This window comes from Phytobacter sp. (assembly GCF_059074235.1).
On record NZ_JCACPZ010000008.1, the window covers coordinates 230,686 to 288,356 of the forward strand.

Annotated in this window: 56 protein-coding genes (2 of these 56 only partly in view); 12 read left to right on the forward strand and 44 right to left on the reverse strand. The window is 53.6% G+C overall.

The window, feature by feature from the left end; genetic code table 11:
• The 10 genes from nuoJ to lrhA all read right to left on the reverse strand — a co-directional run.
• Window positions 1-91 carry the 5' end (the start) of an NADH-quinone oxidoreductase subunit J gene (nuoJ, locus tag AC5JPW_RS18945; RefSeq protein ID WP_494242666.1) on the reverse strand. The gene continues 464 nt to the left of window position 1, outside the view, so 91 of the gene's 555 nt are visible here — the first part of the coding sequence; its start codon is at window positions 89-91; its stop codon lies off the left edge, out of view.
• Window positions 92-102: 11 nt separating this feature from the next.
• Window positions 103-645, reverse strand: a complete 543-nt coding sequence (nuoI, locus tag AC5JPW_RS18950; RefSeq protein WP_494242667.1) for an NADH-quinone oxidoreductase subunit NuoI — start codon at window positions 643-645, stop codon at window positions 103-105.
• Window positions 646-658: 13 nt separating this feature from the next.
• Window positions 659-1,636: an NADH-quinone oxidoreductase subunit NuoH gene (gene nuoH / locus AC5JPW_RS18955; protein WP_458046459.1), complete on the reverse strand. Its 978-nt coding sequence runs from the start codon at window positions 1,634-1,636 to the stop codon at window positions 659-661.
• Window positions 1,633-4,359: an NADH-quinone oxidoreductase subunit NuoG gene (gene nuoG, locus AC5JPW_RS18960; RefSeq protein ID WP_494242668.1), complete on the reverse strand. Its 2,727-nt coding sequence runs from the start codon at window positions 4,357-4,359 to the stop codon at window positions 1,633-1,635. The genes nuoH and nuoG overlap by 4 nt, the downstream gene beginning before the upstream one ends.
• Before the next feature lie 28 nt (window positions 4,360-4,387).
• The gene (nuoF, locus tag AC5JPW_RS18965; RefSeq protein ID WP_494242669.1) at window positions 4,388-5,725 is read right to left on the reverse strand and encodes an NADH-quinone oxidoreductase subunit NuoF; all 1,338 of its coding nucleotides are present in this window, start codon (window positions 5,723-5,725) and stop codon (window positions 4,388-4,390) included.
• Window positions 5,722-6,222, reverse strand: a complete 501-nt coding sequence (gene nuoE, locus AC5JPW_RS18970) for an NADH-quinone oxidoreductase subunit NuoE (RefSeq protein WP_494242670.1) — start codon at window positions 6,220-6,222, stop codon at window positions 5,722-5,724. Before nuoE ends, nuoF begins: the two co-directional genes overlap by 4 nt.
• 2 nt (window positions 6,223-6,224) lie before the next feature.
• A complete protein-coding gene (gene nuoC, locus AC5JPW_RS18975) occupies window positions 6,225-8,027 on the reverse strand; it encodes an NADH-quinone oxidoreductase subunit C/D (protein ID WP_494242671.1) in 1,803 nt (600 codons plus the stop codon).
• A gap of 90 nt (window positions 8,028-8,117) precedes the next feature.
• Window positions 8,118-8,792, reverse strand: a complete 675-nt coding sequence (gene nuoB, locus AC5JPW_RS18980) for an NADH-quinone oxidoreductase subunit NuoB (protein ID WP_494242672.1) — start codon at window positions 8,790-8,792, stop codon at window positions 8,118-8,120.
• 15 nt (window positions 8,793-8,807) lie between these two features.
• Window positions 8,808-9,251 (reverse strand): NADH-quinone oxidoreductase subunit NuoA, encoded by a 444-nt coding sequence (gene nuoA / locus AC5JPW_RS18985; protein ID WP_494242673.1) that lies wholly within the window; start codon window positions 9,249-9,251, stop codon window positions 8,808-8,810.
• 623 nt (window positions 9,252-9,874) lie between these two features.
• Window positions 9,875-10,813 carry a transcriptional regulator LrhA gene (lrhA, locus tag AC5JPW_RS18990; RefSeq protein WP_494242674.1) on the reverse strand — a complete coding sequence of 313 codons (939 nt, stop codon included), beginning with the start codon at window positions 10,811-10,813 and terminating at the stop codon, window positions 9,875-9,877.
• A 945-nt stretch (window positions 10,814-11,758) separates the two neighbouring features.
• On the opposite strand from lrhA, the gene alaA reads away from it, so the two are divergent.
• Entirely contained in the window at window positions 11,759-12,973 is a 1,215-nt protein-coding gene (alaA, locus tag AC5JPW_RS18995) for an alanine transaminase AlaA (protein WP_494242675.1), read from the forward strand.
• Between the two features lie 80 nt (window positions 12,974-13,053).
• Window positions 13,054-13,653 carry a 5'-deoxynucleotidase gene (gene yfbR / locus AC5JPW_RS19000; protein WP_494242676.1) on the forward strand — a complete coding sequence of 200 codons (600 nt, stop codon included), beginning with the start codon at window positions 13,054-13,056 and terminating at the stop codon, window positions 13,651-13,653.
• A gap of 40 nt (window positions 13,654-13,693) precedes the next feature.
• Here the strand turns inward: yfbR and AC5JPW_RS19005 are convergent, their stop codons facing one another.
• The 4 genes from AC5JPW_RS19005 to yfbV form a co-directional block, all read right to left on the reverse strand.
• A complete protein-coding gene (locus tag AC5JPW_RS19005; protein WP_494242677.1) occupies window positions 13,694-15,526 on the reverse strand; it encodes an SLC13 family permease in 1,833 nt (610 codons plus the stop codon).
• 75 nt (window positions 15,527-15,601) lie between these two features.
• On the reverse strand, window positions 15,602-16,279 hold the full coding sequence (locus tag AC5JPW_RS19010; protein WP_494242678.1) for a sugar phosphatase: 678 nt from the start codon (window positions 16,277-16,279) through the stop codon (window positions 15,602-15,604).
• Window positions 16,272-16,766, reverse strand: a complete 495-nt coding sequence (locus AC5JPW_RS19015) for a YfbU family protein (protein WP_494242679.1) — start codon at window positions 16,764-16,766, stop codon at window positions 16,272-16,274. Before AC5JPW_RS19015 ends, AC5JPW_RS19010 begins: the two co-directional genes overlap by 8 nt.
• Before the next feature lie 85 nt (window positions 16,767-16,851).
• Entirely contained in the window at window positions 16,852-17,307 is a 456-nt protein-coding gene (yfbV, locus tag AC5JPW_RS19020; RefSeq protein WP_494242680.1) for a terminus macrodomain insulation protein YfbV, read from the reverse strand.
• Window positions 17,308-17,643: 336 nt separating this feature from the next.
• On the opposite strand from yfbV, the gene ackA reads away from it, so the two are divergent.
• Window positions 17,644-18,846, forward strand: coding sequence for an acetate kinase (gene ackA / locus AC5JPW_RS19025; protein WP_494242681.1), 1,203 nt, complete (start codon window positions 17,644-17,646; stop codon window positions 18,844-18,846).
• 74 nt (window positions 18,847-18,920) lie between these two features.
• On the forward strand, window positions 18,921-21,059 hold the full coding sequence (gene pta / locus AC5JPW_RS19030) for a phosphate acetyltransferase (RefSeq protein WP_494242682.1): 2,139 nt from the start codon (window positions 18,921-18,923) through the stop codon (window positions 21,057-21,059).
• A 120-nt stretch (window positions 21,060-21,179) separates the two neighbouring features.
• Here pta and yfcD read toward each other — a convergent pair whose 3' ends face one another.
• Genes yfcD through yfcF form a run of 3 tightly spaced genes read right to left on the reverse strand, consistent with a single transcriptional unit; the run spans window position 21,180 to window position 22,998 of the window.
• Window positions 21,180-21,734, reverse strand: coding sequence for an NUDIX hydrolase YfcD (yfcD, locus tag AC5JPW_RS19035; protein WP_494242683.1), 555 nt, complete (start codon window positions 21,732-21,734; stop codon window positions 21,180-21,182).
• 53 nt (window positions 21,735-21,787) lie between these two features.
• Window positions 21,788-22,339 carry a phosphodiesterase gene (gene yfcE, locus AC5JPW_RS19040; protein ID WP_494242684.1) on the reverse strand — a complete coding sequence of 184 codons (552 nt, stop codon included), beginning with the start codon at window positions 22,337-22,339 and terminating at the stop codon, window positions 21,788-21,790.
• A 14-nt stretch (window positions 22,340-22,353) separates the two neighbouring features.
• Window positions 22,354-22,998, reverse strand: a complete 645-nt coding sequence (gene yfcF / locus AC5JPW_RS19045; RefSeq protein ID WP_494242685.1) for a glutathione transferase — start codon at window positions 22,996-22,998, stop codon at window positions 22,354-22,356.
• 131 nt (window positions 22,999-23,129) lie between these two features.
• On the opposite strand from yfcF, the gene yfcG reads away from it, so the two are divergent.
• The 4 genes from yfcG to AC5JPW_RS19065 all read left to right on the forward strand — a co-directional run bounded on the left by yfcG (window position 23,130) and on the right by AC5JPW_RS19065 (window position 25,675).
• The gene (gene yfcG, locus AC5JPW_RS19050) at window positions 23,130-23,759 is read left to right on the forward strand and encodes a GSH-dependent disulfide bond oxidoreductase (RefSeq protein ID WP_494243873.1); all 630 of its coding nucleotides are present in this window, start codon (window positions 23,130-23,132) and stop codon (window positions 23,757-23,759) included.
• A 60-nt stretch (window positions 23,760-23,819) separates the two neighbouring features.
• Window positions 23,820-24,182, forward strand: a complete 363-nt coding sequence (gene folX, locus AC5JPW_RS19055) for a dihydroneopterin triphosphate 2'-epimerase (RefSeq protein WP_494242686.1) — start codon at window positions 23,820-23,822, stop codon at window positions 24,180-24,182.
• A gap of 18 nt (window positions 24,183-24,200) precedes the next feature.
• Window positions 24,201-25,094, forward strand: coding sequence for a TIGR01777 family oxidoreductase (locus AC5JPW_RS19060; protein ID WP_494242687.1), 894 nt, complete (start codon window positions 24,201-24,203; stop codon window positions 25,092-25,094).
• Between the two features lie 80 nt (window positions 25,095-25,174).
• A complete protein-coding gene (locus tag AC5JPW_RS19065; protein ID WP_494242688.1) occupies window positions 25,175-25,675 on the forward strand; it encodes a GNAT family N-acetyltransferase in 501 nt (166 codons plus the stop codon).
• A 28-nt stretch (window positions 25,676-25,703) separates the two neighbouring features.
• Here AC5JPW_RS19065 and AC5JPW_RS19070 read toward each other — a convergent pair whose 3' ends face one another.
• From AC5JPW_RS19070 to dalD, 3 genes are all read right to left on the reverse strand, one after another.
• Entirely contained in the window at window positions 25,704-26,978 is a 1,275-nt protein-coding gene (locus AC5JPW_RS19070) for an MFS transporter (RefSeq protein WP_494242689.1), read from the reverse strand.
• A 65-nt stretch (window positions 26,979-27,043) separates the two neighbouring features.
• A complete protein-coding gene (xylB, locus tag AC5JPW_RS19075; RefSeq protein WP_494242690.1) occupies window positions 27,044-28,504 on the reverse strand; it encodes a xylulokinase in 1,461 nt (486 codons plus the stop codon).
• A 9-nt stretch (window positions 28,505-28,513) separates the two neighbouring features.
• Complete coding sequence (gene dalD, locus AC5JPW_RS19080; RefSeq protein WP_494242691.1) at window positions 28,514-29,911, reverse strand: D-arabinitol 4-dehydrogenase; 1,398 nt, start codon at window positions 29,909-29,911, stop codon at window positions 28,514-28,516.
• 200 nt (window positions 29,912-30,111) lie between these two features.
• Here dalD and AC5JPW_RS19085 point away from each other — a divergent pair, with 200 nt between their 5' ends.
• Complete coding sequence (locus AC5JPW_RS19085) at window positions 30,112-31,059, forward strand: sugar-binding transcriptional regulator (RefSeq protein WP_494243874.1); 948 nt, start codon at window positions 30,112-30,114, stop codon at window positions 31,057-31,059.
• 31 nt (window positions 31,060-31,090) lie between these two features.
• Here the strand turns inward: AC5JPW_RS19085 and hisP are convergent, their stop codons facing one another.
• The 15 genes from hisP to pdxB form a co-directional block, all read right to left on the reverse strand.
• Entirely contained in the window at window positions 31,091-31,864 is a 774-nt protein-coding gene (hisP, locus tag AC5JPW_RS19090; protein ID WP_494242692.1) for a histidine ABC transporter ATP-binding protein HisP, read from the reverse strand.
• 7 nt (window positions 31,865-31,871) lie between these two features.
• Window positions 31,872-32,588 carry an ABC transporter permease gene (locus AC5JPW_RS19095; protein ID WP_494242693.1) on the reverse strand — a complete coding sequence of 239 codons (717 nt, stop codon included), beginning with the start codon at window positions 32,586-32,588 and terminating at the stop codon, window positions 31,872-31,874.
• Window positions 32,585-33,271 (reverse strand): histidine ABC transporter permease HisQ, encoded by a 687-nt coding sequence (locus AC5JPW_RS19100; RefSeq protein WP_494242694.1) that lies wholly within the window; start codon window positions 33,269-33,271, stop codon window positions 32,585-32,587. Before AC5JPW_RS19100 ends, AC5JPW_RS19095 begins: the two co-directional genes overlap by 4 nt.
• A gap of 84 nt (window positions 33,272-33,355) precedes the next feature.
• Entirely contained in the window at window positions 33,356-34,138 is a 783-nt protein-coding gene (gene hisJ, locus AC5JPW_RS19105) for a histidine ABC transporter substrate-binding protein HisJ (RefSeq protein WP_494242695.1), read from the reverse strand.
• Window positions 34,139-34,390: 252 nt separating this feature from the next.
• Complete coding sequence (gene argT / locus AC5JPW_RS19110; RefSeq protein ID WP_494242696.1) at window positions 34,391-35,173, reverse strand: lysine/arginine/ornithine ABC transporter substrate-binding protein ArgT; 783 nt, start codon at window positions 35,171-35,173, stop codon at window positions 34,391-34,393.
• Window positions 35,174-35,441: 268 nt separating this feature from the next.
• On the reverse strand, window positions 35,442-36,023 hold the full coding sequence (locus AC5JPW_RS19115; protein WP_494242697.1) for a UbiX family flavin prenyltransferase: 582 nt from the start codon (window positions 36,021-36,023) through the stop codon (window positions 35,442-35,444).
• A 103-nt stretch (window positions 36,024-36,126) separates the two neighbouring features.
• Window positions 36,127-37,644 carry an amidophosphoribosyltransferase gene (gene purF / locus AC5JPW_RS19120; RefSeq protein ID WP_494242698.1) on the reverse strand — a complete coding sequence of 506 codons (1,518 nt, stop codon included), beginning with the start codon at window positions 37,642-37,644 and terminating at the stop codon, window positions 36,127-36,129.
• 33 nt (window positions 37,645-37,677) lie between these two features.
• Window positions 37,678-38,166, reverse strand: coding sequence for a colicin V production protein (cvpA, locus tag AC5JPW_RS19125; protein WP_494242699.1), 489 nt, complete (start codon window positions 38,164-38,166; stop codon window positions 37,678-37,680).
• Window positions 38,167-38,402: 236 nt separating this feature from the next.
• Window positions 38,403-39,083: a cell division protein DedD gene (dedD, locus tag AC5JPW_RS19130; RefSeq protein WP_494242700.1), complete on the reverse strand. Its 681-nt coding sequence runs from the start codon at window positions 39,081-39,083 to the stop codon at window positions 38,403-38,405.
• Window positions 39,073-40,341 (reverse strand): bifunctional tetrahydrofolate synthase/dihydrofolate synthase, encoded by a 1,269-nt coding sequence (gene folC / locus AC5JPW_RS19135; protein ID WP_494242701.1) that lies wholly within the window; start codon window positions 40,339-40,341, stop codon window positions 39,073-39,075. Before folC ends, dedD begins: the two co-directional genes overlap by 11 nt.
• A gap of 72 nt (window positions 40,342-40,413) precedes the next feature.
• The gene (gene accD, locus AC5JPW_RS19140) at window positions 40,414-41,328 is read right to left on the reverse strand and encodes an acetyl-CoA carboxylase, carboxyltransferase subunit beta (RefSeq protein WP_494242702.1); all 915 of its coding nucleotides are present in this window, start codon (window positions 41,326-41,328) and stop codon (window positions 40,414-40,416) included.
• Window positions 41,329-41,431: 103 nt separating this feature from the next.
• Window positions 41,432-42,091, reverse strand: coding sequence for a DedA family protein (locus AC5JPW_RS19145; RefSeq protein WP_494242703.1), 660 nt, complete (start codon window positions 42,089-42,091; stop codon window positions 41,432-41,434).
• 26 nt (window positions 42,092-42,117) lie between these two features.
• A complete protein-coding gene (truA, locus tag AC5JPW_RS19150) occupies window positions 42,118-42,930 on the reverse strand; it encodes a tRNA pseudouridine(38-40) synthase TruA (RefSeq protein WP_494242704.1) in 813 nt (270 codons plus the stop codon).
• Window positions 42,930-43,943 (reverse strand): aspartate-semialdehyde dehydrogenase, encoded by a 1,014-nt coding sequence (locus AC5JPW_RS19155; RefSeq protein WP_494242705.1) that lies wholly within the window; start codon window positions 43,941-43,943, stop codon window positions 42,930-42,932. The genes truA and AC5JPW_RS19155 overlap by 1 nt, the downstream gene beginning before the upstream one ends.
• 64 nt (window positions 43,944-44,007) lie before the next feature.
• Entirely contained in the window at window positions 44,008-45,144 is a 1,137-nt protein-coding gene (pdxB, locus tag AC5JPW_RS19160) for a 4-phosphoerythronate dehydrogenase PdxB (protein ID WP_494242706.1), read from the reverse strand.
• Between the two features lie 113 nt (window positions 45,145-45,257).
• Between pdxB and flk the strand changes: the two genes are divergently transcribed.
• Entirely contained in the window at window positions 45,258-46,265 is a 1,008-nt protein-coding gene (gene flk / locus AC5JPW_RS19165; protein WP_494243876.1) for a flagella biosynthesis regulator Flk, read from the forward strand.
• 32 nt (window positions 46,266-46,297) lie between these two features.
• Here the strand turns inward: flk and AC5JPW_RS19170 are convergent, their stop codons facing one another.
• From AC5JPW_RS19170 to fabB, 3 genes are all read right to left on the reverse strand, one after another.
• Window positions 46,298-47,728, reverse strand: a complete 1,431-nt coding sequence (locus tag AC5JPW_RS19170; RefSeq protein WP_494242707.1) for a 6-phospho-beta-glucosidase — start codon at window positions 47,726-47,728, stop codon at window positions 46,298-46,300.
• 235 nt (window positions 47,729-47,963) lie between these two features.
• Complete coding sequence (locus AC5JPW_RS19175) at window positions 47,964-49,136, reverse strand: MFS transporter (protein ID WP_494242708.1); 1,173 nt, start codon at window positions 49,134-49,136, stop codon at window positions 47,964-47,966.
• Between the two features lie 219 nt (window positions 49,137-49,355).
• Entirely contained in the window at window positions 49,356-50,570 is a 1,215-nt protein-coding gene (gene fabB / locus AC5JPW_RS19180) for a beta-ketoacyl-ACP synthase I (protein ID WP_494242709.1), read from the reverse strand.
• A gap of 158 nt (window positions 50,571-50,728) precedes the next feature.
• Between fabB and mnmC the strand changes: the two genes are divergently transcribed.
• A complete protein-coding gene (gene mnmC, locus AC5JPW_RS19185) occupies window positions 50,729-52,729 on the forward strand; it encodes a bifunctional tRNA (5-methylaminomethyl-2-thiouridine)(34)-methyltransferase MnmC2/FAD-dependent 5-carboxymethylaminomethyl-2-thiouridine(34) oxidoreductase MnmC1 (protein ID WP_494242710.1) in 2,001 nt (666 codons plus the stop codon).
• A 47-nt stretch (window positions 52,730-52,776) separates the two neighbouring features.
• Here the strand turns inward: mnmC and AC5JPW_RS19190 are convergent, their stop codons facing one another.
• From AC5JPW_RS19190 to prmB, 6 genes are read right to left on the reverse strand one after another with little or no spacing between them, the layout of a single operon-like run.
• Window positions 52,777-53,055 (reverse strand): YfcL family protein, encoded by a 279-nt coding sequence (locus AC5JPW_RS19190; protein WP_494242711.1) that lies wholly within the window; start codon window positions 53,053-53,055, stop codon window positions 52,777-52,779.
• A 9-nt stretch (window positions 53,056-53,064) separates the two neighbouring features.
• Window positions 53,065-53,613, reverse strand: a complete 549-nt coding sequence (locus tag AC5JPW_RS19195; protein WP_494242712.1) for an elongation factor P hydroxylase — start codon at window positions 53,611-53,613, stop codon at window positions 53,065-53,067.
• Window positions 53,610-54,422, reverse strand: a complete 813-nt coding sequence (locus tag AC5JPW_RS19200; RefSeq protein ID WP_494242713.1) for a sulfite exporter TauE/SafE family protein — start codon at window positions 54,420-54,422, stop codon at window positions 53,610-53,612. Before AC5JPW_RS19200 ends, AC5JPW_RS19195 begins: the two co-directional genes overlap by 4 nt.
• Entirely contained in the window at window positions 54,422-55,243 is an 822-nt protein-coding gene (gene mepA / locus AC5JPW_RS19205) for a penicillin-insensitive murein endopeptidase (protein WP_494242714.1), read from the reverse strand. Before mepA ends, AC5JPW_RS19200 begins: the two co-directional genes overlap by 1 nt.
• A gap of 3 nt (window positions 55,244-55,246) precedes the next feature.
• Entirely contained in the window at window positions 55,247-56,332 is a 1,086-nt protein-coding gene (gene aroC, locus AC5JPW_RS19210; protein ID WP_494242715.1) for a chorismate synthase, read from the reverse strand.
• Between the two features lie 39 nt (window positions 56,333-56,371).
• The gene (prmB, locus tag AC5JPW_RS19215; protein ID WP_494242716.1) at window positions 56,372-57,304 is read right to left on the reverse strand and encodes a 50S ribosomal protein L3 N(5)-glutamine methyltransferase; all 933 of its coding nucleotides are present in this window, start codon (window positions 57,302-57,304) and stop codon (window positions 56,372-56,374) included.
• Window positions 57,305-57,467: 163 nt separating this feature from the next.
• Between prmB and smrB the strand changes: the two genes are divergently transcribed.
• Window positions 57,468-57,671: the 5' portion of an endonuclease SmrB gene (gene smrB / locus AC5JPW_RS19220; RefSeq protein ID WP_494242717.1), read on the forward strand. The gene runs 348 nt beyond the window's last position; 204 of the gene's 552 nt are visible here — the first part of the coding sequence; its start codon is at window positions 57,468-57,470; its stop codon lies beyond the right edge, outside the window.

Sequence of the window (57,671 nt, forward strand, 5' to 3'; positions counted from 1 at the left end):
ACAGCAAGGCGTGCACCGGATTAGTGTGGGTAATCACCCGCAGTGTCGTCAGGATGGCAACCAGGCCACAGATATAAAAAGCGAACTCCATTGCCCCTCTCCTTACGGTAACAGGCTCTTGACGTCGATAGGCTTGGCTTCGTTCTCTGCTTCGCCCTTATCTTTGCCGTCGATTGCCATACCTGCCATCCGGTAGAAGTTATATTCCGGGTATTTGCCCGGACCGGAGATCAGCAGATCCTCTTTTTCGTAAACCAGATCCTGACGCTTGTACTCACCCATTTCAAAATCCGGGGTCAGCTGGATAGCGGTCGTCGGGCAAGCCTCTTCACACATGCCGCAGAAAATGCAGCGCGAGAAGTTGATACGGAAAAACTCCGGATACCAGCGCCCGTCTTTGGTTTCTGCTTTTTGCAGGGAGATACAACCTACCGGACAGGCTACCGCACACAGGTTACAGGCAACACAACGCTCGTCACCGTCCGGATCGCGAGTCAGGACAATACGTCCACGGTAGCGCGGCGGTAAATAAACCGGCTCTTCCGGGTACATCTGAGTTTCGCGTTTTGCAAACGCGTGCAGGCCGATCATCCAGATACTGCGCACCTGGGTGCCGAAGCCCACGAGTAATTCTTTTAAAGTCATGGTCTTTAGCCCCTTATTGCGCTTGCCAGAGAATGACAGCCGCCGTACCCAACAAATTGAGAAGCGTCAACGGCAGGCACACTTTCCAGCCGAAGGACATGACCTGGTCATAACGAGGACGAGGTAATGCTGCGCGAATCAAAATGAACATCATCATGAAGAACGCGGTTTTAATCGCGAACCAGATGAATGGCGGTAAGAACGGGCCGTGCCAGCCACCGAAGAACAACGTGACCATCAGTGCAGAGATGGTCACGATACCGATGTATTCCCCCACGAAGAACAGACCGAATTTCATGCCGGAATATTCAATGTGGTAACCATCGGCCAGTTCCTGTTCGGCTTCCGGCTGGTCAAACGGGTGGCGGTGACACACCGCCACGCCTGCAATGGCAAAGGTGATAAAACCAAAGAACTGTGGGACAACGTTCCAGATATCAGCCTGGTTGTTGACGATGTCGGTCATGTTGAATGAACCGGCCTGCGCCACCACGCCCATCAGGGACAATCCGAGGAACACTTCGTAGCTCAGGGTCTGCGCAGACGCACGCATCGCCCCCAACAGCGAGTATTTGTTGTTACTCGACCAGCCTGCGAACAGCACCGCATACACCGCAAGGCCAGCCATCATCAGGAAGAACAGGATCCCGATGTTCAGGTCCGCTACCACCCAGTTCGGGCTGACCGGCACAATCGCGAAGGCCAGCAACAGAGAGGTGAACGCGATGACCGGCGCAAGGGTAAAGATCATGCGGTCCGTAAATTTCGGTACCCAGTCTTCTTTAAAGAACATCTTGATCATGTCCGCGACGATCTGGAGTGAGCCCCCCCAGCCTACGCGGTTTGGTCCGTAACGGTTCTGGAACAGACCCAGCAGACGACGCTCACCAAAACTCATGAGCGCACCACAGGTGACCACCACCAGCAAAATGACGACCGCTTTCAGGATGCTTAACAGAATGTCGATAACATCCGGTGTTAACCAACTCATGCTTTAGCCTCCTGCAGATTTTCAAGACGCGCACCAGCAAGCACCGGCGCAATACCCGGCATGCCCATCGGTAAACCAACCTGCCCTGCCGTCAGCCCTTCAGACAGCTCCAGCGGAAGGCTGAGAGTCTGGCCGTCGTAGCTAAAGGAAATACGCGCACCGGCATTCACGCCCAGCTTCGCAGCATCTGCCGGGTTGAGTTTGATGTACGGCTGCGGCATACGGCTCTGGAAGACCGGAGAACGTTGTGACATTTCATCACTACCAAACAGATGGTAGTAAGGCGCGATAAGCCACTGTCCGTCCTGCGCTTCAAAGCTTGCCGGCACGTTGGTGAAGTAATCCAGACCGCTTTCCGAGGCTTCAATCAGACGCACACCCGGATCGCCATGACGCAAGTGACCGCCCACTTCAGCCTGGAACTTGTTCCATGCCTGCGGGGAGTTCCAGCCCGGTGCCCATGCAAACGGAATCTGCGAACGCGGTGCAGACGGCTGGTTGTTCCCTTCCATTGAGAAGGCGAACATGGTGTCTTTATCCTGCGGTTGACGCGGCTCGTGCACGCTGATGTTCGCGCGCATTGCAGTACGACCACTGTAACGATGCGGTTCACGTGCCAGTTTCTGACCACGAATACGGAAGCTCGCGTCAGGTGCGGCATCTTTGATACCGGCCAGCTGTGGCAGTTTCTCGACAACAGCGTCAATCACATGGTCAAGCTGCGTCCAGTCCACTTCACGGTTTTCCACTGTACTGTGCAGAGAGTGCAGCCAGCGCCAGCTTTCCAGCATGATGTTTTTGCTGTCGTAGTAAGACGGGTCATAGACCTGGAAGAAGCGCTGCGCACGGCCTTCGTTGTTGATAACCGTACCGTCACTTTCAGCAAAGCTTGCTGCAGAGAGCACCAGGTGCGCATGGTCCATAATCGCCGTACGCTGATGGTCAATTACCATCACCAGCGGCGCTTTAGCCAGAGCAGCGTTCACACGGGTTGCACTTGCATGGCGGTGCAAATCGTTTTCCAGTACCACCACGGCATCCGCCGCACCGGTTTCCAGCTCATCCAGTGCTTCATCCAGAGAGCCGCCGCCAATCATGCCAAGACCAACACTGTTGGTTGAACGGGCAATCATGGTCACACCGACGTCTGAACCGCGCGCTTTCAGTGCCTTCGCAACGTTCGCTGCCGCCTGAATTACATCCACGCTACCGTTGTTGGTCCCGGAGATAATCAGCGGTTTTTTCGCGCCGGCCAGCGCCTGAACGACAACATCAATTTTGTTTTGCAGGTCACGGCTGATGCCGTCTACCGCCGGTGCATTTTCATCAAGCGCATGGGCAATAGCAAAACCAAGGCGAGCCTGATCTTCAACCGGCGCACGGTAAGTCCACGCCGCGATGTCATCCATACGGGTGTTATCCACGTTGGTAACAAACAGCGGGTGTTTGGCGCGCTGACCGATGTTGAGGATGGCGGCAATCTGCCAGTCAGCCACTTTCTGGGCCGCTGCCATTTCGCGCGCTTTGCCTTTAACTGCCTGGCGAACCGCCAGTGCAACGCGTGCGCCGGTTTGGGTAATGTCTTCACCCAGCACCAGGACAGCATCGTAAGATTCAATCTCGCGCAGCGTTGGAGTACGGATTCCGCCTTCACGCAGCACTTTAAGCATCATCTGCAGGCGTTCTTGTTCGCCTTTCGCGATACCGGTATAGAAGTTCTCAGCACCCACCAGTTCACGCAAGGCGAAGTTGCTCTCAACGCTGGCGCGTGGAGAACCAATACCAATCACTTTTTTGGACTGACGCAGGATATCCGCCGCACCCTGCATGGCCTGCTCGGCGTTCAGGGTAATGACATCATCGCCACGACGCTGAATTGGCTGACGCGGTCTGTCTTTCAGGTTCACGTAGCCATAACCGAAACGACCACGGTCGCACAGGAAGTAGTGGTTTACGGAGCCGTTGAAGCGATTTTCGATACGACGCAGTTCACCGTAACGCTCACCCGGGCTGGTGTTACATCCCAGGGAACACTGCTGACAGATGCTTGGCGCAAACTGCATGTCCCATTTACGGTTGTAACGCTCGGAGTGCGTTTTATCGGTGAATACACCGGTCGGGCAGATTTCGACCAGGTTACCGGAGAACTCGCTTTCCAGCGTGCCATCTTCCGGGCGACCGAAGTAGACGTTGTCATGTGCGCCATAAACGCCCAGATCCACACCGTCTGCATAATCTTTGTAGTAACGCACGCAGCGGTAGCAGGCAATGCAGCGGTTCATTTCGTGAGAGATGAACGGCCCCAGATCCTGATTACGGTGAGTACGTTTTGTGAAACGATAGCGGCGGAAGCTATGACCGGTCATAACCGTCATATCCTGCAGGTGGCAGTTGCCCCCTTCTTCACAGACCGGGCAATCGTGCGGGTGGTTGGTCATCAACCACTCTACGACGCTTTCGCGGAACTGTTTCGCTTCTGCATCATCGATAGAAATAAAGGTACCTTCGGTTGCCGGTGTCATACAGGACATCACCAGGCGACCACGCGTGTCTTCCGCGTTCTGATATTGCTTCACCGCACACTGGCGGCAAGCACCGACGCTGCCAAGCGCCGGGTGCCAGCAAAAATACGGAATATCAAGGCCGAGGCTCAGACATGCCTGTAACAGGTTGTCTGCACCGTTGACCTCATATTCTTTGCCGTCTACATGAATCGTAGCCATTAGCATGCTTCCAAATTAGAAATTTAACTCACCAGCGCGCTTTCAAGAGGTTCGGCTGAATACCGCCAATGGCGTTGGTATTGCTGAACTGCTGCTTGATGCCTGCTTCGAATTCTTCACGGAAATATTTAATCGCGCTTTGCAGCGGCTCGACAGCACCTGGCGCATGCGCACAGAAGGTTTTACCCGGCCCAAGGAAACGACACAGTTGCTCAAGTGTCTCGATATCCCCAGGCTGGCCTTCGCCACGCTCGAGCGCACGCAGAATTTTCACGCTCCACGGTAAACCGTCACGGCATGGCGTACACCAGCCACAGGATTCACGGGCGAAAAACTCTTCCAGGTTACGAACCAGCGGAACCATGCCAATCTCGTGGTCTACCGCCATCGCCAGCGCCGTACCCAGACGGCTACCCGCTTTGCCGATGCTTTCAAATTCCATCGGCAGGTCGAGATGGGATTCGGTCAGGAAGTCGGTCCCTGCACCACCAGGCTGCCAGGCTTTGAATTTCAGGCCATCGCGCATGCCGCCCGCATAATCCTCAAGGATTTCACGTGCAGTGGTGCCAAACGGCAGTTCCCACAGACCCGGATTCTTCACACGGCCTGAGAAGCCCATCAGTTTGGTGCCAGCATCTTTACTGGTCGAAATGTTCTGATACCACTCAACGCCGTTAGCCAGAATCGCCGGGACGTTACACAGGGTTTCCACGTTGTTCACGCAGGTCGGCTTGCCCCACACGCCAGAGCTCGCCGGGAACGGCGGTTTGGAACGTGGGTTAGCGCGGCGACCTTCCAGGGAGTTAATCAGTGCGGTCTCTTCACCACAGATATAACGTCCTGCCCCGGTATGGACGAACAGCTCGAAGTCGAACCCGCTGCCGAGAATATTTTTGCCGAGCAGACCGGCTTCGGTCGCTTCCGCAATCGCACGGCGCAGGTGCACCGCAGCTTCAATATATTCACCGCGCAGGAAGATGTAGCCACGGTACGCTTTCAGCGCAAACGCGGAAATGAGCATGCCTTCCACCAGCAGGTGCGGCAGTTGCTCCATCAGTAAACGGTCTTTGTACGTACCCGGTTCCATTTCATCGGCGTTACACAGCAGGTAACGGATGTTCATGGATTCGTCTTTCGGCATCAGGCTCCACTTCAAACCCGTGGAGAAGCCAGCGCCGCCACGGCCTTTCAGACCGGACTCTTTGACTTCATTGACGATTTCATCCGGGGCCATTCCGGTCAGTGCACGACGCGCACCGGCATAACCGTTTTTGCTTTGGTATTCATCCAGCCACACGGGCTGTTTGTCATCACGCAGACGCCAGGTCAGCGGATGCGTTTCGGGAGTACGGATAACGTCTTTCATTTATACCGCTCCAGCAAATCAGGGATGGATTCCGGCGTCAGATGGCTGTGAGTATCCTCATCAATCATCATGTTCGGGCCTTTGTCGCAGTTGCCCAGACAGCAGGTCGGCAACAGAGTAAAGCGACCATCGAAAGTCGTCTGGCCCGGCTTGATATTGAGTTTTTTCTCAAGCGCAGCCTGAATACCCTGATACCCGGTGATATGGCAGACCACGCTGTCGCAGTAGCGAATGACGTGGCGGCCAACCGGCTGACGGAAAATCTGGCTATAGAATGTGGCAACACCTTCAACATCGCTCGCCGGGATACCCAGCACATCAGCAATGGCGTAGATCGCGCCATCCGGTACCCAGCCGCGCTGTTTCTGAACAATTTTCAGCGCTTCGATGGACGCCGCGCGCGGGTCTTCGTAGTGGTGCTTCTCGTGCTCAATTGCCTCACGCTCTGCCGCACTCAGCTCAAAAGCCTCGGTTTCTGGTAATTGATTCTCGTGCATAATTAGCGGTCCACATCTGACATAACAAAATCGATACTACCCAGATAGACGATAAGGTCTGATACCAGGCTGCCACGGATCGCCGCCGGGATCTGCTGCAAGTGCGCATAGCTCGGTGTGCGGATACGAGTGCGGTAGCTCATGGTGCTGCCGTCGCTGGTCAGGTAGTAACTGTTGATACCCTTCGTCGCTTCAATCATCTGGAAGGATTCGTTGGCTGGCATGACCGGGCCCCACGAAACCTGCAGGAAGTGCGTGATCAGGGTTTCGATATGTTGCAGCGTGCGCTCTTTCGGCGGCGGCGTGGTCAGCGGGTGATCCGCTTTGAACGGGCCTTCCGGCATATTTTTGAGGCACTGCTCAAGGATGCGCAAACTCTGGCGCAGCTCTTCCACTTTCAGCATCACACGGGTGTAGCAGTCGGAAACACCGCCGCCCACCGGCACCTCAAAGTCGAAGTTCTCATAACCAGAGTAAGGACGGGCTTTACGCACGTCGAAGTCAATCCCGGTGGCACGCAGGCCAGCACCGGTGGTACCCCACTCCAGTGCTTCTTTTGCGTTATACGCAGCAACGCCCTGAGAACGACCTTTCAGAATGGTGTTGCGCAGCGCAGCTTTCTCGTAGGAAGCCAGACGCTTCGGCATCCAGTCGAGGAATTCACGCAGCAGACGATCCCAACCGCGAGGCAGGTCGTGAGCCACACCGCCGATGCGGAACCAGGCCGGGTGCATACGGAAACCGGTAATCGCTTCCACCAAATCGTAGATTTTCTGACGATCGGTAAAGGCGAAGAAGACTGGCGTCATGGCACCGACGTCCTGAATAAACGTCGAGATGTACAGCAAGTGACTGTTAATGCGGAACAGCTCGGAGAGCATGACACGAATGACGTCAACACGCGCCGGAACGGTAATACCTGCCAGCTTTTCAACGGCCAGCACGTATGGCATTTCGTTCACGCAGCCGCCGAGATATTCGATACGGTCAGTGTACGGAATGTAGCTGTGCCAGGATTGACGCTCGCCCATCTTCTCAGCACCACGGTGGTGGTAGCCGATATCTGGCACGCAGTCGACAATCTCTTCGCCATCGAGCTGGAGAATAATACGGAAAGCGCCGTGGGCAGACGGGTGGTTAGGACCGAGGTTGAGGAACATGAAGTCCTCGTTGTCGGTGCCGCGCTTCATGCCCCAGTCTTCCGGTTTGAACGTCAGCGCTTCCATTTCCAGATCCTGCTTGGCTTTGGTCAGCTCAAACGGGTCGAATTCGGTCGCACGTGCCGGATAGTCTTTACGCAGCGGGTGGCCGGTCCACGTGTGCGGCATCATGATGCGCGTCAGGTGCGGGTGGCCTTCGATATCAATGCCAAACATTTCCCAGGTTTCACGCTCATACCAGTTGGCGTTCGGGAAGAGTTTGGTGAATGTCGGCACGCGCAGATCGTTTTCAGATAATGCCACCTTGAGCATGATATCGCGATTGCGTTCAATGGAAATCAGGTGGTAGAAAACGGAAAAGTCCGCGGCAGGTAAACCCGCGCGGTGCGTGCGAAGACGTTCGTCCATGCCGTGTAAATCAAACAGCATGACGTAAGGTTTTGGCAGTCTCTTAAGGAAATCGCCCACTTCCAGTAACTGTTCGCGCTTCACCCAAACAACCGGCACCCCGGTGCGGGTCGCCTGAACGGTAAAGGCATCCGGCCCAAAACGGTTGCGCAGCTCGCCAATGACCGGATCATCAAGGTGATCCCGGGTCTGCCATGTGGCTTCTTGCGCAGTTAAGTCAGTCATATTGTTCACCATTGCAAAATTTCCGTGGTGACTGTCAGGTATGGCTTCGCGTTAGTTGATTATTAAAATGCGAATGTTGATGCCATAACCCGCAGGCGCAAATTAAATCTCGTCAGGCGTACGCAGGTTGGTTACTGCAATACGCTCGCCGCGTTTGCGGTCGCGTTCCGACTGCATATTGGCGCGGTATACGCCCTGATCGCCAACAACCCACGACAGCGGACGGCGCTCTTTTCCAATCGAATCCTGTAACAGCATCAAAGCCTGCATATAGGCTTCCGGACGCGGCGGGCAACCCGGAATGTAGACATCTACTGGGATAAATTTGTCGACGCCCTGCACCACGGAATAGATGTCATACATCCCACCGGAGTTTGCGCACGCGCCCATGGAGATAACCCATTTAGGCTCCAGCATCTGATCATAAAGACGCTGAATAACCGGTGCCATTTTGGTAAAGCAGGTACCTGCAACCACCATTAGGTCAGCCTGACGCGGAGAAGCACGCAGTACCTCAGCACCAAAACGCGCAACATCGTGCACGGCGGTAAAGGAGGTCACCATCTCGACATAACAGCAGGACAACCCGAAGTTATAAGGCCAGATTGAGTTTTTGCGGCCCCAGTTAACCATGTCATGCAGGGCATTCTCGAGCTTGCCCATGTAAACACTTTTGTTAACTTCTTGTTCCAGGGGGTCGGTTACGATCTCCTGTTTTTGCAGGGGGTAACGGTCGTTCTCACCGTTGGGATCTATGCGGGTGAGCGTATAATCCATCTTATTGCCTCGCGGTTAGCGTTGACGATTAGTGTAGCTGCTAGTCTCTGGGTTGATTTGTGCACGGCGTGAACGCGAAGGCGTCCAGTCCAGCGCACCAATTCGCACCAGATAAAAAAGACCAGCCAGCAGCACTAAAATGAAAATTGCGGCTTCGACAAAACCGACCCAACCACTCTCGCGAATGGAGGTTGACCATGCGTATAAGTAAAGCGCTTCCACGTCGAATATGACGAAGAACATGGCTACCAGATAAAATTTGGCTGAGAGACGCAGGCGTGCAGTCCCGACCGAATCGATACCCGATTCGAATGGAACGTTTTTGTGTCTTGCGCGTGCGCGACCGCCGAGATACCAGCCGCCGATCAACATCAGGCAGCACAGGCCAATAGCGACAATAAGAAAGACTGCGAACGCCCAATGATGAGCGATGATTTCAGTGGATGTTGACATACGCATTGCTTAGCTCAAAAGGTAGCGCTTAATGCTCTGCTCTTCTCGGCAGATGGCGCTACATCGATTCATGGGGAGGAATAAAACCACACGTTAAGTAAGAATTTGACAAAGTCAGCCAAACGATGTGGGTTTTTACTCCTTTCTATAACCTTTTGTCAACTTTAACAAAAGTTTCCTCACATTAGTTTACATCGGCAGCAATTCATTAACATTTAATGCCGTTTTCTTATTCAACCTCGACGAAGCCCATGATCTTTTAGGGTGTTGAATCGTGTCCGTTGTGAGGTTTTACAAAAATTACCCTCTTATTTTGACAGGATTTTGCGCGGATTCCTCCCCCTCTGTGGGAGTATTTTCTTGATCTGCGACACGCTTTTGTTAATTCATCCCTAAAAACGGCAACAAAACGGCTAGATTTTTAACATGAGGGAGTATCACTAAAAACTATAGATCATGTGGAGGCATTGCGGAGGAAACAGTTATAACAAATTGATTATTATGATTAATTTTAATATTCAAACTGTTTATGAGAAGCAATCGTGCAAAAAACGAACCGATGACAGCGATTCCATTGTCAGCGGTCCATTTTTACATTTACAATTTGTTACCAGTTTTTGGCGCGCTTGTTAGCCAAAATCCCCCTCAACAACAAGAGAGTCGCCTCCCCCTTCAGTGGCACTCGTACCGTACTGCCACGGATTTTGGTAGTGTTCCATTGCCTGGAAAATCACCTGTGCCAGTTCATTCTGACTCAGCGTGTTAAAGCAGAGCAAATACTCCGTTTCTGGAAGACCTGGTAACCCGTCTGATTTGCCCAGAACGCGAAGATCCGGACTCATCATTTCGACAGGCCGTGCAGTAATTCCCAGTCCAGCTTTCACTGCCGCCTTCACCGCGGATAAAGTCGATGCCACATAGGCTATTCGCCAGGGGATATCTGCCGTATTCAGCGCATTGATGATCATGTCGCGGAATGGGCTTGGCTCATCCAACAATACCAACGGTACGGCTTCGCCCTTCTGGAGAACAAACTCCGCAGAACAGTACCAATGAGTGGGGGAGGCTCGTAGAGTCAGACAATCATATTGCCCCGGCCGATTGGTCGTGACAATCAGATCGACATCGTCTTCCTGCAATCTGTCACCAGCAAAGGGATTCCGTTTCACGCGGACATCCAGAGCCAGTTTTGGATAAACAGAGCTAATACGATTGAGCAAGAATGGCAGGATGGTATCCGCCGATTCATCAGAAGCACCAATCGTTAGCACGCCCTGGAGATTGCTAAACATTAGAGAAGTACATGCTTCATCATTGAAGCGTAAAATCTTTCTGGCGTAGCCCAGTAACTGAATGCCGTGTTCGGTTAACAGCTTATTTCGACCATGACGGGCAAAAAGCTCTTTTCCTACCAACTGCTCCAGACGCTGCATTTGCTGACTGACCGCAGACTGGGTGCGACAAACTGCAGCAGCTGCCGCAGCGAACGTGTTCAAATCAGCGACCGCAACGAAGGTTCTCAGCAGATCGAGGTCGAGATTCAGTATCGGACGATTTGCATTTATCATAATTTTTCACTTACGGGTTCCTCACTCGGAGCTACCCGGGTTTATGCTGTGCGCGTAAGATTTAAGCAATTCCCTTTTAAATGTGCATCCAGCAGAGTTATACCCTGGTCAACCTGACTGAAAGTTCTGATGTTTATCGTGCGCCGTTTGACGCATGACGAACGCAACGACATTATTTTGCATACTCCCTTTCCTTTCGAATATATAAACCATACGAATACTTGTTAATCCTTTTAAGGAAAAAGCATTTTTTTGCAACATTATCAGCCGCAGATGACTGGCGTGTCATATACAGCCAATACATATGGCTAACCGGGAGTCAAAACAAGTAATAACAAACAACTAATATATAGAAATAGTCCACAAAGCAAGCGGGGGCTCTCTTCTGTACCATTTCCGATCGGCATTTTAACCTAAAACCATTATATTTATAAGCACTATTGCGATTAATCTGATGCATAAAATTATCTCGCGAGCTACTTAATCTTATTAATATTAGAGTTAGTCATCGTTACCATTCGCAATATTAAATATACATAAAAATTGAATACTGCTATCTATTAATAATACTTAACAATGCTCTTACAGATTAGTCGGTTGTAGATGATGATTTCTTACTTTATCTACTCTCAACCTCAGCACGAACGTTCAGAAGACTGATTACAGTATCGCCAGGATTCTACCGCACACTGAATACTCGCCTCTTTTTAGCATAAAATTCGCAACAAAATTTAGATACTGAATGTAATCACTGAATTACAGTGTTTTACCCTAAAAAGATAGAGGTTTAAGCAACAAATCCAGTTTAAAAAACGTGAAATGCGATGCGGTTAAGGCAAAATCTTCTCCTGCTCACCCTTCAAAACCCGCCGCTGTGGGAGTACATTATTCGGTGCTGACTTCCACGGCAGGGAGTGGCATTCACAGCTAAAAGGTCTAAAGTTCATGTCCTCCATCGAAAAATCCAGTAAGTTAGACAACGTCTGTTACGACATCCGTGGGCCGGTACTTAAAGAGGCAAAACGCCTTGAAGAAGAAGGCAATAAAGTACTTAAGTTAAATATCGGCAACCCCGCCCCCTTCGGCTTTGAAGCACCCGATGAGATTCTGGTCGATGTGATTCGCAATTTACCGACCGCACAGGGCTATTGCGACTCAAAAGGACTGTACTCTGCTCGCAAAGCCATCATGCAGCACTATCAGGCGCGCGGTATGCGCGACGTCACTGTTGAAGATATTTACATCGGCAACGGTGTATCCGAGCTTATTGTACAGTCGATGCAGGCCCTGCTGAACAGTGGCGACGAAATGCTGGTCCCGGCCCCCGACTACCCGCTCTGGACAGCCGCCGTATCGCTGTCAAGTGGCAAAGCCGTGCATTACCTGTGCGATGAATCCGCAGGCTGGTTCCCGGATCTGGACGACATTCGCGCCAAAATTACCCCACGAACTCGCGGTATTGTCATCATCAACCCGAACAACCCGACCGGTGCGGTTTACTCGAAAGAGTTGTTGATGGAGATTGTCGAGATTGCGCGTCAGCATAATCTCATCATCTTTGCCGACGAGATTTACGACAAGATTCTTTATGATGAAGCCGAACACCACTCTATTGCCACGCTGGCACCGGATCTGTTCACCATCACCTTTAACGGTCTGTCAAAAACCTACCGAGTAGCCGGTTTCCGCCAGGGCTGGATGGTTCTCAGCGGACCGAAGAAACACGCCAAAGGCTATATCGAAGGTCTGGAGATGCTGGCTTCAATGCGTCTTTGTGCCAACGTACCCGCGCAGCACGCGATTCAGACGGCAATTGGCGGTTATCAGAGCATCAGTGAATTTATTGTGCCAGGCGGCCGACTCTATGAGCAGCGTAACCGTGCCTGGGAATTGCTCAATGAAATTCCGGGCGTTTCCTGCGTTAAACCGCAAGGTGCGCTGTATATGTTCCCGAAAATTGATGCCAAGCGCTTCAATATTCACGATGACCAAAAAATGGTGCTGGACTTCCTGTTACAGGAGAAAGTGCTGTTAGTTCAAGGTACTGCCTTTAACTGGCCGTGGCCGGATCACGTACGTATTGTGACCCTTCCACGCATTGATGACCTGGAAATGTCGATTACCCGTTTCGAACGATTCCTCTCCGGTTACCACCAGTAATAGCAGCGGGGGAGGATTTGCATCTTCCCCCGTACTCTGCGCACAATGACCCACCGTCGCTGTTACAGACAAGGTCATTTATGAGTCAGAGTCACTTCTTCGCCCACCTGTCCCGCCTCAAACTTATTAATCGCTGGCCCCTGATGCGCAACGTTCGCACTGAGAATGTCTCAGAGCATAGCCTGCAGGTTGCCATGGTCGCCCATGCACTCGCCGCCATAAAAAACCGTAAGTTCGGTGGTAGCCTTAACGCAGAACGTATTGCCCTGTTGGCGATGTACCACGATGCATCTGAAGTTCTTACCGGTGATTTACCCACACCAGTTAAATACTTTAACTCGCAGATAGCCCAGGAATACAAAGCGATAGAAAAAATCGCGCAACAGAAACTGGTAGAAATGGTTCCTGAGGAGTTACGCGATATATTCTCTCCGTTGATTGACGAACATAATTACAGCGCTGAAGAAAAATTGATCGTTAAACAAGCAGATGCTTTGTGTGCTTATCTTAAATGTCTTGAGGAATTGTCTGCGGGAAATAATGAATTTCGCCTGGCAAAAACACGTCTTGAAAAGACTCTTGAAGCCAGACGCAGCCAGGAAATGGACTATTTTATGCAAGTATTCGTGCCAAGCTTCCATTTATCGCTCGACGAAATAAGTCAGGACTCACCATTGTAAATGCGCATCACTTCCCTCTCCCAATGGAGAGGGAAAACATTCAGAATGGAAAAAGAATCGGGATAAGCAAAACGCAAACCACCATCACCAGCAAGGTAAAAGGCACGCCTATTTTTACAAAATCACTGAACTGGTAATTACCCGGTCCAAGCACCAGCGTGTTGACGGGTGAAGAGACGGGTGTCATAAATGCCGCGGAGGCCGCCATCGCCACCACCATGGCAAAAGGATACGGCGACACACCCATCGATTTTGCCGTCGCCAGCGCAATCGGCGCCATCAGTACCGCCGTTGCCGTATTCGATATAAACAGCCCAATGGTTGAACACATGGCAAACAGACAGATCAGCATCATATAGGGTCCGTAACCACCGCCAAATTCAAGCAACCACTTCACGACTAAATCGACGCCACCGGTTTTCTGCAAAGCCAGCGCAAAAGGCATCATTCCGACGATCAAAATAATGCTCGGCCAGTGAATTGCTTTGTAAGCACTTTCAGCATCAATACAACGAAATTTTCCCATCAGCAGGCAAGCAACAATGGCTGCAACTGGATTAGGAATTTCATCCGTTAGCATAAGTGCAACCATTAACACCAGACAAAACACAGCATGCGGCGCCTGGCTGTGTGCTGGCGAGACAGCACTCTCTTCAACAGGCATATTCAGCACCAGAAAATCACGCCCGGTCTGACTCAGCTGCCCAATCAGCTTCCAGTTACCGACCACGAGAATGATGTCGCCAAGTTGTAGTGGTTCATCAACCACCACGCCCGATTTAGCAACACCATCACGCTTAAATCCCACCACATTGACGCCATAGCGGCTACGAAAGCCAATTTCTCTCACCGTCTTACCAAGCATTTCTGACTCCGGCATCGGTGAGACTTCTGCCATGCCCACATCCAGCGCCTGGTCAGAAAAATATTCACCGCGCAGGATCATCGGCTCCAGCAGTTGTTCAGCACAAAACTCACGTAGGTCAACATCAGCCGCTGACATATCAATCAGCAATACATCGCGAGCGCGAAATTCCGATACACCGTTGACGTTAACAATCACGCGACGAAAGCGCCGCCAACGTTCAAGGCCGATAACGTTAGCACCATAGCGCTCACGCAGTTTGAGGTCATCCAGGCGTTGCCCGATCAACGGCGAGCCGGGACGGATTGCGAGTCGACGGGCGCGCCCGGTGAGATGGTATTCTTTAATAAGATCGCGGAAGGTGCGCCGTTTCCAGCCATCGCGTTGATGCTCTTCCTTCTCCCCTTTCAGCATAAAACGCATTAGCAACATATAAATGATGCCTATGACGAGAATGACGAGCCCAAGCGGGGTTACGCTGAAAAAGCTAAACCCTGCCAGCCCCTCACGCAGTAACTCACTATTAATCACCAGGTTGGGCGGCGTCGCCACCAGCGTCATCATACCGCTGATAAGCCCGGCGAAGCTCAGTGGCATCATCAGGCGAGAGGGCGAAATTTGCATTCGCATCGACACACTCAGGACAACCGGGATAAAAATAGCCACCACGCCAGTTGAACTCATGAAAGCGCCGAGGCCCGCCACCGTGAGCATCAGCAACACCAGCATTTTGATTTCGCTACTACCGGCCATTTTAACCAGCCAGGTCCCCATGCTGGTTGCCACCCCCGTGCGGACCAGCCCTTCGCCAATAATAAACAGTGCACCAATCAGAATAACGTTGGGATCGCTAAACCCGGACAAAGCTTCCGTCATTGTCAGGGTTCCACTCAGGATAAACGCGACGATAACCAGCAATGCCACCGCGTCCATCCGCACTTTACCCGTTGCAAAGAGGACAACTGCAATCATCAACAGGCACAGGACCCAAATCAGCTCACCGTTCACAACATTTCCTTGTTTTAAATGGGGTGATAAATCATGCCATAAAAAAGCCCCGTCAATGCGGGGCTAAATCATGTGTCAGGCTTTTCGGGTGACAACAGCCTGGCCATCGTCTCGCTTAATCACCGAGAGCTCGTCCAGTCTTGTCAGTACAAAATCGACCTCATCAAGCCGGGGTGAATCAGCAGGCACGTTTACCGCAATGACATGGCATTTTGCCGCAAGGCCAGAAAGCACGCCGGCAGAAGCATCTTCCACCACCACACACTCTTCCGGTGCGAGACCAAGCAGCTTCGCCCCCAGCAGATACGGGTCTGGTTCGGGTTTGCCACGCGCCACCTGCTCTGCCGTCACAAACACTTCTGGCATCGGTAAACCACCTGCACGGTGACGGGCATGTGCAACTGGAATCGAACCGGAAGTTACGATCGCCCACGGGATCTGCGACGCATTAAGATGGTGAAGCAGCTCAACCGCCCCTGGTAACGCCACCACGCCGTCGGTATCGTTGGCTTCAATCTCTTCCAGACGGGTGAATTCCGCCATGATCTCCGCTTCAGACTTACCCGGCATGAAATGGCGCAAGGAGGTGATCGCCTGTTTGCCGTGAATAAAATTCAATACATCGTCATGAGCGATACCAAAACGATCGGCCCATTCGCACCAGGAGCGTTCTACAACTGGCAGAGAGTTCACCAGGGTACCATCAAGGTCAAACAAAAATCCTTTGCACTGCACGCGATGCTCCTTACGCATTAATAATCTGATTAATCTCGTTCGAGCTCAGATGATACTGACGCGGGCAAGAGTGCCAGACATTCAGCATGCGCTGATATTTTTCCCACATTGGGGTCTGAGCATTAAAACCGTGCGTCCCCGCATCAAAGTGGGTATAGCGCCCTTCAATATTAACCATGAAGCGAACATAACCGAGGTAACGTGCTTCTGTCGCAGCATCAAAGCCCAGGAATGTTACGCGACGCTCATCAATGGTTTGCGCCTCTTTCAGGTTGGCCCAGGAAACATGTAACGCATGATACATTTCCATGATGTCGATGATAATGCGGCAAGTTTCTTCCTTCAGTTCACCGAACTCTCTGTCCAGTTCACGCATTTGCAGACCATAACCACGCTCAATGATAGTCTGCAGACGACGATAGCGCTCCGCATTGGCAGGATCCATCATCGTCATCATTTTGTACTGATTTGATAAAATCAGTCGTTGGGCATTGGTCATTTCCATCGTTAACTCCTGTGGGCACGTCGGTGCAATAAAAAAGAGGCACATAATCTATGTGCCTTCTTTTATATGCGTAATCCGGGTTCAATTACAAATCATCAAGAAAAGTTTTATCGAGTTGTTTGAAGGCGCGCTTAAGCGTGTCAGCTAACGCCTGATAATCAGGCTTCCCTTCAACCGGGGAAAGAGCCTGTCCTGCTTCTTGCAGTTTCCCCCTCACCTCGTAGAACCACTGGAGTATAGAAGGCGGTAGCGGTGTGACCGAACGTTTACCCAACCACCACAGTCCCTGCATCGGCAGACTCAGTGCGAAGAGCGCGGTGGCAATCGCCGGCCCAAGTTGGCCGCCAAGAGCGATTTGCCAGCAAAGCGTGAATACCGCGACGGGTGGCATAAAACGAATAGCGTAGCGGGTGGCGCGTATGACACGACCTTCAACAAATATCGGCGCGAGGCGTTTATCCATCGGCCAGGTCTTCGCGTATTGCTGTCCCCGGCGAAACAGTCCAAAGAAACTTACAGGGTGATTTTCTGAATTGGACATGGCTTTACCTCAACTTCACATATAAAAATTAAAAAAATTGTGCAAAACAACAACTGTCTATGACAACGTTAAAATTTTTTGTCAATTGGACTGCGTATCAGGTATCCTGTGCCAGCCTTGTAGGGCCGTAGACGAGCTCAGGTCAATCGTCAAATTTATGCCTATTATGCCACTGTCTGTAATTTGAGCAAAATGACATAAAATCTTAAGTATTCTTTCATCATGCCAGAAAGTTTGTTCGGCATGATGTTAATCATAAATGTCAGCCTCATCATGCGCTACGCTGAGAGACTCACTGACGTTTTTTTAGCCACGTATCCATAAATAGGTACTTCCATGTCGAGTAAGTTAGTACTGGTTCTGAACTGCGGTAGCTCCTCACTGAAATTCGCCATCATCGATGCAGCCAACGGTGAAGAGTTCCTTTCTGGTTTAGCCGAATGTTTCCATCTTCCTGAAGCACGCATCAAATGGAAAATTGACGGTGGTAAACAAGAAGCGGCTTTAGGTGCAGGTGCCGCTCACAGCGAAGCGCTGAACTTTATCGTTAACACTATTCTGGCACAAAAACCAGAACTGTCCGCACAACTCACCGCGATCGGTCACCGTATCGTGCACGGCGGCGAAAAATACACCAGCTCCGTGATCATCGACGAATCCGTGATCCAGGGCATCAAAGATGCAGCATCATTTGCGCCGCTGCACAACCCGGCTCACCTGATCGGTATCGCCGAAGCGCTGAAATCTTTCCCTAACCTGAAAGACAAAAACGTTGCCGTATTCGACACCGCATTCCATACCACCATGCCGGAAGAATCTTACCTCTATGCTCTGCCGTACAAATTGTACAAAGAGCACGGTGTTCGTCGTTACGGCGCACACGGCACCAGCCACTTCTATGTCACCCAGGAAGCTGCAAAAGTTCTGAACAAGCCAGTAAACGAACTGAACATCATCACCTGTCACTTGGGTAACGGCGGTTCTGTTTCTGCTATCCGTAACGGCGAATGTGTTGATACCTCCATGGGTCTGACCCCGTTGGAAGGTCTGGTAATGGGTACCCGTTCTGGTGATATCGACCCGGCTATCATTTTCCACCTGCATGACACTCTGGGCATGAGCGTTGAAGCTATCAACAAAATGCTGACCAAAGAGTCTGGCTTGCTGGGTCTGACCGAAGTCACCAGCGACTGCCGTTATGTAGAAGATAACTACAAAGACAAAGAAGACGCTAAACGTGCAATGGACGTTTACTGCCACCGTCTGGCGAAATATATCGGCTCTTACACTGCGCTGATGGATGGTCGTCTGGATGCCGTGATCTTCACCGGTGGTATCGGTGAGAACGCTGCAATGGTTCGCGAACTGTCCCTGGGCAAACTGGGCGTTCTGGGCTTCGAAGTTGATCACGATCGTAACCTGGCTGCCCGCTTCGGCAAATCCGGTTTCATCAACAAAGAAGGTACCCGTCCAGCTATCGTTATCCCGACTAACGAAGAACTGGTCATCGCGCAAGACGCGAGCCGTCTGACCGCCTGATTACACACCGCCAGCTTAGCTGGCGGTGCTGTTTTGTAACCCGTCTAAAACGACGGTAACGAAGAGGATTAACCGTGTCCCGTATTATCATGCTGATCCCAACCGGAACCAGCGTCGGTCTGACCAGCGTCAGCCTGGGCGTTATCCGTGCAATGGAACGTAAAGGCGTTCGTCTGAGCGTCTTCAAACCTATCGCTCAGCCACGCGCTGGCGGCGATGCCCCAGACCAGACCACCACCATCGTACGCACCAACTCCGGCCTGCCAGCTGCAGAGCCGTTGAAGATGAGCTATGTTGAGTCCCTGCTGTCCAGCAACCAGAAAGATGTGCTGATGGAAGAGATCGTCGCACGCTACCATGAGAACAGCAAAGACGCTGAAGTGGTACTGGTTGAAGGCCTGGTCCCGACCCGTAAACACCAGTTCGCACAGTCCCTGAACTTTGAAATTGCTAAAACCCTGAACGCAGAAATCGTGTTCGTAATGTCTCAGGGCACCGATACTCAGGAACAGCTGAAAGAACGTATCGAACTGACCCGCAGCAGCTTCGGCGGCGCGAAAAACACCAACATCACCGGCGTAATCGTTAACAAACTGAACGCACCGGTTGATGATCAGGGCCGTACTCGTCCTGACCTGTCAGAAATCTTTGATGATTCTTCTAAAGCGAAAATCATTAAAGTTGATGCTGCAAACCTGGCGGCCTCCAGCCCGCTGCCTGTACTGGGCGCGGTACCGTGGAGCTTCGACCTGATTGCCACCCGTGCAATCGACATGGCGCGTCACTTAAACGCAACCATCGTCAACGAAGGTGAAATCAATACCCGTCGCGTGAAGTCCGTGACCTTCTGTGCACGTAGCATCCCGCACATGCTGGAACACTTCCGCGCAGGCTCCCTGCTGGTGACCTCTGCAGACCGTCCTGACGTGCTGGTTGCAGCCTGTCTGGCCGCAATGAACGGCGTGGAAATTGGTGCAGTTCTGTTGACCGGTGCCTATGAAATGGACCCGCGTGTCGCCAAACTCTGTGAGCGCGCGTTTGCGACTGGCCTGCCGGTATTCATGGTTGACACCAACACCTGGCAGACCTCTCTGAGCCTGCAAAGCTTCAACCTGGAAGTGCCGGTTGATGACCATGAGCGTATTGAGAAAGTTCAGGAATACGTTGCAAGCTACATCAACGCTGACTGGATCGAGTCTCTGACCGCAACCTCTGAGCGTAGCCGTCGTCTGTCTCCGCCAGCCTTCCGTTACCAGCTGACTGAGCTGGCACGTAAAGCCGGTAAACGCGTTGTTCTGCCAGAAGGCGACGAACCGCGTACCGTTAAAGCAGCAGCAATCTGTGCTGAACGCGGCATCGCGACTTGCGTACTGTTGGGTAACCCGGAAGAGATCAACCGCGTTGCCGCAGCACAGGGCGTAGAACTGGGCTCAGGCATCGAAATCGTTGATCCGGAAGTGGTACGTGAAAGCTACGTAGCTCGCCTGGTTGAACTGCGTAAGAGCAAAGGCATGACCGAAGCGGTTGCCCGTGAACAACTGGAAGACAACGTTGTTCTGGGTACCCTGATGCTGGAACAGGACGAAGTTGATGGTCTGGTTTCCGGTGCGGTTCACACCACTGCGAACACCATTCGTCCGCCGCTGCAGCTGATCAAAACTGCCCCAGGTAGTTCTCTGGTATCTTCTGTGTTCTTCATGCTGCTGCCGGAACAGGTTTACGTTTACGGTGACTGCGCGATCAACCCGGATCCGACTGCAGAACAACTGGCAGAAATCGCGATTCAGTCCGCTGACTCTGCGATTGCCTTCGGCATCGAGCCGCGCGTTGCAATGCTCTCCTACTCCACCGGTAACTCTGGTGCAGGTAGCGACGTTGAGAAAGTGCGTGAAGCAACCCGTCTGGCACAGGAAAAACGTCCTGACCTGGTTATCGACGGTCCGTTGCAGTATGACGCTGCGGTTATGGCTGACGTTGCGAAATCCAAAGCGCCGAACTCTCCGGTTGCAGGTCGCGCTACCGTGTTCATCTTCCCGGATCTGAACACCGGTAACACCACCTATAAAGCGGTACAGCGTTCTGCCGACCTGATCTCCATCGGGCCGATGCTGCAAGGCATGCGCAAACCGGTTAACGACCTGTCCCGTGGCGCACTGGTTGACGATATCGTCTACACCATCGCACTGACTGCAATTCAGTCTTCCCAGCAGTAAGTACATGGCTTGCCCGGTAAGGTTCTGCCTTACCGGGTAACAAAAAGGCGACCTTTGAGGTCGCCTTTTTTAATGTTGCTCTTTATTCCTTGCCAGGAACAGGCATTAACTGCCGAACGTTTACTCTGCTGCTTCCGACTTCTCTTGTTTTGATGCGTCGTTGCTGGCGTTACGACTCATCCACAGCGCCAGTGCTTTAAGTGAATCCGGGGTGAACTCATCACAACGGGCGGTAATATCTTCCGGTGTCATCCAGTGGACTTCACTCACCTCTTCTTCCTGCAGGGCGAACGGCCCGTGAGAAACACAGCTGAATAATCCCCCCCACACCCGACAGTGTTCATCTTCGTAGTAGAAGACGCCATGTTCGGCAAAAGGGACACCTGCGATGCCAAGTTCTTCTTCGGCTTCCCGACGTGCGGATTCCAGCAGGACTTCATCCGCCTGAACTACACCACCTGCGGTGCAATCCAACATGCCCGGCATAAAGTCTTTAGTTTCAGTTCGGCGTTGAACCAGGATCTTGCCCATGCCGTCGTGCACAACGATGTAGGTCGCACGATGACGCAGGCACTGCGCGCGCATTTGCTGGCGGGTAGCCTGAGCGATAACTTCGTTATCCTCGCTGACAATATCCACCCACTCCGTGTCTGCTAAATGATTCTGTTCCACCATCAGGAATGTCTCTTCATGGCGCTCTTATGGCGCGTTTTCAGTTGAACGGTAAGTTACGGATTAATCGCGACCTGTGCAATAACCCGATTATCATTGAGTGCCTTTATGCTCAGTAATCCTTCATCCAGCAGGCCGTAGCTTGCCGCAAAGCCCCCTTTCGGGATGCTGACGGAACCAGGATTAAAGTGGAAGATGTCTCCCCGCTTTTCCGCAACCGGCAGATGAGTATGACCATAGACCAGCACATCACCCTGCGCCAGCGCCGGCAGGTTATCCGGGCCAAACAGATGACCGTGAGTCAAAAAGAGACGCTGTGAGGGCAGCAAAACCTGCTGCCAGGGTGCCGTGATGGGAAAATGCAACAGCATCTGGTCCACTTCACTGTCGCAGTTACCGCGCACGGCAATAATCCGTGAGGCCAGTTCATTGAGACGCTCGGCGACCTGTGCCGGGGCGTACCCTTCCGGCAGCGCGTTCCGTGGGCCGTGATATAACACATCGCCAAGGATAACCAGCCACTGAGCACCGCTTTGTGCAAATAACTCCAGCACGCGTTCAGTCGCCGGGAGAGAGCCGTGGATGTCCGATGCGAACATCAGTTTCATTGTCTTACCTCTTCTTAGCCTGCCCGTTTTGCGGAGAGCGCAACATAACGCTGCACCGAAGAACGCTGCCACTGGAAGGTTGCGTAATTCGCTAACAACTCCGGCACATCATCCCCGTGCATCACCAGGCGATTGAGCATCAACGCAAGATCGGCGTCGGCAATACACCATTCACCAAACAGATTGGGTTTACCGTGAGAAAGAAGCTCCCCCGCAATAGCACTGAGTTTGGCGACTGCCTCACGTCCCCCGGGGGACAGGGGAGCTTTTTTTGCACCGGCAAAAATAACATCTGTTCCGCGCTCTTCACGAATGGGCATCAAATCACTGCGGATCCACGCCTGTATTTGACGCGCACGGGCGCGTTTTTGCAGGTCATGGGGATAGATGCGCTCATACTCTGGCGGCGCAAAGCGCTCTTCCAGGTATTCCGTGATAGCCGACGATTCACTGAGCTCAAAACCGTCAATTTCCAGCACCGGCACACGCCGTGTCAGGCTGTAACCTCGCCAGTTATTTTGGTTATTTTCGCCTTTATCAAGGTCGACGGTTTTCAGAGAGAAGGGTAAACCTTTTTCATGCAATGCGACGTAAACCGCCATGACATACGGGGAGAAAAAATTCGAATCTGACCATAAGGTTATTGTCGGTTCGCTCATGACATCCTCTCAACGATTAGGTTTTTCAACAAAATATAACGTCTTGTTAAAACTGTCACTTGATGAAAACTCACACATCAGATGTAAGACCTATACTCAAAGAGAGAATAACCCGAAAAACGGGAGTCATGATGATAGATCTCTTTTATGCCCCAACTCCAAATGGTCAGAAAATCATTCTGTTTCTGGAAGAAGTCGAACTTGCCTGTCGATTAATCCGTGTCGATCTCAGTAAAGGTGAACAGTTCAACCCGGAATTTCTGGCGATTTCACCGAACAATAAAATCCCCGCCATTATCGACCATGCCCCCGTTGACGGTGGCCCGCCCATCAATCTGTTTGAGTCTGGCGCCATTCTGCTTTATCTCGCAGAGAAGACGGGAAAACTGCTCAGCGGTGAACTTCGTGAACGACATACAACACTCCAGTGGCTGTTCTGGCAGGTAGGTGGCCTCGGCCCGATGCTGGGGCAAAATCACCATTTTAACAACGTCGCCCCGCAACAGATTCCCTACGCTATCGAACGGTATCAGGTAGAAACCCAGCGTCTGTACAGTGTTTTGAATAAGCGCCTGGAGAGTGCCCCCTGGCTTGCGGGTGAACATTACAGCATCGCTGATATCTCCGCATGGCCCTGGATTAACGCCTACCGTCGCCAGCGAATTGCGCTGGATAACTACCCGGCGGTATTCAACTGGTTTGAACGGGTTCGTACACGTCCAGCGACCGAACGCGCCATGCAGAAAGCACAGCAGATCTGACAAACGCACCGGGTTTCCTCGTGTATCATGGGTAATTTTCCCCGTTCAGGAAATTTCGCAATGTCACAACCAGACGCCATTATTCGAATTAAGAACCTGCGCCTGCGCACTTTTATTGGTATCAAAGAAGAAGAGGTCGTTAACCGCCAGGATATCGTTATCAATGTTGTCATTCACTACCCTGCCGACAAGGCCCGCGCCAGCGAAGACATCAATGATGCGCTGAATTATCGCACCATTACGAAGAGCATTATTCAGCACGTTGAAAGTAACCGCTTCTCGTTGCTGGAAAAATTAACTCAGGATGTGCTGGATATCGCACGCGAACATCATTGGGTCACATATGCTGAGGTGGAGATCGATAAACTTCACGCGCTGCGTTATGCCGACTCGGTATCGATGACCATGAGCTGGCGACGTTAAGCGCAACCGGGAGGTTGCATGAAGATTCTGATTACCGGCGGTACCGGCCTGATTGGCCGTTTTTTGATTCCGCGTCTGCAAGAACTCGGCCACGCTGTCACCGTGGTAACGCGTAATCCGGTCAAAGCGCAACAGACCCTGGGTGCCCGAGTCACCGTCCTCGAAGGGCTGGATGGACTGAATAACCTTAACGACTTCAGTGCAGTGATTAATCTGGCGGGTGAGCCTATTGCCGATAAACGCTGGACGGAAGAGCAAAAGCAGCGATTGTGTGATAGCCGCTGGTCAATTACCCAAAAACTGGTGGACCTCACCCTTGCCAGTGACAACCCACCGGAGGTGCTGATTTCTGGCTCCGCCGTCGGCTATTACGGTGACCTGGGCGAAGTGGTGGTGAACGAAGATGAACCACCGCACAATGAATTTACCCATAAGTTGTGTGCCCGCTGGGAGCAAATTGCCTGTGGGGCTCAGAGCGATCGCACGAGGGTCTGTCTGCTGCGCACTGGCGTCGTCTTCTCGCCTCAGGGAGGGATTCTTGCCAAAATGCTGCCGCTGTTCCGTCTTGGGCTGGGCGGGCCAGTCAGTAATGGACGTCAATATATGGCATGGATCCATATCGATGACATGGCCAACGGCATTATCTGGTTGCTGAATAACGATCTGCGTGGCCCGTTCAACATGGTTTCCCCCTACCCGGTCCGTAACGAGCAGTTTGCCCACTCGCTGGGGCATGTGCTGAATCGCCCGACCATCTTTCGTGCCCCGGCCACCGCCGTACGCCTGATGATGGGGGAATCCGCAGTGTTAGTACTTGGCGGCCAGCGCGCCTTGCCTAAACGGCTGGAAGCGTCGGGTTTTGCCTTCCGCTGGTTTGATCTGGAAGAAGCGTTGCAAAATGTGGTGGGGTAATCCCCCCCAATTTAAGGTATTTATCCATCCCCTTCCGGTGCTAAGCTACTACGCTGTTCACCGGAAGGACTGCATTCTTCATGATATTAAGCACTCCGCGTCTGACCCTCTCCCCATTTACCGAGGCCGACTGGACCTTTTTCCTCGCCTTACGTCAAAGCCCGGACATCATGCGTTTTATGGGTGACGTTGCGATTGAGTACGATATCCGTACCCTGTTTACCGCCCGTCAGAATGATGAAAATGCCCTCATCATCCGTGATAGTTCAGGTGAAGCGCTGGGCGATATTGGTCTGCAAATCAGCACGCAAAACCCACAGGAAGCCGATGTCGGTTATTCCATCGCACCTTTTGCCCAGGGAAAAGGTTATGCCAGCGAAGCGCTGACCGCCCTACGGGATTATGCCTTCAGCCAGACCGCTGTGACTGCGTTGAATGCCTGGGTGCTGGCAGAGAATCAGGGATCGGTACGGGTACTCGAAAAACTGGGGTTCAGACGTGTACAGGCGCTGGAAAAGGCATTCACCCTGAACGGCGTGGCTCATGATGACTGGGTGTATCGGCTGGTAAAAGAGAACTAAGGCGCAGCGTCACTGCGCCCTGAAAGGCTTACACGCTTTGCTCTGCCTCTTTTGCCACCCGGTTTTGCGGAACACGCTTCGGCTGCGGCACCTTGATGATAAACGTCAGCACACCGGCAAAGATGTACAACCCGGTGTAGGCCCACACCACGCCCACGATATCGAAGAACGGCAGCAGTGCTGAGGCGATAGCCGGGGCAACGAAGTTACTCATCCCCGCAGAGAGGTTATAAATTGAGACCGCCGCGCCTTTGTGATGGGGTTCGAGCGTCGGGAAGACCGCCGTCATCGGCACAAATGCCGCCACAAAAATCCCCAGCATCACCGCCGGAATCAGCGCAACCGCGAAGTTATGCCCGGCATAAACCGGCAGGTAGTAGAACGTCAGGCTGGAAATCGCCATCCCCAGGCAGCCAAACCAGCGCACCTGACGGATCCAACCAATATACTCCCCGGCAATCCCCCAGAAGATATTGGTAAAGATGGTGACGAAGAAGAACACCGCCCAGATTTGCAGCCATTCGGAGATGCTAAAGCCCAACCGGTCGACAAACAGCAACGGCATGACAATGGCAAAACCAAACAGCGACAGGGTGTTGATGATGCGAATCAGGCAGGCATAGAAAATGTCGCGGTTGGTAAACAGAATAGTACCTGCACGGGAAAGCTCGGTCATCTTATCGCGCAGCGGCAGATTAACGCGAGAGCGATCCACCGGTACATTGCGCAGGCTGAAGTACGCCAGCAGTCCACCGCACGCCACCCAGACAATGGCAAACCACAGAGTGCCCGTTTCACCAAATATCGGGATGGTCAGGCTCGGCAGGTAGCTCCCCACCACGCCGATGCCGATGGAGTACATCGCCCAGAACCAACCGGTTGCCGCCGCCAGATTGGGGCGCGGCAGCACCTGGACCAGCATCAGCATGAAGGAATAAATAAACATCGGGTAGGCCAGCCCACGGATACCGTAGAACAGCAGCATCAGCGGGTAGTTACGCATTCCCAGCCCCATCGACATAAAGAGCGCATGCATAATGACCCACAGCACGCAGCCGATGGTCATTGCCCGTTGGGGGGTAATCAGCTCGGCTACCACGCCGGAGGCCCAGGCCGCCAGCGCCGCCGCAAGACCATACAGCGTGAAGACCAGCGCAGACTGTGCTGGCGTAAAGCCCATATCAGTAATATGTTTAGATAAGAAAGCCATTTCAAAACCATCGCCTGCCATAAAAATCGCGATAGCCACAAATCCCCAGAGCAGATTTTTCGGTAAACCAAACCAGTATTGTTGAGATTGCATCACAATCTTCCTTTATAAGCCGGGAGAGGCGCCCCGACGACGGTACAGAGGTCGGGGCAGAAGGATTACGGCAGCAGCGAGCGCGCTGCCTGTTGTTGTTGGTAGAGCAAACGGAATAGCGCCAGCCGTTTCGCCAGCCAGTCAGCCCGTTCAGGCTGCGGCGTGTAGCGAGCCACTACTGGAGGTTTAAGGCATACCTGCGCCTCATCGCCGCCGTCGGCCAGCCAAGCCAGGCGTGCTGCCCCCAGCGCGCCAGAGGAGCTGGCCGGGTGAGTAACCATCGGGATGTCCAGCACATCGGCAATCAGTTGCGCCCACACGCTGCTGCGTGCACCTCCACCTGTCAGGCTGCACTGGGTGATGTTGGCATTCCCCAGCACATTCAGACCATCAGCCAGACCGAAGGTGACCCCTTCAATCACTGCATACCCCAGCAGTGCGCGGCTGGTTTCATGACGCAGATTGAAGAAGCTTCCCGCCGCCAGCGGATCGTTATGCGGCGTACGCTCGCCTGACAAATAAGGCAGAAAGACGGGTGCGCGCTTGAGCTCATCGTCAGTGAGTTGGGCAATCTCTTCCATTAGCTGACTTTCAGTCACCGAAAGCAGATTGCAGGCCCAGCGCAGGCAGCTTGCCGCGCTCAGCATTACGCTCATCTGATGCCAGCGGCCCGGCAATGCGTGGCAGAAGGCATGCACGCCGGAATCTGGATCGGCCTGCAGGGCATCGTTGACCACAAAAATCACCCCGGAAGTACCCAACGAAATAAACGCATCGCCTGGAGCCACCGCCCCCACGCCGACCGCAGAGGTGGCGTTATCGCCGCCACCGCCCGCCACTACCACGGAAGAACTTAAGCCCCACTCCGTCGCCAGTGCGGCGCGAAGTTGGCCGCTGGATTCACTGCCCTCCACCAGCGCAGGCATCTGGCTGCGCTTGAGATCGGTCATCGCCAGCAGTTCGTCAGACCAGTCGCGTTTTGCCACATCCAGCCATAAGGTGCCGGCGGCATCGGACGGATCGCTGACAAACTCCCCGGTTAAACGCCAGCGCAGGTAATCTTTTGGCAACAGCACCTTTGCCACCTGACTGAAAATCTCCGGCTCGTGGCGGGCGACCCACACCAGCTTGGGTGCGGTAAAGCCCGGCATGATCATGTTGCCGCTGATTGCCATCATTTCCGGATGGTGCCTGCTCAGCCACTCACACTCGGCAGCACTGCGGGTGTCATTCCATAAAATGCACGGGCGCAGCACATTGTGGTCACCGTCCAGCAGCACGGCACCGTGCATCTGGCCCGACAGGCCTATCGCCCGAATGGCAGCCCACTGTTGCGGATGCTGTTGACGCAGTTCAGCCACCACACGGCCACATGCCAGCCACCAGGCCTGTGGATCCTGCTCAGCCCAGTGCGGGTGTGGGCGCTGCACGGTCAGCGCGGCATGCGCCGAGGCGACAATCATGCCGTCGGTGTCGATCAGCAGCGCCTTTAATTCTGAGGTTCCAATATCGATGCCCAGATACATAGCGCCTCCTTACACTGCCGCCAGTTGCGATTCAGGTTGCTTCAGCCACTGCTCCAGCTCTGCGACGGTACGGCGCAATAGCGAGAGGAACTCCGCAGAGGTTGCCAGCTCGGCAAAGAGCGCCTCATCAGCGGCCCAGACGGCAAGCGGGTCTTCGGCGTCAAAGACTGCGCGTACGGCATCAGGCTGCATCACACCATCCTGATAGGTGTAAGGCAGAGAACCATCGGCCCAGCGTTTGAGGAACTGGAAGAAGAGTGCGGGCAGCACGGCAGTTGCCGTTGGCGCTTCACCGCGTTTGTAGCATTCGACAAGCGTTGGCGTGACCATGCCCGGAATTTTTGATAAACCATCAGCCGCCACACGCTGGTTAGTGTCTTTAATGTACGGGTTACTGAAGCGCGCGAGCACCACGTCGCGGTATTGCGCCAAATCCAGTGGGCTTGGGGTCAGAGACGGGATCACATCGCGAGAAACATACTCCCAGGCCATCTGACGAATGGCGCTCTGACGGGTACTGTCATCGATATAGCTCAAACCAATCAGCGTGCCCGCCCAGGCAATACAGCTATGGGTAGCGTTAAGAATGCGGATTTTCGCCTCTTCCCACGGCAGCACGGAGTCCACCAACTCCACACCCACGTTTTCAAGTGCCGGGCGGCCATTAATGAAATCATCCTCAATCACCCACTGAATAAAGGATTCGCCCATCACTGGCACCGCATCTTTTTTCCCGGTTGCCGCCAGAACGCGCTCTGCCACATCCGGGGTCGGGCGCGGGGTAATACGGTCAACCATGGTGTTCGGAGAGGTCGTGTGAGCACTTACCCAGGCATGAAGTTCCGTTTCACCTTTGGCCTGCAGGAAGGAGAGGAAACCATGACGGAAACGCTCGCCGTTGTGGCGCAGGTTATCGCAGTTCAGTAAGGTCACCGGTTCGCCATGTGCCGCAATACGTGCTTTCAGAATACGGGTCAGTGCGCCATAAAGCGTGCGGATGCCTCCCTGCAAATCCGCTTTCACATCAGCCTGTTGTTCATCCAGCTCATGTTCCGGGGTCAGGTAGTAGCCGCTTTCGGTGACGGTGAAGGCAATGACGCGGGTCTGCGCATCAGCACCTTGTTGCACCAGCGCGCTAATCTCACTGTCCCATGGCAGCACCTTGCGAATGGAGGTGATGGTTTCGTACGCACGCTCTCCCTCCGGGGAGACGGTTTCCAGCACGTATTCTCCGTTCTGGGCGGCAAGGCTTGCGAGCAGCGCATTGGCATCATCGCGAATATTCCCCAGCGCGATGCTCCAGCGGCCATCCCCTTGTTCCAGTAATTTGTGCAAATACCACGCCTGATGAGCACGATGGAACGACCCGGCACCAATATGCATCCACACCGCTTTCTTCTCGGACATAATCATCACCTTAATATGAGCATTTGATTGTTTAACGGGCTTATGCCCGTTTGTTGAGCGTATGTTAGTTGTCGGATGCAGGATCGTTCTGCGATGATCCTCACGAAAATAGCTTTTGCCCTTAAAAAGTACATTTGCCCATTTTTATTAATCTGCCCATTGCGCGTACAATGTCAGCAGAACATTTGGGGATTGCGTTAATGAACAAAGAAGAGAAAAAACAAGAGCTCGCTGCCCGTGCCGCCTGGATGTATTACGTCGCCGGATTAACACAGCAGGATATTGCCGCAGCCCTTGGGCTTTCACGCCAGGTGGCGCAGCGGCTGATTTCTGGTGCACGGGAGATGGGAATGGTGACAGTGAACATCAGTCATCCAGTGACACGCTGCTTAAAGCTGGCGCGGGATCTTCAGGAGAAATACGCACTCACTCTGTGCCGCGTGGTTCCCTCTTCCGGCCTTGAAGATGAGTCCATCCAGCAAATGCTGGCGGTTGAAGGTGCGGAGGTAATGGCGCAGTTTATCGATAAAACCGAGCCACAGGTCTTTGGCGTCGGTTCGGGTAAAACGTTGCGCTCGGTCATTGATGCCCTGCCCTGGCAGGATCGCCCCCAGCACCAGTGTGTGTCGATGATAGGTGCTATAGCGCGGGATGATTCCGGTACCCGTTATGATGTGCCGCTGAAAATGGCGGAGAAGATGCAGGGCAAGTATTACTTCATCCCCGCACCGCTCTATGCCGACAGCCCGGAAGATAAAACCAGTTGGTGTCAGCATCAGATTTATCAACGTGTTGCCGCCCGGGCATTAGGGGCCGATGTGACCTTCCTCGGCATTGGCGAAGTGGAACTGGGCTGTCCGTTAAACACCGAAGGGTTTATTACCGACACCCAGGTGCAGGACCTGGAAAAACAACATGTGGCGGGTGAGATGCTCGGGCATTTCTTTAACCACGACGGGGTGCGACTGAATTCGGAACTGGATGCGATGCTCACCAGCGTGCCATTGAGCAGCCACATTGCGCGTTCTGTTGTTGGATTTGCCGGGGGTGAACGTAAATTTTCCGCTATTCGTGCGGCCCTGGTGGGCGGTTGGGTCAACGGGCTCGTGACGGACGAAGATACGGCGCTGAAACTGCTGGCAGAATAACGGCTACCGGCGAGCGCCGGTAGCCTGAGTCTTACTTCAGAGAACCTTTCAGGAACTGCTGCAGACGGGCGCTTTTCGGATTACCGAACAGCTCATCTGGCGTGCCCTCTTCTTCAATTTTGCCCTGATGCAGGAAAATAACGTGGGTGGACACGGTACGGGCAAAGCCCATTTCGTGGGTCACCACCACCATCGTTTTTCCCTCTTCTGCAAGTTGCTGCATGATGCGAAGCACTTCACCCACCAGCTCAGGGTCCAGCGCAGAAGTCGGTTCATCGAACAACAGCACTTCTGGCTCCATTGCCAGCGCACGGGCAATAGAAACACGCTGCTGCTGACCACCGGAAAGGTGCACCGGGTATTTCGCCTGTTGCATCTCATCAATACCAACTTTCGCGAGATACTTCACCGCACGATCACGGGCTTCCTGCTTGCTCAGGCCCAACACCTGAATCGGCGCTTCCATGACGTTTTCCAGTACCGTCATGTGGCTCCACAGATTGAAGTGCTGGAACACCATAGTCAGACGGGTGCGCAGTGAACGCAGTTGCTGCTTGTCCGCCACCCTTAACTGACCGTCTTTATCGCGCACCAGGTTGATGTTCTCCCCGTTGACGACAAGCGTGCCTTCACTCGGTTTTTCGAGGAAGTTAATGCAGCGCAGAAAGGTACTTTTACCTGAACCGGACGAGCCGATAATGCTGATCACATCCCCGGCGTTGGCCTGCAGCGACACCCCTTTCAGCACTTCATGTTCGCCGTAGCGTTTATGCAAATCGATAACGTTTAATTTATTGTCAGCCATGATGTTCTCAGTGCGTCGAAGAAGGTTTGATATGCTGCAACCAGCGCTTTTCCGCCTTGCGGAACAAGCTAATCAGCACATAAGAGATAATCAAATATAACACCGCGGCGATACCAAACGCGGTAAACGGCTGATAGGTGGCGGAGTTAATGTCGCGGGCAATTTTCAGCAAATCCGGCACTGTGGCAGTAAAGGCCAGCGCCGTGGAGTGCAGCATCAGGATCACTTCGTTGCTGTAAGCGGGCAACGCAATACGCAGCGCCGACGGCAAAATAATCGAGCGATACATCTTCACTGAGGAGAAGCCATACGCCCGCGCCGCTTCGATTTCCCCTGCCGGCACCGAGCGAATCGCCCCGGCGAAAATCTCGGTGGTATAAGCACAGGTATTCAGCGTCAGCGCCAGCACCGTACAGTTCAGGCCGCTACGGAAAAAGGCGTTCAGCAGCTCAGTTCCCTTGACGATTTCCAGGGTATACATGCCGGAATAGAACACCAGCAACTGTACGTAGAGCGGCGTACCACGAAAAATATAGGTGAATAGCCAGATAGGGAATTGAATGTATTTATTGCTGGAGACCCGCCCGATAGCCAGAAACACCGCCATGACACCGCCCATCACCACCGAGGAGATCAGCAGCCACAGGGTGATAGCGACACCGGTGAAACGATAGCCGTCAGTCCACAACAACGATTTCCAGTACTCCTGAATAATCTCGATCACAGGTCAGCCCTCTTCACACCTACGGAGTAGCGACGTTCGAGAAGAAGCAGTACGCCATTGGACACAGTGGTAAACAGCAGATAAATCAAACCGCACACGATCGCGAAGTAGAACGGTTCCCAGGTACTTTTCCCGGCAAGCTGGGTGGCTTTCACCACATCTTCCAGACCCAGTAAAGAGACTAGCGCCGTGGCTTTAAGAATAACCTGCCAGTTATTGCCAATACCGGGTAGCGCGAAACGCATCATTGCCGGGAAGAGAATACGGCGGAAGGTCTGGCTGTTAGTGAAGCCGAAAGCGGTCGCCGCTTCGATGTGCCCTTTCGGCACGGCCATGAACGCGCCACGGAAGGTTTCGGTAAAATATGCGCCGTAAATAAAACCGAGCGTAATAATACCCGCTACCATAGGATCGATATCAATCTGATCCATGCCCGCAGCGTCAGTCAGAGTATTCAGCGCAATTTGCAATCCGTAAAAAATCAGCAGCATCAGCACCAGGTCTGGTACGCCGCGAATGAGTGTGGTGTAGCCTTCAAAGATCAGCGCCAGCGGACGATTTTTCGAGAGCTTGGCTCCCGCACCCGCCAGACCAATCAGCACCGCCAGTACCACCGAACTGATAGCCAGCTCCAGCGTGACAATGGCACCGTGGAATATTACTTGAGAAAACCCGTACAGCATGCAGCTTGCCCTGTCGTGTATCATGTTTGCCGTGTCTCTTCCCCTCCCGTAACAGGAGGGGTCGCACGTTAAACATGCGTGGAATTAACCACCATAAACATCAAAATCAAAATACTTTTTCGCCAGCTTTTCATAAGTGCCGTCGGCACGCATTTCAGCAAACGCTTTGTTCAGCGCTTCACGCAGCTCGTTATCATCCTTACGCACGCCCATGCCGGTACCAACGCCAAACAGCTGCTCGTCTTTCACGGACGGACCGCCAAATTTGTAGTCTTTACCAACCGGTGTTTTCAGGAAGCCTTCGCTGGCAGCCACTTCATCCTGGAATGCCGCATCAATACGCCCTGCCGTCAAGTCAGAATAGATATTATCCTGGCCCTGATAAGAGACGATTTCGATGCCTTTTGGCGCCCAGTGCACGTTGCCGTAGGTTTCCTGCGTCGTGCCTTGCAGCACACCCACACGTTTCCCTTTCAGCGAGTCGAGAGTCGGCTGAATGTCAGCATTTTTGGCGACCACCAGGCGAGAATCCGCTGCGTACAGCTTGTCGGTGAACGAAATTTCCTGCTGGCGTTTTTCAGTAATTGAAAGAGACGACATGATGGCGTCAATTTTCTTTGCTTTGAGCGATGGAATCAGTGCATCCAGCGGGTTCTCGATGAATACACACTGGGTTTTAATGCGTTGACACAGCTCTTTAGCCAAATCGATATCAAAACCGACCAATTCCCCTTGTGAATTCTTCGATTCGAAGGGGGCATAAGTCGGATCGGTACCGATACGAATTTTTTGTGGAATAGCTGCGAATGCGCCGGAAGCGCTGGAGATAGCGAGCACCAGAGAAAGTGATAACACCAATTTTTTCATAAATATCCTCAACAGACTGTCTTTCCTAAGGGATTTATTAGAAGAATACGGTGTCGCTATCGTGCCATCATATGGCACGGCAAGGCAAAGCATTCTGCCCGCCAGACGGCTTTTTTTGCATCGTTAATGCTTAATTATGCAGTGATGCGCCATTTTAGTGCAACCAATGCACTGTCATGAAACATCACCCACATTGATGCACCACTCTGGCGGACCAAAATGGCGCATCACGCTTATACCAGGCAGACGGTTTTAATCGCCGTAGACGTTAAAGTCGAAGTATTTTTTAGCGAGTTTGTCGTAGGTACCGTCTTTACGCATCTCATCAAATGCTTTATCGAAGGCTGCTTTCAACTCGGTATCGTCTTTACGCAGACCGATACCTGTGCCGTCGCCAAAGTATTTTTTGTCTTTCACAGACGGGCCCGCAAAGGCAAAGTCTTTACCCGCAGGTTGCTTCAGGAAGCCTTCGCTGGCCGCCACTTCGTCCTGGAATGCAGCATCAAGACGACCTGCCGCCAGATCTGAATAGATCAGATCCTGGTTCTGATAGGCCACCACATCGATGCCTTTAGCACGCCATACGTCGTTACCATAAGATTCCTGGGTAGAACCCTGCAGCACACCCACATGTTTACCCTTCAGCGACTCAAGCGTTGGCTGAATTGGCGAACCTTTGACGGCAATCAGACGGGAGTTAGCGGCGTACAGCGGAACGGAGAAAGCAATCTCCTGCTGACGCTTCTCGGTGATGGAAAGAGAAGAGATGATGGCGTCAATTTTCTTCGCTTTCAGGGACGGGATCAGGGCGTCAAAATCGCTGCCCACCCAGGTACATTTGATCTTGATACGGGTACACATCTCATTACCCAGATCGATATCAAAACCGACGAAATCCCCTTTCGCATCTTTAGAGGAGAAAGGTGCGTAGGTTGCATCCGTACCAATACGTACTGTCTGGGGAAGTGCTGCGTAAACGCTGGATACTGCAGACAGACCCAGCAGTAAAGACAGAGCAATAACCGTCTTCTTCATACATTACCCTCAAGTGTTCTGATTTTATTATCGTGCGTTGTGTTGTGTTACTGACAGTTTCCTTGCACGTCTTATGCCAGTTTCGCGGCGCGAAAAATCATTAGCGTTAAATTTGTTAATGAAACGTTGCAAAGTCACTTAATGGTGAAAGATAGCAGGTCAGCCGAACGAACCAGAGTGTTAACAGGGGAAAAAAGGGATTAAATGTTGAGGATATGATCACGCTTACAAAAACGCCCTAAAAAAGGGCACGGAAAGAGGCGACGCACTATTTTGCGTCATTACCACCCTGCCAGCGGGTGAAGAGATCCTGCGGCAGTTCGATATCAAACTGGTCCAGCACCCGATTGACGGTCTGGTTAATCACATCATCCAGGCTTTGCGGATTGTGGTAAAACGCCGGCACCGGCGGCATGATGACTGCGCCAAATTCTGCCGCCTGGGTCATCAATCGCAAATGGCCCAGATGCAGTGGCGTTTCACGCACACAGAGCACGAGTGGACGACGCTCTTTGAGCACCACATCAGCCGCACGGGTGAGCAGGCTATCGGTGTAGCTATTCACAATGCCGGAGAGGGTTTTAATGGAACAAGGCAAAATCACCATGCCGGCGGTTTTGAACGAACCAGAAGAGATGCTGGCAGCAATATCACGCACGTCATGCACCACGTCGGCCAGCGCCTGAACGTCACGCAGAGCAAAGGATGTTTCAAGAGAGAGGGTCTGCCTCGCGGCAGGACTCATCACCAGATGGGTTTCCACCTCAGCTACGTCGCGCAATACCTGCAACAAGCGTACGCCGTAGATTGCGCCACTGGCACCCGAGATCCCCACAATGAGTCGTTTCATAACTGTCGCCTTTGTTCACACTGAGGCAGACTTTGCCGGAATATGGCAGGAGTTGCAACTGATGAGCGCCCTCTCCTGGCGGAGAGAGCGCTGGCAAGCGGGATTACCCTTCGTTGTGCATCTCTAAGTTTTCCACTTCGTTCTGAAGCTGCACGGCTTTCGCATCATCATTACGCAGGGAATCGAGATAATCGAGGTACTGCTGGTCAACGTCTTTGGTGACATATACACCGTTAAACACCGAACATTCGAACTGTTGAATATCCGGGTTTTCAGCGCGTACAGCGTCGATCAGATCGTTCAGGTCCTGGAAGATCAATGCATCAGCACCGATGATCTGGCGGATTTCGTCCACTTCACGCCCGTGAGCAATGAGCTCGTTGGCGGTCGGCATGTCAATACCGTAGACGTTCGGGAAGCGAATTTCCGGCGCCGCAGAGGCGAGGTACACTTTTTTCGCCCCGGCTTCGCGGGCCATCTCGATAATCTGCTCAGAGGTGGTGCCACGCACGATGGAGTCATCCACCAGCAGTACGTTCTTACCGCGGAACTCGGCACGGTTAGCGTTCAGCTTACGGCGCACAGATTTACGGCGCAGCTGCTGACCCGGCATGATGAAGGTACGGCCAACATAACGGTTTTTCACAAAACCCTGGCGGTACGGTTTACCTAAGATGCGTGCCATTTCCAGCGCGATATCGCAGGAGGTTTCCGGGATGGGGATAACCACATCGATGTCCAGATCTTCCCATTCACGCGCAATTTTCTCGCCCAGTTTCGTACCCATATTAACGCGTGCGCTGTAAACGGAGATTTTATCGATGAAAGAGTCCGGACGGGCAAAATAGACGTACTCGAACAGGCATGGGTTGGAAACCGGATTATCCGCGCACTGGCGGGTAAACAGCTGACCTTTCTCGGTCACATACACCGCTTCACCTGGGGCGACATCGCGCAGGAATTCGAAGCCCAGCGTATCAAGGGCCACGCTTTCAGAGGCCATCATATATTCGGTACGCCCGTCACCCAGTTCACGTTTGCCCAGCACCAGCGGGCGAATACCGTTCGGGTCGCGGAAACCTACCATACCGTGGCCAATGATCATCGCGATGCAGGCATACGCCCCGCGAATCTGGCGATTGGTTGCCGCAATGGCCGCAAACACATTGTCTGCTTCCAGCGGATAATGGCGGAAGTTGTCCAGCTCGCTGGCGAAAATGTTGAGCAGGATTTCAGAATCAGAAGTGGTGTTGATGTGGCGGCGCTTTTCTTCAAACAGTTTGGTGCGCAGCTCATGGGCATTCGTCAGGTTGCCGTTGTGGGCAAGTGTGATGCCGTAAGGGGAGTTGACGTAAAAAGGCTGTGCCTCAGACGCACTGGAACTCCCTGCAGTCGGATAACGCACATGACCGATACCCATGTTTCCCTGCAGACGCTGCATATGGCGGGCTTCGAAAACATCGTTGACCAGACCATTTGCTTTACGCAGACGGAAACAATTATTCGCATCAATAGTAATGATGCCAGCAGCATCCTGGCCACGGTGCTGAAGCACCGATAACGCGTCATAAATCGACTGGTTGACCGGCATAAAACCGGCGATTCCGACAATACCGCACATACGTCTTTTTCCTCGTTAAGCCACATCTCAGAGCTAAACCCTGGGCAAGAAACTCGACGAACTTTGCAGATAGTCAAAGAACCATCTGATGATGAAACTGAATTGCGGGATAAACTGCGACTTCTGCCAGTCGTCACTTTTCGACAAGCCCGTAAAGGTATCAAGGAAGAACAGAATGGCGGCGACGATCAGCACGCCACGTAGCGCGCCAAAGCAGATCCCCAACACCCTGTCTGTGCCCGACAGGCCGGTTTTTTCCACAAGTTGACCTATCACGTAGTTAACGATAGCGCCAACGATCAGTGTCGCAATGAACAACGCCGCAATGGCGATTCCGTTGCGAACCAGTTCATCTTCAAAGCCCGTGAACCAGACTGACAGGTAAGTGTAGTAATGACTGGCAACAAAGAAAGCACAACCCCATGTCACCAGCGATAACGCTTCACGAACAAAGCCACGGATCAGGCTAACCAGACAGGAAAAACCAATCACCGCGATGATGGCGTAATCAATCCAGACCATATGTGTCCCACGATTAAACGCCCTGTCGTCCAGTTCGGGGCGAATTCTAACAGAAAAAGAAAACGTTTGCGTAGGGATTTCCTTCCCGCGCGTAAATAAAAATGGCGCTGAAAAAACATTCAACGCCATCGGTTCTTTAGCCTCTTCGGGCGTGTTTTTTAGTGTCGTAGATTTACATCGCCCCTCACCCTCTCCCTTGAGGGTTAGGGCCGGGGTGAGGGGGAACAAACCGCACACTAGTTCGCGCTATAGTTCATCACCACGCCGTTAAGACCTGAGATCTGCTTCAGCTCATCCAGCGAACCTTTCAGTTTGTCTTTCGACGCATCCGGCCCCACAAGAATGCGGGTTATTTTACCCGGGACTGGCGTCGTCGGCGACGTATAAACGCGATAACCCGCACCACGCAATTTGCCAACAATCTCCGTAACCTTATCGGCGTTCTTCAGCGCACCAAGCTGAACCACCCAGGCTTTCCCGGTCGGAACAGGTTTATCAGCAGCAGGTTGCTCTGCCGGCGGCGGCGTTGTAGCCACCTGCTCAACCGGTTTTTGCGGCTGCGGCTTCGGCTGCGATTTCTCAACAGGTTTAGGCTGCTCGGTACGGGCTGGGGTTGTGACTTGCGGGCTTATGTTACTGCTGGTGGCCTGACGCGTGGTGTCCAGCGACGGCGCTTCGGCATCCCCCGCCCGTACCTCTTCGGCAGCCCCTTCCGGCGGCTGTGCCGGCAGCGCCTGCGTGGCAGCAGGCATCATGTCTGGCTCATCGCGATCGCCCGGTTTTGGCACCAGCGGGATCGCGGCAAACTCATCCTGATAATGCTTTTTCTGCCCGTCCAGCAGACCGGGAAGAATAATCACCCCGAGTGCCACCAGCACAATGGTGCCCATCAAACGGTTCTGAAACTTACTCGCCACCGGTTCTCCCCGCATCCATCGCTTCCATGACATGTGCCACCGTGTGGAATGACCCACACACCAGCACGGTATCTTCGGCGTTTGATTCCGCCATTGCCGCATGCCAGGCCGTCGCAACATCCGGATAATCTTTGCCCGCAGGCAGATGTGCAATCAGCTGCTGCGCGGTTGCCCCACGCGGCCCTTCCAGAGGGGCACAATACCAGCTATCGACTACCGGCTCCAGACAGGCAAGCGTCCCGGCGATGTCTTTATCATGCAGCATACCAATGACCGCCAGAACGCGCCCTTTTTTCGGCTCTGCACTCAGGCGTCCCGCCAGATAAGCGGCAGCATGAGGATTATGCGCCACATCCAGAATCAGGCGCGGGTTCTCGCGCACAATCTGGAAACGACCAGGCAAAATCGCGCTGGCAATGCCATCACGAATAGCCTCTTCGCTCACCGTCAGACCACTGGCGCGGAGTGCCGCCAGCGCGGTGGCCGCGTTGGGTTGCGGTACCTGAGGCAGCGGTAATTCACTTAACGTGCCGTGGGCATCGGTAAAGCACCAGCTGTCGCCCTGCACTTCATACTGCCAGTCCACGCCGCGACGCATCAGCTGCGCGCCCTTCTCGTTCGCCACATCCGCAATGGTCTGCGGCATGTCACTTTCACCGACCACTGCCGGTTTGCCACCACGGAACACGCCCGCTTTTTCGCGGCCAATACTTTCGCGATCCGGCCCGAGCCAGTCGGTGTGATCCAGCGCGATGCTGGTTACGACCGCCACATCAGCATCCACCAGGTTAGTGGCATCCAGACGTCCACCGAGACCCACTTCAAGAATCACCACATCCACCTGAGCCTGCTTAAACAGCCACAGCGCCGATAGCGTGCCGTACTCAAAATAGGTTAAGGATGTTTCACCGCGTACCGCTTCGATTTCAGCAAAAGCTCGGGTGTGCTCACTTTCCACCAGTTCAGCATTCTGAATGCGCACACGCTCGGTATAGCGCACCAGGTGAGGTGAACTGTAAACGCCTACCTTAAATCCTGCGGCAAGCAGAATAGATTCCAGCGTGCGACAGGTGGTGCCTTTGCCGTTAGTTCCTGCAACGGTGAAGACAAACGGTGCCGGGCGCAACACATCAAGACGCGCTGCAACCTGACTGACGCGCTCAAGGCCCAGATCGATGGTTTTACTGTGCAGGTTTTCCAGATAAGAAAGCCACGCGGCCAGGGGCGACGTGGCTTGCAAATTGCGTTTAATTTCCATGATGCCCGTAGGTTTTTTTGACGATGTAAAAGCAAAAGGGCAGCGCCGCGATGGCACTGCCCTTCGGTATTATCAGGCTTCGGCTTCCTGATCCGGCACCGGTGGCACCACCACGCTCTCACGCGGTGCGTCCGGATTCGGTGCGGGCTGATTGGTCAGCTTCGCCAGCACGCTTGCCAGCTTAAAGCGCATTTCTGCACGGCGAACGATCATGTCGATCGCGCCCTTCTCAATCAGGAACTCACTGCGCTGGAAGCCCGGCGGCAGTTTTTCACGTACGGTCTGCTCAATAACACGCGGACCGGCAAAACCAATCAATGCTTTCGGCTCAGCAATGTTGAGGTCACCCAACATAGCAAAGCTTGCAGAAACACCGCCCATGGTCGGGTCGGTCAGCACGGAGATGTACGGCAGACCGCGCTCCTGCATTTTTGCCAGTGCCGCAGAGGTTTTCGCCATCTGCATCAGAGACATCAGAGCTTCCTGCATACGCGCACCGCCGGAAGCGGAGAAGCAGATCAGCGGGCAGTTATCTTCCAGCGCCTGTTCAACAGCACGGACAAAACGCGCGCCGACAACAGAACCCATGGAACCACCCATAAAGGCGAATTCAAATGCCGCAGCAACAACCGGCATGCCATGCAGCGTACCTTTCATCACCACCAGCGCATCTTTCTCGCCTGTCTCTTTTTGCGCGCTCGCCAGTCGGTCTTTGTACTTCTTGGAGTCACGGAACTTGAGCACATCTTTTGGCTCGAGTTCGCTACCCAGTTCCACCATTGAACCTTCGTCCATCAAGCTATGCAGGCGATTACGCGCTGTCATACGCATGTGGTGGTCACACTTCGGGCAGACCTCAAGGTTACGCTCCAGCTCGGCACGGTAAAGTACCTGGCCGCAGCTGTCGCATTTCGTCCACACACCTTCAGGGATGCTCGCCTTGCGGGTGGGGGTAATATTGCTTTTGATTCGTTCAATCCAGCTCATTGATAACCTTTATGCATGAACCTGGTAGCCCATAAATGGGGCACATTAAAACATAACAGTTCGAAACTTGGGATAAAAAAGTGGTCGAACCGCCGATGAGGTCTTATTTTGCCTGCCGTGCCGCTGCCCGGCGGTGACGAATAACCTCAATCACACCAGGAAGTATAGACACCACGATAATCGCGACAATCAGCAACTTAAGATTTTCCTGCACCACCGGCAGTGTACCAAAGAAGTAACCGGCATAAGTAAACAGCAGCACCCACAGGAACGCGCCTACGACGTTAAACAGGGCGAAATGACGATAGGACATATGCCCCATCCCAGCAACGAACGGCGCAAATGTACGCACGATCGGCACAAAACGCGCCAGAATAATCGTCTTCCCACCGTGTTTCTCATAAAACTGATGCGTTTTATCAAGATAAGCACGACGGAAAATTTTCGAGTTCGGGTTACTAAATAACTTGTCGCCAAACAGCCGTCCAATGGTGTAGTTCACCGCATCACCGACGATGGCGGCGATCAGCATCAGTAACACCATGACGTGAACATTGAGGTCGTTGGTCGCAAGCGATGCCAGCGCCCCGGCCACAAACAGCAGAGAATCACCGGGTAAAAACGGCGTGACCACCAGCCCTGTTTCGCAAAACAGAATCACGAACAGAATGGCGTAAACCCAAATGCCGTACTGTGCCACCAGCTCCGCCAGGTGCACATCGATATGCAGGATGAAATCAATAAGAAAGCGTATTACGTCCATATTGCCTATGCCTTGGTTGATTGCGACTAGTCCGCGAGGAACAACGGACCCATTGGCAATGCAGGTAGGTCGAAACGCGGTGGGTAATCCACAGCGACGAGATACAACCCTTCTGCTTTTGCCGTTGCGGCTGCCAGCGTTCTGTCCTTAGCTGCCAGTAGCTCTGCTATCCAACTCTCCGGCTGGTTACCGGCGCCCACTTCCAGCAGGCTACCGACGATATTCCTGACCATATGGTGTACAAAGGCGTTTGCTTTGATGTCGACCACGACGTAAGCGCCATAACGTTGCACCTGAATGTGCATCATAAAGCGCCAGGGCGTACGCGACTGGCACTGCACTGCACGAAACGAGGTGAAATCATTTTCACCGAGTAAACATTGCGCCGCACGCTGCATACGTTCAGCATCCAGCGGCAGATGGTAGTGCGTCACCCCATTGCCCAGTACCGCCGGGCGCAGACGATGATTGTAGATGACATAGCGGTACCGGCGCGCCGTGGCGCTGAACCGGGCGTGAAACTCATCCGGGACATGTTTCACCCAACGAACCGCGATGTCTCCAGGTAAATTCGCATTTACACCTAACGTCCAGGCCGCATCTTTACGCTCGGCGGTGGTTTCAAAGTGTACCACCTGCCCTGTCGCATGCACCCCGGCGTCGGTACGCCCGGCGCAAAACACGCCAATAGGCTCATTCGCCACCTGAGAGAGCGCTTTCTCCAGCTTTTCCTGAACGCTGCGCACTTCCTGCTGACGCTGCCAACCGTAGTACTTACTGCCGTCGTATTCGATGCCCAGTGCGATTTTCAGCAACGGCTTTTCCACAACGTCGGACATCAGTACAGATACTCCTGAATCAGTTTTTCGGCGATTTTGACCGACATCAGCGCACCGCCAAAGCGGACGTTATCGGCAACGGACCAGAACTGAATCTGCTCCGGCATGCCGTAGTCGTTACGCACACAACCCACGGACAAGTGCGCACTGCCTGAAGCATCAGCCACCTGCGTCGGGAAGTCACCTTCTTCTGACAGTGCAATGTCTTCGCTGCGGCCAAACGCATCACGGGCTTCTTCTGCCGCCAACGGGCGCATCGCTTCGAAGTTCACCATCTGAGCATGACCGTAGAACACCGGGGCACGCACGCTGTTGGCTGAAATCATCAGCCCTTCGTCCTGCAGAATTTTACGTACCTGATCGACCAGGCGACGGTCTACCGGCACGACGCCTTCGCGATCCGGCAGCATGGGCAGCATGTTGAAAGCTAACTGACGACCGAAGAAATCCTCTTCATCAACAGGAATACCATTCAACAGCTTGGCACTTTGCCCGGCCAGCGCATCGACCGCTTGTTTTCCCTGTGCTGAAACAGACAGCAGGTTCGTCACCGAAATACGCGACAGGCCGCCGTCGTCAATCAACGGTTTCAGCGCTGTCAGCAACTGGCTGGTCAGGGCGTCCGGCACGGCAATGATATTTCGGTTGCGGTAATCGCTCAGGACAAACGGGTTGACGTCTGGCACCACCAGCGGAACGTCCGGCTCCAGCGCAAACAGGCCGCTGGCATCGATGACCAGACACCCGGCGTTGGTGGCTTCTTCAATGTAATCGGCTGAAGCCTGCGCACCGGCGACAAAAAACGCCAGTTGTGCCTGCGTCCAGTCGAACTGAGCCACATCTTCAACACGCACGGTTTTTCCGTTGTAACGCAGTGATTCGCCCGCGCTTTCGTTGCGCGCCAGCGCATAAAGTTCGCCAACCGGGAACTCACGGGTGGACAGCGTTTCAAATAAGGCTTCGCCTACGGCACCGGTGGCACCCAGGACGGCAATATTCCAGCCTTCAGACATGGTGATTTACTCCAGAAAAAAAGCGTGCCTGCCAGATTATCCGGCAGGCAGCATTAAGAAGACATTAACGGGCTGGTTGATGAACCGCGTTGAAACCCAGTTTTTGCAGAAGTTCGGCGGCACTGGCATCGTCACACTGTACAAACAGCGATGACCACTCCCGACGCTCAAGATAATTTTTACGCAGCTTATCGAACTCACCCGGCACGCCTGCTACTTTTCGCAGCAGCGCATCGTCGCGACGCACATCATACACCAAATGAATCAGTCTTTTCAGAGCAGACTGATCGAGTGGGCCGTGCAGGGTGATGCGACCAAATTCCGGGGCAGGCAGAAGCGTCGACAGCGAGACCTGCTGACGCTGACCAATAAACTCGCTGAATGCCTCGAACACCTGGGTGGTGCCACGCGCTTTCCCTTCGAGGGTATAACCCGCAATGTGCGCGGTGCCAATGTCGGCCTTTTCAAGCAGAGCCACGTTGAGATCCGGCTCTGGCTCCCAGACATCCAGCACCACATTCAGTTCCTGACCCGCCTCAAGGCGGCGCAGCAGCGCGGCGTTATCGACAACCGGTCCGCGACAGGCATTGATGAGGATAGTGCCCGGCTTCAGACGCTGAATCAGCGCTTCATCGGCCAGGTGTAAACTTTTATAGGGTCCGTCTTTGAACAGCGGCGTGTGGAAGGTGAGTACATCTGCTTCACGAACCAACGCGTCCAGCGCGCGGAAATCCCCTTCGTCTCCCCGGTCAGCGCGTGGCGGATCGCACAGCAGCGTGCGTACGCCCCAGGCTTCCAGGCGCGCCTGCAGGCGACTGCCAACATTCCCCACGCCGACAATACCCACGGTGCGGTCACGCAGTGCAAAGCCATCACGCTCGGCCAGCATGAGCAGCGAGGAGAAGACATACTCCACCACCGCAATCGCGTTACAGCCCGGTGCGGCAGAAAACGCAATCCCGGCCTGCTGTAACCAGGATTCATCAACATGATCGGTTCCGGCGGTTGCCGTACCGACAAATTTGATGGCCGTGTCCTTGAGCAGCGCGTCGTTGACTTTTGTGACCGAGCGCACCATCAGCGCATCGGCATCAGCCAGTTCAGCAACCGGAATTGGACGCCCCGGCACAGCCTTTACCTCGCCCAGGCGACGGAATAAATCGCTGGCATAAGGCATATTTTCATCAACAAGGATTTTCACGTTACAGGACCTGTTTGAGTACGGGAATTCAGCCATCAAGTGTGCCATAATCTCGCCGCCAGGCATACCCGCAATGCCGCGTCACGACTTGCGAGACCCAGAGGATTTCCATGATGCAACCCATTCAGGGAGCGCCCGCGCGCCCTCCCGGGCAAGACCCGACACCGACCACCAGCGTGGCTGGCGAGCAGCCGCTCTCCACTATTCAGCGTACCGTGCTGGAACGCTTGATTACGCGCCTGATGGCACTGACGCAACAGCAAAGCGCCGAGGTCTGGGCTGGCGTGAAGCACGATCTGGGTCTGAAAAATGACGCCCCGTTGCAGTCGCGCCATTTTCCGGCTGCAGAGCAGAATCTCAATCTGCGCCTGGAAACCGCAACGCAAAACCACACAACGCGTCAGGTGGTTTCACAACTTACCGAACTGCTTAGTCAGGGAAATAACCGCCAGGCTGTCAGCGATTTTATTCGGCAGGAATTTGGCCAGACTGCATTAAGCCAGCTCACGCCGCAGCAACTGAAAACGGTGCTGACGCTGCTGCAAAACAACCAGATGGCGATTCCACAGCCCCTGCAACGCCCGGCGACTGACCGCCCGCTCCTGCCAGTGGAACACAATTCGCTTAACCAGGCCGTCACCAAACTGGCCGCGGCGACAGGCGAATCCGGCAAGCTTATCTGGCAGTCGATGATGGAACTGTCCGGGGTGAAAAGTGGCGAACTTATCCCGGCGAAGCACTTTGCGCCACTGATGACCTGGCTACAGGCACGTCAAACGTTAAGCCTGCAAACCTCGCCCACGCTGCATACGGTACAAGCTGCGCTCAAGCAGCCGCTGGATGACACCGAATGGCAAAACATGAATGATTACGCCCGCCAGAACTGGCAGGTGACGCCGCAAACGGTGCTGACCACCGCCCAGGTGCAGGATATTCTCAATCAGGTCTTCCTGCGTCGCGCTGAGCGTTCGCAAGGCCCTCTGGAAGCACGCGATATTCAGCCGATCTACAGCCCGCTGTTTGCGCCGATCATGGAGAGCGTGAAGAACCTTTCCGCTCGTCCCGGCCTGCTGTTCGTGGCCCTGCTGGTCGCCTTCGCGATTATCTGGATTGTTATCTAAAAAAATCCCCTCCGGGTAGAGGGGATGTCTTCTTACAAATCGCTACCGTTATTCTTGATGGTTTCTTTGTACCAGCCGAAGGATTTCTTGCGGCTACGCTCAAGCGTTCCGTTACCTTCATTGTCTTTATCAACGTAGATAAAGCCGTAGCGTTTTTTCATCTCCCCGGTGCCTGCTGACACCAGGTCGATACAGCCCCACGGGGTGTAACCCATCAAATCCACACCATCTTCCACGACGGCTTTTTTCATCTCACGCAGGTGATTTTGCATGTATTCGATACGGTACTGATCGTTCACCGAGCCGTCGCTCTCTTTCTGATCGATAGCACCAAAGCCGTTCTCAACGATAAACAGCGGCAACTGATACAGATCGTAGAAATAGTTCAGGGAGTAACGCAGGCCCACCGGGTCAATTTGCCATCCCCAGTCCGAGGCTTTCACGTACGGGTTTTTAACCAGGCTTTTGGTTTCGTCGTAATCCAGTTGCGGGTTATCGGCAGTCGCTTTGGTGGCAAACGACATGTAATAGCTGAAACCGATGTAATCCACACAACCCCGTTTCAGGATCTGCAGATCCTCAGCGGTAATGTCGAGGTCAAAACCTTTACGCTCGAAATAGTTAAGGATATGCCGCGGGTAATAACCACGGACATGCACATCGGTAAACCAGTAGCGGCGGTGCATCGCGGCGACGGACATCATCATGTCATCCGGGTCGCAGGTTAGCGGGTAAATCGGGCACATGGCGATCATGCAGCCAATCTGGAAATCAGGATTAATGGCATGACCCGCTTCTACTGCCAGGGCGCTTGCCACCAGCTCATAGTGAGCAGCCTGATACATCACCGGCTCGCGATTTTCGCCCTCTTCGTATTTCAGGCCAGAGTTAGTGAAGGGGGCAAAATCCTCGTGATAATTCGCCTGGTTATTAATTTCGTTAAACGTCATCCAGTACTTCACCTTGGTTTTATAACGGGTGAAAACAACGTTGGCAAAGCGGACAAAGAATTCAATTAATTTGCGGTTACGCCAGCCGCCGTATTCGGTGACCAGGTGATAAGGCATTTCAAAGTGCGAAAGGGTAATAACCGGTTCAATATTATATTTCAGGCATTCATCAAAGAGATCGTCATAGAACTGTAATCCCGCTTCATTCGGTTCCAGTTCATCACCTTTCGGGAAAATACGCGTCCAGGCAATCGAAGTACGAAAACATTTAAAGCCCATTTCGGCGAAGAGCTTAATATCACCGGTATAGCGATGGTAAAAATCAATCGCTTCATGGTTCGGATAATTTTTACCAGGAAGGACGCCATTGGTAATTTCACGGGGCACACCATGAGCACCGGCAGTCATCACATCCGCCACGCTAATGCCCTTTCCGCCCTCTTTCCAGCCACCTTCAAGTTGATGTGCAGCTACCGCACCACCCCACAGAAAATCCGCTTTAAATCCTGCCATGCATCTCTCCTTTCTCTCAATTGTGGTATCAGAATAAGACAGTAAATAGCGTATTTAATCGACTATAACAGCCCTTAAATTGAATAGAAACGATGCAAAAAATTATATCAATGGAATATGTTACATCAATAAAACGTGATGTTTTTTCTGTGCCCTGGCGCGTATTTCTTTAAATTAGGCAGCATATTAATGTGCAAATAATATGACCCTCGAATGACGAGGGCCATATTTACGTTTATTTTCTAAATGCAATTAAGGTCAGTAAAATCCCGACAACGGCAGAAATAGCCGCCGCGAGAAACACGGAAGGATAACCCAAAGAGGTCGCCAGAAGTCCGGTCAACGGCCCGGTCACCCCATAGGCAATGTCCTGAAACGCCGCATATCCCCCCAGAGCCGTCCCACGTACCTGCGGCGGCACACGTTTCACCACTTCAACGCCCAGTGCCGGGAAGATAAGTGAACAACCGCATCCGGTCAGTGCCGCCCCGATCAGAGCAACACTGGCAACCGGCGCCTGCCAGAGCAGAAGAAGGCCGGCAGTCTCAATAAATAACGAAACAACGGCAACCCGTACACCGCCAAAACGGTCTGGCATCCAGCCGAAGAAGAGACGCATCATCACAAAAGTGCCGCCAAACGCCGTCAGCGTGAAGCCCGCCATTGACCAGCCTTTGCTGACAAAATAGAGCGAGACAAACGTGCCAATTACCGCAAACCCGACGCCCTGTAACGCTAACCCCAGGCCTGGCTGCCAGATAAGTCCAACCACACTCCAGAGTGACGGGCGCTTACCCGAATGAGGCGGCGTTTTTCTCACGCCCGCATTAAAGGCCAATGCGAGTATCGGCAACGCCATGGTGATCAGCGCAAGCCAGGCAAAACCCAACCGGCTATGTATGAGCAGCCCCAGCGGGGCGCCTACCGCCAGCGCGCCGTAAATTGCCATGCCGTTCCAGGACATCACTTTACCGGAGCGAGTCGGCCCAACAAGGCCCATCCCCCAGGTGAGTGTCCCGGTCAGAAGCTGGCTTTCACCAAAGCCCAGAATCAAGCGGCCTACGATCAGCAAACCAAATTTTGCCATCGGCTCGACAGGCAATAGCGCAGCGAGCAACCAGGCACCACCTGCCAGCGCACAGGCGAACATGCCTTGTATCGTCGAACGTTTGGCACCGTGCTGATCCGCCAGTCGCCCGGCATAGCCACGGGTTAATACGGTCGCCAGAAACTGAATGCCCACCGCCACGCCCACCAGGGTGTTGCCGTAGCCCAGTTCACTGTGCACGAAAAGTGGAATAACCGGTAAAGGCAAGCCGACGGTCATGTAGGTCAAAAACACCGCGCAGGCAAGACGAAACAACGAGACGTTGGGTGAGGATGAAACAGATTGAGTGTCAACAGACATGCATTACTCCATACCGCAGAGTAAGGCGAGGAATAGCCACGCCCCCTCTACCTGAGGTCCAGGATTAAGGTGCGTTGGATAACGTTAAACGCTTACGCATTATCAGAGGGTGATAATGTTGCGCAGGGAGTTTGCCTGCCTGGTAGCGACGTTGTCAATGGCAAATAAGAGGCATAAAAAAAGGGAGCCAGACGGCTCCCTTCTTCGTGAATCAAACAGTTACTGGAGCTTACGCATTACCAGTGTGGCGTTGGTACCGCCGAAGCCGAAGCTGTTGGACATCACGGTGGTCAGCTGACGGTCAGTCGGCTCAGTCACAATGTTCAGACCTTCTGCCTGCGCATCCAGCTCATCAATGTTGATGCTTGGCGCGATAAAGCCGTGTTCCAGCATCAGCAGAGAGTAGATCGCTTCCTGCACACCAGCCGCACCCAGAGAGTGACCGGTCATCGCTTTGGTTGCAGAGATAGCCGGGCTATTGTCGCCGAACACTTCGCGAATCGCACCCAGCTCTTTCACGTCACCGACTGGCGTAGAGGTACCGTGGGAGTTCAGGTAATCGATCGGTGTGTCCACACCGTGCATTGCCATCTTCATGCAACGCGCTGCACCTTCACCTGACGGCGCGACCATGTCTGCACCATCAGAGGTTGCACCGTAGCCGACGATTTCAGCGTAGATGTGCGCACCACGCGCCAGAGCATGTTCCAGCTCTTCAACCACAACCATACCGCCGCCGCCTGCGATGATGAAGCCATCACGGTGTGCATCATAAGTACGGGATGCTTTTTCCGGGGTTTCGTTGTATTTGGTGGACAGTGCGCCCATCGCGTCGAACTCACAGGCCATTTCCCAGCCCAGCTCTTCGCCGCCACCAGCAAATACGATGTCCTGTTTGCCCAGTTGAATCTGCTCTACCGCGTTACCGATACAGTGTGCGGAAGTCGCACAGGCGGAAGAGATGGAATAGTTAACACCGTGGATTTTGAACGGCGTTGCGAGGCACGCGGAAACCGCTGAGCCCATCGCTTTGGTCACAACGTAAGGACCGACTGCTTTCAGTCCGCGCGGGCTACGCATGGCATCTGCACCAAAGACCTGCGCCTTGGAGGAGCCGCCGGAACCTGCAATCAGGCCCACGCGTGGATTATTCTGGTAAACCTCTGCAGTCAGGCCAGCATCAGCAATGGCTTCCTGCATGGAGAGGAAAGCATAAATGGAGGCGTCGTTCATGAAACGGACCACTTTGCGATCGATAAGACCGGTGGTGTCCAGTTTTACATTGCCCCACACGTGGCTACGCATACCGGAGTCAAGAAACTCCTGGGAGAAAGTGATCCCTGAGCGTCCTTCACGCAGAGATGCCAGGACTTCCTGCTGGTTGTTACCGATGCTGGAAACAATGCCCAAGCCAGTAATCACTGCACGTTTCATTCAATACCCCTGTAAGTCGCACTAATTTAAGTTTCGAGTCGCAAGATAGCGTACACTTGTACGCCGAACAAGTCCGATCAGACAATTTATGGGTAAATTTGCGCCTGACGGCCTGCATCGTTAAGATCGTGCCACTGCCTGTCCGACGAGTAACTTACGTGAAACATACCGCTATACAATCTGCCAACCTCGAGTTCAACGCTGAGGGTACACCTGTTTCCCGAGATTTTGATGACGTCTATTTCTCTAACGATAACGGGCTGGAAGAAACCCGCTACGTGTTTCTCGGCGGCAATGCATTAGCCACCCGCTTTCCCGACCATCAGCGCCCGCTGTTTATCGTGGCGGAGAGCGGTTTCGGCACCGGACTTAACTTTCTGACGCTCTGGCAGGCTTTTGATGCCTTCCGCGCGGCGCACCCGCAGGCTACCCTGGAAAGATTACATTTCATCAGTTTCGAAAAATTCCCCTTAACCCAGGCCGATCTCGTACTCTCGCACCAGCACTGGCCTGAACTTGCCCCCTGGGCCACGCAGTTACAGGCACAGTGGCCCCTGCCCCTCGCAGGCTGCCATCGTCTGCTGCTGGATGAAGGTCGTGTCACGCTCGATTTGTGGTTTGGGGACATCAATGAACTGACCGATAAGCTCGACGACTCTCTGAATCAGCAGGTGGACGCCTGGTTCCTTGACGGTTTTGCTCCGGCGAAAAACCCGGATATGTGGACGCCGACACTGTTTGCGGCCATGGCCCGTCTGGCCCGTCCCGGCGGTACGCTGGCGACGTTCACCTCTGCGGGATTTGTTCGCCGCGGGTTGCAGGACGCGGGCTTCACCATGCAAAAAAGCAAAGGCTTTGGGCGTAAACGTGAAATGCTCACCGGCGTGATGGAAAATAATACGGCTCCCGTCCCGCGTACCCCCTGGTTTGCCCGCAGTGGAACAGAGAAACGTGAAGTCGCTATCGTTGGCGGCGGCGTTGCCAGTGCATTGCTCTCGCTGGCCCTGCTGCGACGCGGCTGGCAGGTTACGCTCTATTGTGCTGATGAAGCACCTGCCCAGGGGGCGTCTGGTAATCGCCAGGGGGCACTTTATCCGTTGTTGAGTGCACACGATCCGGCATTAAGTCAGTTCTTCCCGGCGGCCTTCACCTTCGCCCGCCGCCTGTATGATGCGCTTCCCGTTACTTTCGACCACGACTGGTGCGGCGTAACCCAACTGGGTTATGACGAAAAAAGTCAGCACAAAATTGCCCAGATGCTGTCGCTGGATTTGCCGCAGGCCATCGCCCATGCCGTTGATGCCGAACAGGTATTACAGATGTCGGGCGTCGAGACCCAGTGCGGCGGTATTCACTACCCGGCAGGCGGCTGGCTGTGTCCGGCAGAATTAACGGCGGCAGCGCTGTTACTCGCCCAACAGCAGGGTTTGCAGATTCACTATCGTCACGACGTTGAAAGTCTGGAACAAGAGGGCCATAGCTGGCAGTTGAAACTGCAGGATGGCACAACGCGCACGCATGAAAGCGTGGTACTGGCGAACGGCCATAAGGTCAGCGATTTCACGCAAACGGAAAAGCTGCCGGTCTACCCAGTCGGTGGGCAGGTCAGCCATATCCCGACCACCCCTGCCCTCAGTCAACTGCGTCAGGTGCTTTGCTACGACGGCTACCTGACACCGCAGAATCCGAACAATCAGCACCACTGCATTGGCGCAAGCTACCATCGCGGCCAGCGGGACATCGTCTATAGCGATGAAGATCAGCAGAGTAATCGCCAGCGCCTGATTAACTGTTTTCCGCAGGCTCAGTGGGCAACTGAAGTGGATGTGAGCGATGGTGATGCGCGTTGTGGCGTACGTTGTGCCACCCGCGACCATCTGCCACTGGTCGGCAACGTGGCAGATTATGACGCTACCCTGCGGGACTATGCTGATTTAATGGAGCAGCAGGATAAAGCTATCAGCGCGCCGGTTTACCCGGGACTGTTTATCATTGGCGCATTGGGTTCGAGAGGTCTGTGCAGCGCACCGCTGGCGGCCGAGTTGCTGGCGTCACAGATGAGCGAAGAGCCATTGCCGTTAGACCGTGAGACGCTGGCGGCCATGAATCCTAATCGGTTATGGGTGCGGAAATTGCTGAAAGGCAGGTTGGTGAAGTAAGCGCAACTTGTTGCCCTTTCCCAGCGGGAGAGGGCAACAACACAGCGTCAGTTTGCCTGCGCTTTCTGGAACAGAGTGTCCCACATGCCCAGCACCAGCGCCTGATCCGGCGGAGACAGCTCGCCTGCCTGAATGGCTTTTTCCAGACTCACGGTGACACGGTTGTGCAACGCCTGCGCGGAGTGATCGTCACCGCTTTCCAGGTCAGCCACGGCCAGCGTCAGGTGACCGCGCAGATAACCGCCCGCAAACAGCTCATCGTCACTGGCGTATTCAACCATGTCATCAATTAACGCCAGGATGCGTGTTTCAAATTCTGCGATCATCTTCTTTCCTCAGTTAAGATCTTCCGGCCACGGGAAGTGTTCCGCCGTGAATTCAGGCGTGTGGTAATAATTTTGCAGCGCTTTAATAAAGCGCGCCGGACGTTCAGGAATGCCCTTTTCAAGATATTCCATCACCTGCGCATGCACGCGGCGCTGGAAAACAATACGGTCAGGCTCGAAATCCCCTTCCAGGTTGTCGCAGCTGACGTTAAACGGATAACCCGCCGCCACGCAGAACAACCAGTCAAACGCCTGGGGTTTCACTTCAACATCTTCAAACTGGCACTGGGTTTGCGCATCGCGCCCGTCCGGGCAGTACCAGTAACCAAAATCGACCAGTTCGCGACGGGCTTTTCCGGCAATGCACCAGTGGGAAATCTCGTGCAGAGCACTGGCATAATAGCCGTGTGCAAACACGATGCGGTTATAAGGCACGTCCGCATCCGCTGGCAGATAAACAGGTTCGTCATCGCCTTTAATCAGGCGGGTATTAAACTCGTCGGCAAAGCAGCCGTCGAAAAGTGTAATCAGTTGTTCGTAGTTATGTGTTGTATTCATGCACCCATCCCCAGAAACTGGAGAATCTCCTGCCCGTGGCTATCAAAAAGTAATTTTGCACTCATCACCGCTGAGACAATCACAATCATCGGACGAATGAGTTTTTGCCCTTTACTGAGCACCAGTCGGGAACCCATGCGCGCACCAAGGAACTGCCCGATGAGCATCACAAACCCGGTAGCCCAGATAACCTTGCCGCCAATAATAAACAGCAGCAATCCACCCAAATTGGAGGTGGCATTCAGCACTTTGGCGTGTGCCGTCGACTTCGCCAGGTTAAACCCGGCAAGCGTCACAAACGCCAGCGCGTAAAACGATCCGGCACCCGGACCAAAGAATCCATCATAAAAACCGACACACCCGCCTGCTACAAGCGCAAACGGCAGACCATGCAGACGACGCTGACGGTCCTCTTCACCCAGTTTTGGCATCAGCAGAAAATAGAGACCAATGCAGATAACGAGAATCGGCAGGATCTGGCGCAACACATCTGATTTCACGTACTGCACCAGCAAAGCGCCGCTGGTGGAACCAATAAAGGTCATCAGAATATTGAGTTTCTGATCGGCCAGGCTAACGACCTTGCGGCGCACAAAGTAGATCATTGATGAGAACGAGCCACCGCAGGCCTGAAGCTTGTTGGTTGCCAGCGCCTGCGCAGGGGTCATGCCCGCCGCCAGCAGCGCGGGTACGGTCAGCAGACCGCCGCCACCCGCGAGGGCATCAATAAAACCGGCCAGTAAAGCCACGAAAAAAAGTACCGCCAGCATCAGCGGCGATACCATAAATAATTGCAGGAAAGTGTCCATTACAATACGTGTTCGTCCAGTAGTGCCTGACAGGAAGGGGGCAACGGCGGCGGCGTGGTTTTCTCCGGCGTCGTTGACGGTTTAGCAGGTTCAAACCAGCTTTGCAGTTCCGCACCGCAGCCATCGCCTGCTGGCGGTGGCGCCTGATCTTCACACTCCAGGCTATCCGCCGGGCAGCGCAGACGCACGTGCATGTGGGCACGATGCTGGAACCATGGGCGCACTTTACGCAGCCAGTCGCGATCCGTTCCTGCATCCAGGCAGAGCTGCTGTTTGATAGCCGGATTAACGAAAATACGCGTGACGTCGTTATCCTTCGCCGCCAGTTTGATCATGCTGCTGATTTCGGGTTTCCAAAGCGCAGGTACCACGGATTTGCCGCTGCGGGAGACTAAGTCCAGCGCCTGCGGTTTTAGCAACTGCGCCGACGACCAGCGAGCTTTCGGCAGTTGCAAAAAGATATCCACGTCGAGACCCGACTGGTGGCTGGCGTGGCCACCGTTAAAACGCCCTCCCGCAGGCATTCCCATATCGCCAATCAGCATCGTACCCAGCCCCAGATTATGTACCTGGTTGCCGAGACGCTGAATAAACAGAATCAGGTCCGGGTGGCCGAAATAACGGCGCTGATCGGTGCGCATCACCTGATAAGTGTCCGACTGCAACGGCAGTTCGTGAGCACCCACAATGCAACCATTGGAAAAGGCACCAATAGACTGCGGCGTGCCGGTGACGGGATGGGTAATCTTCTGCCAGGGCGTTGCCGCCTGGCAGGCCATGCTGGCGGCAAGCGCCAGCAGTGCGAGGGCTATTTTCTTCATCGTTTACCAGCGAGGAATTGTGGTCGTCACATCGCCATTTTGCGCACGCTGGCGCATAAAGTGATCCATCAGGACGATAGCGAGCATCGCTTCGGCAATCGGAACCGCACGGATGCCAACGCAAGGATCATGGCGACCTTTGGTTATCATCTCGACTTCTTCGCCAAAACGGTTAATGGTGCGACCCGGCACGGTAATGCTGGAGGTCGGTTTCAGCGCAATATTGGCAACGATTTGCTGCCCACTGCTGATGCCGCCCAGAATGCCGCCCGCATGGTTGCTCTGAAAACCGTCTTGCGTAATTTCATCACGATTCTGGCTGCCGCGCAGGTTGACCACGCCAAAGCCGTCACCAATCTCGACACCTTTTACCGCATTGATGCTCATCATGGCATGTGCGATATCGGCATCCAGGCGGTCAAACACCGGTTCACCCAGCCCTGCCGGTACGCCATCGGCCACAACGGTCAGTTTCGCACCGATAGAGTCGCCCTCTTTCTTCAGGCCACGCATCAGTTCATCCAGCGCGTCAATCTTGTCCGGATCCGGGCAGAAGAACGGGTTCTGTTCAACCAGGTCCCAGTCTTTGATCTCCAGTGGAATATCGCCCATCTGAGTCAGACAACCACGGATCACAATGCCGAATTTGTGGGCAAGGAATTTCTTGGCAATCGCACCGGCCGCCACGCGCATCGCGGTTTCGCGTGCGGAGGAACGACCGCCGCCACGATAGTCACGCAGACCATATTTCTGTTCGTAGGTGTAATCAGCATGACCAGGACGGAACACGTCTTTAATAGCGCTGTAATCCTGCGAACGCTGATCGGTATTTTCGATCAACAGGCCGATGCTGGTACCGGTCGTCACGCCTTCAAATACGCCGGAGAGAATTTTGACCTGGTCCGGCTCGCGACGCTGCGTGGTGTAGCGAGAGGTGCCTGGACGGCGACGATCCAGATCGTGCTGAAGGTCGGCTTCGGTCAGTGGGATGCCCGGCGGCACACCGTCGACGATACAGCCCAGCGCGATGCCGTGGGATTCGCCGAAGGTGGTGACGCGAAACAGTTGTCCAATTGTATTTCCTGCCATCACGGCTCCGTTATTTTGATGTTGTTGTTGAGCGTTTACTTAATCTTTGTAGATGCTGAAGTGTTCGCGGGCAGCAATAAGCTGGGCTTTGGTCAGCATAAAGACACCGTCACCGCCGTTATCAAACTCAAGCCAGGTGAACGGTACGTCCGGATATTGGTCCATCAGATGTACCATGCTGTTGCCCACTTCACAAATCAGAACACCGTTGTCAGTCAGGTAATCCGGTGCGCAGCCGAGGATACGGCGCGTGAGTTTCAGACCATCGCTACCCGAGGCCAGACCCAGTTCCGGTTCATGGCGATATTCAGACGGCAGGTCGTCCATATCTTCTTCATCCACGTACGGCGGGTTAGTGACGATCAGGTCGTACTGGACTTTCGGCAGGTCGCGGAACAGATCGGAACGAATCGGCGTGACGTGATGAATCAGGCCGTGCTCTTCAATGTTGTGCTCGGTGACCGCAAGGGCGTCCGGGGAGATGTCCACCGCATCCACTTCGGCTTCCGGGAAGGCATAAGCACTGGCGATGGCAATACAGCCGCTGCCGGTACACATATCCAGAATGTGCTGCGGATGACCGTCAATCAGCCCGGCAAAACGGTTGTTGATCAGTTCACCAATTGGTGAACGTGGAACCAGCACGCGCTCATCGACATAAAATTCGTGGCCGCAGAACCAGGCTTTATTGGTGAGGTAAGCCACCGGGATACGCTCATTCACGCGGCGAATGACACGCTCAACAATACGATGACGCTCGCTGGAGGTCAGGCGGGCATTGCGCATCTCTTCCGGGATATCCAGCGGCAGGTAGAGGGTCGGCAGCACCAGTTGTACGGCTTCGTCCCACGGGTTATCAGTACCGTGACCGTACCAGATATTTGCCGCGCTAAATCGGCTGACCGACCAGCGCAACATGTCCTGAATGGTATGCAGTTCACTCACTGCTTCATCGACGAAAATTTTATCCACTTTATCCCCCAGGACATGCTCTCTTTAAATTCGGCGGCTAGTTTGCCATGAAGGCGGCGATAAATCAGCATTGACGCTTACACTGCGGGCGTAAAAATGCATTTTGCTGAAAAGCGGAGGCCGAGTCAGGTAAACTAAAAGAAATAAGAGATGAGATGAACAGATGAAAAAGAAAGCATCGCTCAGCGAGGAGGAGCAGGCACTTTTCCGCCAGCTGATGACCGGCACCCGTAAACTCAAGCAGGATACGGTGGTACATCCGCCGACGCGCAAGAAGGTGAGCGAAGTCCCGGTAAAACGCCTGTTGCAGGAACAGGCCGACAACAGTCACTATTTTTCTGATGAATTCCAGCCGCTCCTCAATACC

Bases quoted from the DNA above. Each gene is read 5' to 3' on its own strand.
- nuoI (WP_494242667.1), bottom strand. From the start codon at position 645: ATGACTTTAAAAGAATTACTCGTGGGCTTCGGCACCCAGGTGCGCAGT.
- nuoH (WP_458046459.1), bottom strand. From the start codon at position 1,636: ATGAGTTGGTTAACACCGGATGTTATCGACATTCTGTTAAGCATCCTG.
- nuoG (WP_494242668.1), bottom strand. From the start codon at position 4,359: ATGGCTACGATTCATGTAGACGGCAAAGAATATGAGGTCAACGGTGCA.
- nuoF (WP_494242669.1), bottom strand. From the start codon at position 5,725: ATGAAAGACGTTATCCGTACTCCCGAAACGCATCCGCTGACCTGGCGT.
- nuoE (WP_494242670.1), bottom strand. From the start codon at position 6,222: ATGCACGAGAATCAATTACCAGAAACCGAGGCTTTTGAGCTGAGTGCG.
- nuoC (WP_494242671.1), bottom strand. From the start codon at position 8,027: ATGGTGAACAATATGACTGACTTAACTGCGCAAGAAGCCACATGGCAG.
- nuoB (WP_494242672.1), bottom strand. From the start codon at position 8,792: ATGGATTATACGCTCACCCGCATAGATCCCAACGGTGAGAACGACCGT.
- nuoA (WP_494242673.1), bottom strand. From the start codon at position 9,251: ATGCGTATGTCAACATCCACTGAAATCATCGCTCATCATTGGGCGTTC.
- lrhA (WP_494242674.1), bottom strand. From the start codon at position 10,813: ATGATAAATGCAAATCGTCCGATACTGAATCTCGACCTCGATCTGCTG.
- alaA (WP_494242675.1), top strand. From the start codon at position 11,759: ATGTCCTCCATCGAAAAATCCAGTAAGTTAGACAACGTCTGTTACGAC.
- yfbR (WP_494242676.1), top strand. From the start codon at position 13,054: ATGAGTCAGAGTCACTTCTTCGCCCACCTGTCCCGCCTCAAACTTATT.
- AC5JPW_RS19010 (WP_494242678.1), bottom strand. From the start codon at position 16,279: ATGCGTAAGGAGCATCGCGTGCAGTGCAAAGGATTTTTGTTTGACCTT.
- AC5JPW_RS19015 (WP_494242679.1), bottom strand. From the start codon at position 16,766: ATGGAAATGACCAATGCCCAACGACTGATTTTATCAAATCAGTACAAA.
- yfbV (WP_494242680.1), bottom strand. From the start codon at position 17,307: ATGTCCAATTCAGAAAATCACCCTGTAAGTTTCTTTGGACTGTTTCGC.
- ackA (WP_494242681.1), top strand. From the start codon at position 17,644: ATGTCGAGTAAGTTAGTACTGGTTCTGAACTGCGGTAGCTCCTCACTG.
- yfcD (WP_494242683.1), bottom strand. From the start codon at position 21,734: ATGGTGGAACAGAATCATTTAGCAGACACGGAGTGGGTGGATATTGTC.
- yfcE (WP_494242684.1), bottom strand. From the start codon at position 22,339: ATGAAACTGATGTTCGCATCGGACATCCACGGCTCTCTCCCGGCGACT.
- yfcF (WP_494242685.1), bottom strand. From the start codon at position 22,998: ATGAGCGAACCGACAATAACCTTATGGTCAGATTCGAATTTTTTCTCC.
- yfcG (WP_494243873.1), top strand. From the start codon at position 23,130: ATGATAGATCTCTTTTATGCCCCAACTCCAAATGGTCAGAAAATCATT.
- folX (WP_494242686.1), top strand. From the start codon at position 23,820: ATGTCACAACCAGACGCCATTATTCGAATTAAGAACCTGCGCCTGCGC.
- AC5JPW_RS19060 (WP_494242687.1), top strand. From the start codon at position 24,201: ATGAAGATTCTGATTACCGGCGGTACCGGCCTGATTGGCCGTTTTTTG.
- AC5JPW_RS19065 (WP_494242688.1), top strand. From the start codon at position 25,175: ATGATATTAAGCACTCCGCGTCTGACCCTCTCCCCATTTACCGAGGCC.
- AC5JPW_RS19070 (WP_494242689.1), bottom strand. From the start codon at position 26,978: ATGCAATCTCAACAATACTGGTTTGGTTTACCGAAAAATCTGCTCTGG.
- xylB (WP_494242690.1), bottom strand. From the start codon at position 28,504: ATGTATCTGGGCATCGATATTGGAACCTCAGAATTAAAGGCGCTGCTG.
- dalD (WP_494242691.1), bottom strand. From the start codon at position 29,911: ATGTCCGAGAAGAAAGCGGTGTGGATGCATATTGGTGCCGGGTCGTTC.
- AC5JPW_RS19085 (WP_494243874.1), top strand. From the start codon at position 30,112: ATGAACAAAGAAGAGAAAAAACAAGAGCTCGCTGCCCGTGCCGCCTGG.
- hisP (WP_494242692.1), bottom strand. From the start codon at position 31,864: ATGGCTGACAATAAATTAAACGTTATCGATTTGCATAAACGCTACGGC.
- AC5JPW_RS19100 (WP_494242694.1), bottom strand. From the start codon at position 33,271: ATGCTGTACGGGTTTTCTCAAGTAATATTCCACGGTGCCATTGTCACG.
- hisJ (WP_494242695.1), bottom strand. From the start codon at position 34,138: ATGAAAAAATTGGTGTTATCACTTTCTCTGGTGCTCGCTATCTCCAGC.
- argT (WP_494242696.1), bottom strand. From the start codon at position 35,173: ATGAAGAAGACGGTTATTGCTCTGTCTTTACTGCTGGGTCTGTCTGCA.
- AC5JPW_RS19115 (WP_494242697.1), bottom strand. From the start codon at position 36,023: ATGAAACGACTCATTGTGGGGATCTCGGGTGCCAGTGGCGCAATCTAC.
- purF (WP_494242698.1), bottom strand. From the start codon at position 37,644: ATGTGCGGTATTGTCGGAATCGCCGGTTTTATGCCGGTCAACCAGTCG.
- cvpA (WP_494242699.1), bottom strand. From the start codon at position 38,166: ATGGTCTGGATTGATTACGCCATCATCGCGGTGATTGGTTTTTCCTGT.
- folC (WP_494242701.1), bottom strand. From the start codon at position 40,341: ATGGAAATTAAACGCAATTTGCAAGCCACGTCGCCCCTGGCCGCGTGG.
- accD (WP_494242702.1), bottom strand. From the start codon at position 41,328: ATGAGCTGGATTGAACGAATCAAAAGCAATATTACCCCCACCCGCAAG.
- AC5JPW_RS19145 (WP_494242703.1), bottom strand. From the start codon at position 42,091: ATGGACGTAATACGCTTTCTTATTGATTTCATCCTGCATATCGATGTG.
- truA (WP_494242704.1), bottom strand. From the start codon at position 42,930: ATGTCCGACGTTGTGGAAAAGCCGTTGCTGAAAATCGCACTGGGCATC.
- AC5JPW_RS19155 (WP_494242705.1), bottom strand. From the start codon at position 43,943: ATGTCTGAAGGCTGGAATATTGCCGTCCTGGGTGCCACCGGTGCCGTA.
- flk (WP_494243876.1), top strand. From the start codon at position 45,258: ATGCAACCCATTCAGGGAGCGCCCGCGCGCCCTCCCGGGCAAGACCCG.
- AC5JPW_RS19170 (WP_494242707.1), bottom strand. From the start codon at position 47,728: ATGGCAGGATTTAAAGCGGATTTTCTGTGGGGTGGTGCGGTAGCTGCA.
- AC5JPW_RS19175 (WP_494242708.1), bottom strand. From the start codon at position 49,136: ATGTCTGTTGACACTCAATCTGTTTCATCCTCACCCAACGTCTCGTTG.
- fabB (WP_494242709.1), bottom strand. From the start codon at position 50,570: ATGAAACGTGCAGTGATTACTGGCTTGGGCATTGTTTCCAGCATCGGT.
- AC5JPW_RS19190 (WP_494242711.1), bottom strand. From the start codon at position 53,055: ATGATCGCAGAATTTGAAACACGCATCCTGGCGTTAATTGATGACATG.
- AC5JPW_RS19195 (WP_494242712.1), bottom strand. From the start codon at position 53,613: ATGAATACAACACATAACTACGAACAACTGATTACACTTTTCGACGGC.
- AC5JPW_RS19200 (WP_494242713.1), bottom strand. From the start codon at position 54,422: ATGGACACTTTCCTGCAATTATTTATGGTATCGCCGCTGATGCTGGCG.
- mepA (WP_494242714.1), bottom strand. From the start codon at position 55,243: ATGAAGAAAATAGCCCTCGCACTGCTGGCGCTTGCCGCCAGCATGGCC.
- aroC (WP_494242715.1), bottom strand. From the start codon at position 56,332: ATGGCAGGAAATACAATTGGACAACTGTTTCGCGTCACCACCTTCGGC.